At 63.2% G+C, this 51,124-nt stretch carries 49 protein-coding genes, 1 tRNA gene and 1 riboswitch; of the genes, 27 read left to right on the top strand and 23 right to left on the bottom strand.

All coding sequences use genetic code 11. The features are described from left to right. Positions 1-143 precede the first annotated feature (143 nt). A complete protein-coding gene (locus tag EFD56_RS29165; protein WP_126906962.1) occupies positions 144-545 on the bottom strand; it encodes an endonuclease domain-containing protein in 402 nt (133 codons plus the stop codon). A 342-nt stretch (positions 546-887) separates the two neighbouring features. Here EFD56_RS29165 and EFD56_RS29160 point away from each other — a divergent pair, with 342 nt between their 5' ends. The 6 genes from EFD56_RS29160 to phoB all read left to right on the top strand — a co-directional run bounded on the left by EFD56_RS29160 (position 888) and on the right by phoB (position 7,298). Beyond that, entirely contained in the window at positions 888-1,922 is a 1,035-nt protein-coding gene (locus tag EFD56_RS29160; RefSeq protein ID WP_016734872.1) for a substrate-binding domain-containing protein, read from the top strand. 167 nt (positions 1,923-2,089) lie between these two features. Then, a complete protein-coding gene (gene pstC, locus EFD56_RS29155) occupies positions 2,090-3,571 on the top strand; it encodes a phosphate ABC transporter permease subunit PstC (protein ID WP_126906961.1) in 1,482 nt (493 codons plus the stop codon). Next, the gene (pstA, locus tag EFD56_RS29150) at positions 3,568-4,890 is read left to right on the top strand and encodes a phosphate ABC transporter permease PstA (protein ID WP_126906960.1); all 1,323 of its coding nucleotides are present in this window, start codon (positions 3,568-3,570) and stop codon (positions 4,888-4,890) included. The genes pstC and pstA overlap by 4 nt, the downstream gene beginning before the upstream one ends. A gap of 15 nt (positions 4,891-4,905) precedes the next feature. Then, on the top strand, positions 4,906-5,721 hold the full coding sequence (gene pstB / locus EFD56_RS29145) for a phosphate ABC transporter ATP-binding protein PstB (RefSeq protein WP_004672770.1): 816 nt from the start codon (positions 4,906-4,908) through the stop codon (positions 5,719-5,721). A gap of 44 nt (positions 5,722-5,765) precedes the next feature. Continuing rightward, a complete protein-coding gene (gene phoU / locus EFD56_RS29140) occupies positions 5,766-6,479 on the top strand; it encodes a phosphate signaling complex protein PhoU (RefSeq protein WP_004672769.1) in 714 nt (237 codons plus the stop codon). A gap of 135 nt (positions 6,480-6,614) precedes the next feature. Continuing rightward, the gene (gene phoB, locus EFD56_RS29135; protein WP_004672768.1) at positions 6,615-7,298 is read left to right on the top strand and encodes a phosphate regulon transcriptional regulator PhoB; all 684 of its coding nucleotides are present in this window, start codon (positions 6,615-6,617) and stop codon (positions 7,296-7,298) included. Between the two features lie 503 nt (positions 7,299-7,801). Here the strand turns inward: phoB and EFD56_RS29130 are convergent. Continuing rightward, positions 7,802-8,335 carry a GcrA family cell cycle regulator gene (locus EFD56_RS29130; RefSeq protein ID WP_126906959.1) on the bottom strand — a complete coding sequence of 178 codons (534 nt, stop codon included), beginning with the start codon at positions 8,333-8,335 and terminating at the stop codon, positions 7,802-7,804. A 425-nt stretch (positions 8,336-8,760) separates the two neighbouring features. Here EFD56_RS29130 and EFD56_RS29125 point away from each other — a divergent pair, with 425 nt between their 5' ends. The 4 genes from EFD56_RS29125 to EFD56_RS29110 all read left to right on the top strand — a co-directional run bounded on the left by EFD56_RS29125 (position 8,761) and on the right by EFD56_RS29110 (position 12,690). Next, entirely contained in the window at positions 8,761-9,960 is a 1,200-nt protein-coding gene (locus EFD56_RS29125; protein WP_126906958.1) for an aspartate aminotransferase family protein, read from the top strand. 37 nt (positions 9,961-9,997) lie between these two features. Further along, positions 9,998-10,912: an ornithine carbamoyltransferase gene (gene argF / locus EFD56_RS29120; RefSeq protein WP_064817384.1), complete on the top strand. Its 915-nt coding sequence runs from the start codon at positions 9,998-10,000 to the stop codon at positions 10,910-10,912. 89 nt (positions 10,913-11,001) lie between these two features. Next, on the top strand, positions 11,002-11,994 hold the full coding sequence (locus EFD56_RS29115) for an Hsp33 family molecular chaperone (RefSeq protein ID WP_064826879.1): 993 nt from the start codon (positions 11,002-11,004) through the stop codon (positions 11,992-11,994). Positions 11,995-12,102: 108 nt separating this feature from the next. Next, the gene (locus EFD56_RS29110) at positions 12,103-12,690 is read left to right on the top strand and encodes a hypothetical protein (RefSeq protein ID WP_126906957.1); all 588 of its coding nucleotides are present in this window, start codon (positions 12,103-12,105) and stop codon (positions 12,688-12,690) included. A gap of 148 nt (positions 12,691-12,838) precedes the next feature. Here the strand turns inward: EFD56_RS29110 and apaG are convergent, their stop codons facing one another. Next, positions 12,839-13,231 (bottom strand): Co2+/Mg2+ efflux protein ApaG, encoded by a 393-nt coding sequence (gene apaG / locus EFD56_RS29105; RefSeq protein WP_004677057.1) that lies wholly within the window; start codon positions 13,229-13,231, stop codon positions 12,839-12,841. A 215-nt stretch (positions 13,232-13,446) separates the two neighbouring features. Beyond that, on the bottom strand, positions 13,447-14,631 hold the full coding sequence (locus tag EFD56_RS29100) for an O-succinylhomoserine sulfhydrylase (protein WP_126906956.1): 1,185 nt from the start codon (positions 14,629-14,631) through the stop codon (positions 13,447-13,449). Positions 14,632-14,674: 43 nt separating this feature from the next. After that, a riboswitch (SAM riboswitch) is annotated at positions 14,675-14,753 on the bottom strand. 72 nt (positions 14,754-14,825) lie between these two features. Between EFD56_RS29100 and EFD56_RS29095 the strand changes: the two genes are divergently transcribed. Further along, positions 14,826-15,920: a 2'-deoxycytidine 5'-triphosphate deaminase gene (locus EFD56_RS29095; RefSeq protein ID WP_164736879.1), complete on the top strand. Its 1,095-nt coding sequence runs from the start codon at positions 14,826-14,828 to the stop codon at positions 15,918-15,920. A 59-nt stretch (positions 15,921-15,979) separates the two neighbouring features. Beyond that, positions 15,980-16,053: transfer RNA gene (locus tag EFD56_RS29090), tRNA-Gly, on the top strand. Positions 16,054-16,076: 23 nt separating this feature from the next. Here EFD56_RS29090 and EFD56_RS29085 read toward each other — a convergent pair. Then, the gene (locus EFD56_RS29085; RefSeq protein ID WP_029531648.1) at positions 16,077-16,358 is read right to left on the bottom strand and encodes a hypothetical protein; all 282 of its coding nucleotides are present in this window, start codon (positions 16,356-16,358) and stop codon (positions 16,077-16,079) included. Positions 16,359-16,719: 361 nt separating this feature from the next. Between EFD56_RS29085 and EFD56_RS29080 the strand changes: the two genes are divergently transcribed. Next, complete coding sequence (locus EFD56_RS29080) at positions 16,720-17,100, top strand: VOC family protein (RefSeq protein ID WP_126906954.1); 381 nt, start codon at positions 16,720-16,722, stop codon at positions 17,098-17,100. A gap of 260 nt (positions 17,101-17,360) precedes the next feature. On the opposite strand, the gene EFD56_RS29075 is transcribed toward EFD56_RS29080, so the two are convergent. Then, positions 17,361-19,367: a methyl-accepting chemotaxis protein gene (locus EFD56_RS29075; protein WP_126906953.1), complete on the bottom strand. Its 2,007-nt coding sequence runs from the start codon at positions 19,365-19,367 to the stop codon at positions 17,361-17,363. Positions 19,368-20,127: 760 nt separating this feature from the next. On the opposite strand from EFD56_RS29075, the gene EFD56_RS29070 reads away from it, so the two are divergent. Then, complete coding sequence (locus EFD56_RS29070; protein WP_064836230.1) at positions 20,128-20,994, top strand: transporter substrate-binding domain-containing protein; 867 nt, start codon at positions 20,128-20,130, stop codon at positions 20,992-20,994. 76 nt (positions 20,995-21,070) lie between these two features. Here the strand turns inward: EFD56_RS29070 and EFD56_RS29065 are convergent, their stop codons facing one another. The 5 genes from EFD56_RS29065 to EFD56_RS29045 all read right to left on the bottom strand — a co-directional run bounded on the left by EFD56_RS29065 (position 21,071) and on the right by EFD56_RS29045 (position 24,236). Next, complete coding sequence (locus EFD56_RS29065; protein ID WP_004673725.1) at positions 21,071-21,484, bottom strand: tellurite resistance TerB family protein; 414 nt, start codon at positions 21,482-21,484, stop codon at positions 21,071-21,073. 88 nt (positions 21,485-21,572) lie between these two features. Further along, complete coding sequence (locus EFD56_RS29060; RefSeq protein WP_126906952.1) at positions 21,573-22,277, bottom strand: thermonuclease family protein; 705 nt, start codon at positions 22,275-22,277, stop codon at positions 21,573-21,575. Between the two features lie 11 nt (positions 22,278-22,288). After that, positions 22,289-22,975, bottom strand: coding sequence for a S24 family peptidase (locus tag EFD56_RS29055; RefSeq protein ID WP_126906951.1), 687 nt, complete (start codon positions 22,973-22,975; stop codon positions 22,289-22,291). 124 nt (positions 22,976-23,099) lie between these two features. Next, entirely contained in the window at positions 23,100-23,747 is a 648-nt protein-coding gene (locus EFD56_RS29050; RefSeq protein WP_064681233.1) for a response regulator, read from the bottom strand. 90 nt (positions 23,748-23,837) lie between these two features. Continuing rightward, entirely contained in the window at positions 23,838-24,236 is a 399-nt protein-coding gene (locus EFD56_RS29045; RefSeq protein ID WP_126906950.1) for a hypothetical protein, read from the bottom strand. 119 nt (positions 24,237-24,355) lie between these two features. On the opposite strand from EFD56_RS29045, the gene EFD56_RS29040 reads away from it, so the two are divergent. Then, positions 24,356-24,709 (top strand): DUF952 domain-containing protein, encoded by a 354-nt coding sequence (locus EFD56_RS29040; RefSeq protein ID WP_126906949.1) that lies wholly within the window; start codon positions 24,356-24,358, stop codon positions 24,707-24,709. Next, entirely contained in the window at positions 24,706-25,794 is a 1,089-nt protein-coding gene (locus EFD56_RS29035) for a quinone-dependent dihydroorotate dehydrogenase (protein ID WP_126906948.1), read from the top strand. Before EFD56_RS29040 ends, EFD56_RS29035 begins: the two co-directional genes overlap by 4 nt. On the opposite strand, the gene EFD56_RS29030 is transcribed toward EFD56_RS29035, so the two are convergent. Genes EFD56_RS29030 through EFD56_RS29020 form a run of 3 tightly spaced genes read right to left on the bottom strand, consistent with a single transcriptional unit; the run spans position 25,770 to position 27,910 of the window. Further along, positions 25,770-27,116, bottom strand: coding sequence for an MATE family efflux transporter (locus EFD56_RS29030; protein ID WP_126906947.1), 1,347 nt, complete (start codon positions 27,114-27,116; stop codon positions 25,770-25,772). The genes EFD56_RS29035 and EFD56_RS29030 overlap by 25 nt on opposite strands. Positions 27,117-27,144: 28 nt before the next feature. Then, positions 27,145-27,642, bottom strand: coding sequence for a CAP domain-containing protein (locus tag EFD56_RS29025; RefSeq protein WP_126906946.1), 498 nt, complete (start codon positions 27,640-27,642; stop codon positions 27,145-27,147). A gap of 1 nt (position 27,643) precedes the next feature. Continuing rightward, positions 27,644-27,910, bottom strand: coding sequence for a DUF6460 domain-containing protein (locus tag EFD56_RS29020; RefSeq protein WP_004675818.1), 267 nt, complete (start codon positions 27,908-27,910; stop codon positions 27,644-27,646). A 194-nt stretch (positions 27,911-28,104) separates the two neighbouring features. On the opposite strand from EFD56_RS29020, the gene EFD56_RS29015 reads away from it, so the two are divergent. The 3 genes from EFD56_RS29015 to EFD56_RS33535 all read left to right on the top strand — a co-directional run bounded on the left by EFD56_RS29015 (position 28,105) and on the right by EFD56_RS33535 (position 30,148). Continuing rightward, entirely contained in the window at positions 28,105-29,037 is a 933-nt protein-coding gene (locus EFD56_RS29015; protein WP_126906945.1) for a class I SAM-dependent DNA methyltransferase, read from the top strand. A gap of 209 nt (positions 29,038-29,246) precedes the next feature. Next, a complete protein-coding gene (locus tag EFD56_RS29010) occupies positions 29,247-29,882 on the top strand; it encodes a YitT family protein (protein WP_126906944.1) in 636 nt (211 codons plus the stop codon). Positions 29,883-30,013: 131 nt separating this feature from the next. Beyond that, a complete protein-coding gene (locus EFD56_RS33535) occupies positions 30,014-30,148 on the top strand; it encodes a hypothetical protein (protein ID WP_281040063.1) in 135 nt (44 codons plus the stop codon). 405 nt (positions 30,149-30,553) lie between these two features. On the opposite strand, the gene EFD56_RS29005 is transcribed toward EFD56_RS33535, so the two are convergent. Both EFD56_RS29005 and EFD56_RS29000 read right to left on the bottom strand, forming a co-directional pair. Next, the gene (locus EFD56_RS29005; protein ID WP_126906943.1) at positions 30,554-31,015 is read right to left on the bottom strand and encodes a carboxymuconolactone decarboxylase family protein; all 462 of its coding nucleotides are present in this window, start codon (positions 31,013-31,015) and stop codon (positions 30,554-30,556) included. 21 nt (positions 31,016-31,036) lie between these two features. Then, positions 31,037-31,537: an RrF2 family transcriptional regulator gene (locus EFD56_RS29000; RefSeq protein ID WP_004672867.1), complete on the bottom strand. Its 501-nt coding sequence runs from the start codon at positions 31,535-31,537 to the stop codon at positions 31,037-31,039. Between the two features lie 130 nt (positions 31,538-31,667). Here EFD56_RS29000 and EFD56_RS28995 point away from each other — a divergent pair, with 130 nt between their 5' ends. The 3 genes from EFD56_RS28995 to pdeM all read left to right on the top strand — a co-directional run bounded on the left by EFD56_RS28995 (position 31,668) and on the right by pdeM (position 35,674). Next, complete coding sequence (locus EFD56_RS28995) at positions 31,668-32,300, top strand: YitT family protein (RefSeq protein WP_064836374.1); 633 nt, start codon at positions 31,668-31,670, stop codon at positions 32,298-32,300. 112 nt (positions 32,301-32,412) lie between these two features. Continuing rightward, positions 32,413-34,923, top strand: a complete 2,511-nt coding sequence (locus tag EFD56_RS28990; RefSeq protein WP_126906942.1) for a ligase-associated DNA damage response DEXH box helicase — start codon at positions 32,413-32,415, stop codon at positions 34,921-34,923. 25 nt (positions 34,924-34,948) lie between these two features. After that, complete coding sequence (gene pdeM, locus EFD56_RS28985; RefSeq protein ID WP_039751328.1) at positions 34,949-35,674, top strand: ligase-associated DNA damage response endonuclease PdeM; 726 nt, start codon at positions 34,949-34,951, stop codon at positions 35,672-35,674. Between the two features lie 53 nt (positions 35,675-35,727). On the opposite strand, the gene EFD56_RS28980 is transcribed toward pdeM, so the two are convergent. The 7 genes from EFD56_RS28980 to EFD56_RS28950 form a co-directional block, all read right to left on the bottom strand. Further along, positions 35,728-36,309 (bottom strand): transglycosylase SLT domain-containing protein, encoded by a 582-nt coding sequence (locus tag EFD56_RS28980; protein ID WP_010017588.1) that lies wholly within the window; start codon positions 36,307-36,309, stop codon positions 35,728-35,730. 157 nt (positions 36,310-36,466) lie between these two features. After that, positions 36,467-37,024, bottom strand: coding sequence for a dihydrofolate reductase family protein (locus EFD56_RS28975; protein ID WP_126906941.1), 558 nt, complete (start codon positions 37,022-37,024; stop codon positions 36,467-36,469). Positions 37,025-37,222: 198 nt separating this feature from the next. Next, positions 37,223-38,023 carry a TIGR02186 family protein gene (locus EFD56_RS28970; RefSeq protein ID WP_004672858.1) on the bottom strand — a complete coding sequence of 267 codons (801 nt, stop codon included), beginning with the start codon at positions 38,021-38,023 and terminating at the stop codon, positions 37,223-37,225. Beyond that, on the bottom strand, positions 38,023-38,946 hold the full coding sequence (locus tag EFD56_RS28965; protein WP_012482588.1) for a sulfite exporter TauE/SafE family protein: 924 nt from the start codon (positions 38,944-38,946) through the stop codon (positions 38,023-38,025). The genes EFD56_RS28970 and EFD56_RS28965 overlap by 1 nt, the downstream gene beginning before the upstream one ends. 329 nt (positions 38,947-39,275) lie before the next feature. Beyond that, positions 39,276-43,049: a peptidoglycan-binding protein gene (locus tag EFD56_RS28960; protein ID WP_126906940.1), complete on the bottom strand. Its 3,774-nt coding sequence runs from the start codon at positions 43,047-43,049 to the stop codon at positions 39,276-39,278. A gap of 318 nt (positions 43,050-43,367) precedes the next feature. Then, positions 43,368-43,733, bottom strand: a complete 366-nt coding sequence (locus EFD56_RS28955; RefSeq protein WP_016734851.1) for a VOC family protein — start codon at positions 43,731-43,733, stop codon at positions 43,368-43,370. Between the two features lie 95 nt (positions 43,734-43,828). Then, positions 43,829-44,518 (bottom strand): DNA-3-methyladenine glycosylase I, encoded by a 690-nt coding sequence (locus EFD56_RS28950; RefSeq protein WP_126906939.1) that lies wholly within the window; start codon positions 44,516-44,518, stop codon positions 43,829-43,831. A gap of 241 nt (positions 44,519-44,759) precedes the next feature. On the opposite strand from EFD56_RS28950, the gene EFD56_RS28945 reads away from it, so the two are divergent. The 5 genes from EFD56_RS28945 to EFD56_RS28925 all read left to right on the top strand — a co-directional run bounded on the left by EFD56_RS28945 (position 44,760) and on the right by EFD56_RS28925 (position 50,973). Beyond that, positions 44,760-46,556 carry an acyl-CoA dehydrogenase C-terminal domain-containing protein gene (locus EFD56_RS28945; RefSeq protein WP_126906938.1) on the top strand — a complete coding sequence of 599 codons (1,797 nt, stop codon included), beginning with the start codon at positions 44,760-44,762 and terminating at the stop codon, positions 46,554-46,556. 91 nt (positions 46,557-46,647) lie between these two features. Beyond that, a complete protein-coding gene (locus EFD56_RS28940) occupies positions 46,648-47,856 on the top strand; it encodes an acetyl-CoA C-acetyltransferase (RefSeq protein ID WP_012482594.1) in 1,209 nt (402 codons plus the stop codon). A 24-nt stretch (positions 47,857-47,880) separates the two neighbouring features. Further along, a complete protein-coding gene (locus EFD56_RS28935) occupies positions 47,881-48,072 on the top strand; it encodes a hypothetical protein (RefSeq protein WP_085741753.1) in 192 nt (63 codons plus the stop codon). A 31-nt stretch (positions 48,073-48,103) separates the two neighbouring features. Beyond that, the gene (locus EFD56_RS28930) at positions 48,104-50,320 is read left to right on the top strand and encodes a 3-hydroxyacyl-CoA dehydrogenase NAD-binding domain-containing protein (RefSeq protein WP_126906937.1); all 2,217 of its coding nucleotides are present in this window, start codon (positions 48,104-48,106) and stop codon (positions 50,318-50,320) included. Between the two features lie 443 nt (positions 50,321-50,763). Next, on the top strand, positions 50,764-50,973 hold the full coding sequence (locus EFD56_RS28925; protein ID WP_004675957.1) for a cold-shock protein: 210 nt from the start codon (positions 50,764-50,766) through the stop codon (positions 50,971-50,973). Positions 50,974-51,124 lie beyond the last annotated feature (151 nt).

The raw sequence follows: 51,124 nt of genomic DNA, 5'->3' as shown, positions 1-51,124 counted from the left end.
CGCTTCCGTCGCTTCGCTCCGCCGCGCCCGCCCAGGCCGATGAGGCACCAAGCAGCGCACACGACAGAATGAAAACTGTCAGGTATCATCCCGGTCCAAAGTGTCGACCATCAACCCGGTCGTTCACCCACGGCACGCCATCGCTAATCGCACGCAGCCGGAAAGAAGCGCAGATCCGTCGCTTCGACGCGTTCGGTCAATCGTCCGTCGCAGATTGCAAGAATAGTATCCAGCACGGATGGCAGTTCTCTCAGTACGTCCACATTCCAGAAGCGAACGACCGACCAGCCATTGCCGATCATGAAGGTATCCCGAATTGCGTCCCGCCGATCATCCGCGTGCTGACTGCCGTCGATTTCGACCACCAACCGAAGTTCACGAGAGGCGAAATCAGCAAAATAGGGGCCGATCGGCAATTGCCGGACGAATTTATGTTCGTTGAGCCGCCGGTCGCGCAGTTCGTTCCATAGTTTGCCCTCCGCGTCGTTGTCGGACTGGCGCAATGATCGCGCTCGAGCGGTGGTTTTCGGCTTGGGGCCTCTCATCGAAGTCGTTCCGTGTGATTTGCCCCTCACCCTAACCCTCTCCCCGTTCTACGGGGAGAGGGGACTTCAGCGCCAGCCGATTTAAGCGCCATGAGTGATGTGTGTGCGGATTCTGCAACGGAAGGTAGATTGAAGGTCAGGGCCTATGGCTCTATCGACGTATTCGGTCGATCATCTGGAAATTTCCTATGAAATAACAATTACTTAGCCTGTCACAAATGTTTCACCGATTTGACATAAAAGGACGGTGCTTACAGCGCTAAGAGAGTCCCGCCGATGAAAAATGGCACTGCGGGGGCCTCTTCAGGCCGCACTCACACAAGCCCAATGCGGGAGATTTTAATGAACACCTTCAAGCTCACCGTTGCCGCGCTCGCTGCAACTGCTGCTTTCGCTGGCGCTGCCGTCGCCCGCGACCAGATTCAGGTTGCCGGTTCGTCCACCGTCCTGCCTTACGCCAAGATCGTTGCCGAGTCCTTCGGCGAGACCTTCACCAACTTTAAGACGCCGGTCGTCGAATCCGGCGGCACGGGCGCTGGTCTGAAGGAATTCTGCAAGGGCGTCGGCGAAGACACCATCGACATTGCCAACGCTTCGCGTCCGATCAACAAGAACGAAGCCGAAGCCTGCAAGGCAGCCGGCGTAACCGACATCCAGGAAGTCAAGATCGGTTATGACGGCATCGTCTTCGCAACCGACTCGTCCAACCCCGATGTCGCTTACGTTCCGGCCGACATCTACAAGGCTCTTGCAGCCCAGGTCGTCGTCGACGGCAAGCTCGTCGCCAACCCATACAAGAAGTGGTCGGAAGTCAACCCGAAGCTCCCGGCTGTTGATATCGCTGCCTACATTCCGGGCGAAAAGCACGGCACCCGCGAAGTCTTCGAACAGAACGTTCTCGCCGCCGGCTGCAAGGCTTCCGGCGCCCTCGACGTCATCGCCAAGGAAATCTCCGACAAGGCTGCCCAGGGCAAGGCTTGCGTCGCAGTCCGCAAGGACGGCGCTGCCGTCGACATCGACGGCGATTATCCGGAAACCCTGGCGCGCATCGCCGCCAACAAGACCGGCGTCGGCGTATTCGGCCTTTCCTTCTATGAAAACAACGCCGACAAGCTCAAGGTCGCCAGCGTGAACGGCATCGTTCCGTCCACCGAAACGATCGCCAACGGCACCTACCCGGTCTCCCGCCCGCTGTTCTTCTACGTCAAGAAGGCACATCTCGGCGCCGTTCCGGGCCTGAAGGAATATGTCAACTTCTTCGTATCCGACCAGATGATCGGCCCCGACGGCCCGCTGGCCGAATACGGCCTGGTTGCTGCTCCGGACGCCGAACGCGACGCGATCCGCAAGGACGTCGAAGCCGGCAAGTCCATGTAATAACTTTGTCGGCGCGGTGCTCTGTGAGCCCGCGCCGGCATTGCTTTATGTCCCTGCGCGCCGGCCTGTCCGTTTGCAGGGTTGAAATTCCTTCTCCATGATTGGAAGCCGAAGGCAGGCTGATGAAGCCGCCGGGTTTTGGGGCTGTGGGCCTGGGGACGTAACGAATGAGCACATCCATCATACTTCTCTGCCTTGTGGCGATCGGCGCCGCCGCCTATCTGGTCGCCCGCGGCCGCGCCACGGCACTTGCCGGAGGCAGGTCCTCCGCATTGCACTCACGGCCGGCCTATTACGGCGCCTATGCGGCGATCTGGGCCGTTCTTCCCGCCCTCATCGTTCTCTGCGTCTGGCTCTCCGTCAGCCCCGGCATCATTCAGTCTTCCGTTCGCGGCGCTTTCCCTGATGACGTCAAGGCCCAGGCCGCAGTCGAGCAGGATCTGAGCTATTCGATGGTGGCAACGGTCGCCCGCGGCCTGACGATGCTGACATCCGACGAAGCCGCCGCGGTCGCAGCCGATCCGGCCGCCCTGCAGGCCAAGCTCAGCGAGAAGGGCGTGCCGCTCGCCGGCCAGCCGCAGCCTTACATGGTCGAGGCCGCCAAGACGCTCAACGCCATGAGCCTGACGAGCCGCATGGCCATGACCGCGGTCGTCTTCATTCTGGCTGTCGCCGGCGCCTTCTACGCGCTGCGCGCCATCGCGCCCCGCTTCCGCGCCCGCAACCGCGTCGAGCGCGTCATGCTCTGGGGCCTGCTGCTCGCCTCCTCGATCGCCATCCTGACGACGGTCGGCATCGTGCTGTCGATGCTGTCGGAAGCCACGCGCTTCTTTGCCGCCGTTCCCGCCGGCGAGTTCTTCTTCGGCACCGTCTGGGATCCGCGCTTTGCCGGCGCCGGCAGCTCCTCCTTCGGCCAGTTCGGCCTGATCCCGCTCTTGCTCGGCACGCTTTATATCGGCCTGGTCGCCATGCTGGTCGCCGTGCCGGTCGGGCTGTTCGCCGCCATCTACATGGCCGAATATGCGTCGCCGAAGCTGCGCGGCATCGCCAAGCCGCTGCTCGAAGTGCTGGCCGGCATTCCGACGATCGTCTACGGCTTCTTCGCGCTTGTCACCGTCGGTCCGTTCCTGCGCGATTTCTCCGCTGAGATCAGCGGCCTGCTCTCCGGCAGCTACACCAACTTCATCCAGGCGCAGAGCGTTCTGACGGCCGGCATCGTCATGGGCATCATGCTGATCCCCTACGTGTCCTCGCTGTCGGACGACATCATCACCGCCGTGCCGCGGGCGCTGCGTGACGGTTCGCTCGGTCTCGGCGCCACCCGCTCCGAAACCATCAAGAAGGTGGTCCTGCCGGCAGCCCTTCCCGGCATCGTCGGCGCACTGCTGATGACCGCCTCGCGCGCCATCGGCGAAACCATGATCGTCGTGCTGGCCGCCGGTGTCGCCGCCCGCATCCAGATCAACCCCTTCGAGCCGATGACGACGGTGACCGTCAAGATCGTCAACCAGCTGACGGGCGACCTTGAGTTCACCTCGCCGCAGACGCTGGTTGCCTTTGCCCTCGGCATCACCCTGTTCTGCATCACGCTTTGCCTCAATATCTACGCGCTCTACATCGTGCGCAAATACCGGGAGCAGTACGAATGACGGATATTGTTTCTCCCACTCAAGGTGTTACCGTTTCTAAGGCGCCCGCCCGCCGCGATATCGGCATCAAGCGCCGCTACGCCGCCGAACGCCGCTTCCAGGCCTATGGCATCGCCGCCATCACCTTCGGTCTTGTCTTCCTCTTCATCCTGCTGTGGACGGTGATCGGCAAGGGCTACACCGCCTTCCAGCAGACCGCGATCACCCTGCCGATCGAATTCACCGAGAAGACGATCGACCCGAACAACAAGCGTGCGAGCGACCCTTCGGTGCTGGTTGCCGCCAACTATCCGGTTCTGCTGCGCGACGCGATCGTCAAGCAGCTGAATATCAATGCCTCGAGCAAGCCTGACGTGCGCGATGCATCCGCCATGCTTTCCAAGAGTGCGCCGATCCAGCTGCGCGACATGGTCGTCGCCGACCCCTCGCTGATCGGCAAGACGGTCAATGTCTCCGTTCTCGCCGACGCCAATATCGACAGCGCCAACAAGGGCCAGATCGATCTTTCCGTCGATGAGAAGAACCGCAAGGTCAACGACAAGCAGGTAACCTGGATGAACCAGCTGAAGGCGAGCGGCGCTCTCCAGAAGCAGTTCAACACCGGCTTGTTCGTCAACGGCAACTCCAGCCGTCCGGAGGCTGCCGGCCTCGGCGTCGCCCTGATCGGCTCGCTCTACCTGATGCTGATCGTGCTGGTGCTGTCCCTGCCGATCGGGGTTGCCGCCTCGATCTATCTCGAGGAGTTCGCGCCGAAGAACAAGCTGACGGACCTGATCGAGGTCAACATCAACAACCTCGCCGCCGTCCCGTCGATCGTCTACGGTCTGCTCGGCCTTTCCGTCTTCATCAACTTCATCGGCCTGCCGCGCTCGGCCTCGCTGGTCGGCGGCCTGGTGCTGACGCTGATGACCCTGCCGACGATCATTATCGCCACCCGCGCAGCCCTGCGCGCCGTGCCGCCGTCGATCCGCGCCGCAGCCTTGGGTCTCGGCGCCTCGAAGATGCAGATGGTCTTCCACCATGTCCTGCCACTTGCCATGCCCGGCATCCTCACCGGCACGATCATCGGCTTGGCGCATGCGCTCGGCGAGACCGCGCCGCTGCTCTTGATCGGCATGGTCGCCTTCGTCGCCAACGCGCCGGCGACACCGCTCGAGCCCTCGACGGCCCTGCCGGTGCAGGTCTATATGTGGGCGAACGAGGCCGAACGGGCCTTCGTGGAGCGTACTTCGGGTGCCATCATCGTTCTGCTCCTGTTCCTGATCGTCATGAACATGGGCGCCATCCTCTTGCGTCGTCGCTTCGAGCGCCGCTGGTAAACGGAGTTAAACATCATGAACATGTTGACGGAAGCTGCAGTTGAAAAGGCGCTGGATCAGAAGATGAGCAACGTCCCGTATAAAATGATCGGACAGGATGTCTCGGTTTACTATGGCGAGAAGCGCGCGCTTTTCGATGTGAACCTGAACATCCGCGAAAACACCGTAACCGCGTTGATCGGCCCGTCGGGCTGCGGCAAGTCGACCTTCCTGCGAAGCCTCAACCGCATGAACGATACGATCGAGGGCTGCCGCGTCGCCGGCAAGATCACCCTCGACGGCGACGATATCTATGATCCCGACATTGACGTCGTCGAGCTGCGCGCCCGCGTCGGCATGGTGTTCCAGAAGCCGAACCCGTTCCCGAAGTCGATCTATGAAAACGTCTCCTACGGCCCGCGCATCCATGGCCTGGCCAAGTCGAAGGCCGATCTCGACCAGATCGTCGAGACCAGCCTGCAGCGCGCCGGCCTCTGGAACGAGGTCAAGGACCGCGTGCACGAATCCGGCACCGGTCTCTCCGGCGGTCAGCAGCAGCGCCTGTGCATCGCCCGCGCCGTCGCCGTCAGCCCTGAGGTCATCCTGATGGACGAGCCCTGTTCGGCGCTCGACCCGATCGCCACCGCCAAGGTCGAGGAGCTGATCCACGAGCTGCGCGAGAACTACACGATCGTCATCGTCACCCACTCCATGCAGCAGGCCGCGCGCGTGTCGCAGCGCACCGCCATGTTCCACCTCGGCAATCTCGTCGAGGAGAACGACACCGACAAGATGTTCACCAATCCGGACGATCCGCGCACCCAGGACTACATCATGGGTCGCTTCGGCTGATTGCGGTCATCCGAAGCCTTCCCCTTATTCGAGGACAAAGCCCCATGGCATCGACACATATTTATTCTGCCTATGATGATGATCTGAAGTTCCTGTCCAGGCGGATTTCCGAAATGGGCGGCCTGGCCGAGCAGATGGTCGCCGAATCCGTCCGGGCGCTGGTCAACGGTGATACCGCGCTGGCGCAGAAGGTGATTTCCGACGATGTGATCCTCGATCACACCGAGCGCGAAATCGGCGACAAGGCGATCGTCACCATCGCCCGCCGCCAGCCGATGGCCGCCGACCTGCGCGAAATCATGGGTTCGATCCGCATCGCCGCCGATCTCGAACGCGTCGGCGACCTCGGCAAGAACACCGCCAAGCGCGTCATCGCCGTGCAGAGCACCGGCGTTCCGCGCAAGCTCGCCCGCGGTCTCGAGCACCTGTCCGAGCTGGCGCTCGTCCAGCTCAAGGAAGTGCTCGACGTCTATACGACGCGCGCCGCCGACAAGGCGACCGCCATCCGCGAACGCGACAACGAGATCGACGCGATGTACACGTCGCTGTTCCGCGAACTCCTGACCTATATGATGGAAGATCCGCGCAACATCACGAGCTGCACGCATCTTCTCTTCTGCGCCAAGAACATCGAGCGCATCGGCGACCACGCCACCAATATCGCCGAAACGATCTACTACATGGCGACCGGCGCCCAGCCGGAAGGCGACCGTCCGAAGGACGACAGCGCCAACACCGTCGGTGCCGCCACGGAATAACCGTGCCGAACCAGCCCATTGCGTGCGCGCCCGTCCGGGCGCGCAAAGAGGTCGCAGCCAATTTCTGATTTTGCGCGGGATCCCTTGCTTAAATCACTCCCGGTTTAAGGATCGTGCGCGAGGAGACGGACACGCATGATCCCGAGAGTTGCAGTTGTTGAAGACGAAGAGGCCCTCAGCGTGCTTCTCCGCTATAATCTCGAAGCGGAAGGTTTCGAGGTCGATACCATCCTGCGCGGCGACGAGGCCGAAATCAGGCTTCAGGAGCGCACGCCCGATCTGCTCATCCTCGACTGGATGCTGCCCGGCGTCTCCGGCATCGAACTCTGCCGGCGCCTGCGCATGCGGCCGGAAACCGAGCGGCTGCCGATCATCATGCTGACGGCGCGCGGCGAGGAGAGCGAGCGTGTCCGCGGGCTGTCCACCGGCGCCGACGACTATGTCGTCAAGCCGTTCTCGACCCCCGAGCTCGTCGCCCGCGTCAAGGCCATGCTGCGCCGCGCCCGCCCGGAGGTGCTGTCCTCGGTGCTGAAGTGCGGCGATATCGAGCTCGACCGCGAAACTCACCGCGTCCATCGCAAGAGCCGCGAAGTCCGCCTCGGCCCGACCGAATTCCGCCTGTTGGAATTCCTGATGTCGTCGCCGGGCCGGGTCTTCTCCCGCTCGCAGCTGCTCGACGGCGTCTGGGGCCACGACATCTATGTCGACGAACGCACCGTCGACGTCCATGTCGGCCGCCTGCGCAAGGCGCTGAACTTCTCCAACATGCAGGACGTCATCCGCACCGTCCGCGGCGCCGGCTATTCGATGGAAGCCTGAGGGGCCATCCGGCTGCCGTCCGGGCGAGGGACCGCGTAACGCAGAAACGCGGCCGATAGACCACCGCACACTGCGATTTTTGCCGCCCGCATCCCCCACCCTCCGTCGTCCTTGGGCTTGACCCGAGGACCCATGCGGGTGAGCACTTCGTTTCCATGAGCGACCGCCTCCGAAAAGCTCCATCGGCATGCTCGCGGCATGGATACTCGGGTCAAGCCAGGTCAAGCCCGAGTATGACGGAGAGTGGGGAAGTCGAGCGGCAAGAGCCGCGACGTCCGGAGGAATTCCAAGATGCAGTCTTGCGTGGGAACGCGTAAACAAAGACGGCAGTCCACCAAACCCAACACGCACTTGGCGGTTCTTGCCGCAGGCGTTCCCCCACCCTCCGTCGTCCTCGGGCTTGACCCGAGGACCCATGACCGCAAGCACCACGTTCGCGTCATCACGCACAAAAAAACGGGCCACGCGGCCCGTTTTCGCATTTCCAGCAATGGTTTGCCGGCTCAGCTGACGCGCGCTGCCGCCCGGCGGCGTTCGTTGACCGGCTGGTAGGCAAGCTTCTGATGGTAGCTGCAATAGGGCGAATTATCCGGGGATTCGCAGCCGCAGAAGTGGAAATCGTCCTTCAGCGGATCGCCGACCGGCCATTTGCAGGTGCGTTCGGTCAGTTCCGTCAGGCCGAGGCGGCGCGAGATCGGCACGACCACGTTGCCCTTCGGCACGTATTCCATTTCCTCGACCGTTTCGATCTCGATCTCTTCCTTCAGCATCGTTGCGCCCTGCTGGCGGGTAACGGTGCGGGTGGTGATCCGGGAGGCGTAGTTCGGCGCGCGCGGCGCCGAGGTCTGGCGCTTCGGCGTGCGCGCGGCCGTCGCCGTGCCGCCGGCCTTGGCGCGGCCCGGCAGGCTCAGCCGGTGCACCTTGCCGATAACGGCGTTTCGGCTCACGCCGCCAAGTTGTGCCGCGATCTGGCTGGCGCTCAGCCCTTCGGACCACAGCTTCTTGAGTTTCTCGACCCGCTCGTCTGTCCAGTTCATGCCCTGTCTCCACCTTTTGCGTTGGTGATGGCAGAATCCCTCACCGTTGTCCCGGAAGCCTCCGAAACAAGAAACGCCTGATCAATTTTGGTGACTAGTTCCGCCGCATGCAGTCTAGTAATTGAACTTTAACCTAGTGTGAGGCTGACTCCGTGACAAGAGTCGCGGGAATCCGGATGAATCGAATTCCGAGTTTTCCCCAACTTGCTGCCCCTGCGTGGCATTTCTGCAATAATGCCTGTTGAAGGCTGAAAATGCCGCTGTACAAGCTTGCTGCATGCGCTAAGGGCGCAGTTTTGTTGACATTGCAGCGCGAAAAGGAAATAGTGCTGGTCGCCGCCGCAAGGCGGCATTTTTGATTTTTCGGGCCTGGTTTTCTTAGCCGGAGTCCGGTGATTGACAACGCTGATCGGGAGACCCGCGCCATGGCCGAAGCCGCGCCGCTTTATGACACCTATTCTCGTGCCCCGTTGCGGTTCGAGCGAGGCGAGGGCGTGTGGCTGATCACCGAAAACGGCGAGCGTTATCTCGACTTCGGCGCCGGCGTCGCCGTCACCTCGGTCGGCCACGGCAATCCGCATGTGGTCGCCGCCCTGAAGGAGCAGGCCGACAAGGTCTGGCACCTCTCCAATATCTATGAAATTCCCGGCCAGGAGCGCCTGGCCAAGCGGCTGACGGACGCCACCTTCGCCGACAAGGTGTTCTTCACCAATTCAGGCGCGGAAGCGCTCGAATGCGCGATCAAGACGGCGCGCCGCTATCAGTTTTCCAAGGGCCATCCCGAGCGCTTCCACATCATCACCTTCGAAGGCGCCTTCCATGGGCGCACGCTTGCGACGATCGCCGCCGGCGGCCAGGAGAAATATCTCGAAGGCTTCGGCCCCAAGGCGCCGGGTTTCGATCAGGTGACCTTCGGCGATATCGAAGCGGTCCGCGCCGCCATAACCGATGCGACGGCGGCAATCCTCATCGAGCCGGTGCAGGGCGAGGGCGGTGTGCGCCCCGCCACCAGCGAATTCATGAAAGCGCTGCGCCAGATCTGCGACGAAAACGGCCTGCTGCTGATCCTCGACGAAGTCCAGACCGGCGTCGGCCGCACCGGCAAGCTCTTTGCCCATGAATGGTCGGGCATCACACCCGATATCATGGCGGTCGCCAAGGGCATCGGCGGCGGTTTCCCGCTCGGCGCCTGCCTTGCCACCGCAGAGGCTGCCTCCGGCATGAAGGCCGGCACCCATGGTTCGACCTATGGCGGCAATCCGCTGGCCATGGCCGTCGGCAGCGCGGTGCTCGATGTCATTCTCGCCGATGGCTTCCTCCAGCAGGTGCGCGACGTCGCGCTGGTCTTCCGCCAGGGGCTTGCCTCGCTGAAGGACCGCTATCCCGACGTGATCGAGGATATCAGGGGCGAGGGCCTGCTGCTCGGCGTCAAGGCGGCCGTCCCCTCGGCCGAGCTGCTGCAGGCGATCCGCGCCGCGCATCTGCTCGGCGTGCCGGCCGGCGACAATGTCATCCGCCTTCTTCCGCCGCTCGTCGTCACCGCCGAGGAAGCCCGCGAGGGCCTCGCCCGCCTCGAACGCGCCGCCGAGAGCATCCGCGCCGCCAAGGTCAAGAAAACGGCTTGAAGGGATTGGCGCTTTCGGGCGCACGACAGGTAAGAACATGGCTCCTAAACATTTCCTCGATCTTTCGGCCGTCACATCGGCCGACCTCAGAACCATCATGAACGATGCGCTCGTCCGCAAGCAGGCCTTCAAGGCCGGCCAGGGCGACAAGCCGCTCGCCGGCAAGATGCTGGCGATGATCTTCGAAAAGCCGTCGACGCGCACCCGCGTCTCCTTCGACGTCGGCATGCGCCAGCTCGGCGGCGAAACGCTGTTTCTATCCGGCACCGAAATGCAGCTCGGCCGCGCCGAGACGATCGGCGACACCGCCAAGGTGCTGTCGCGTTATGTCGATGCGATCATGATCCGCACCACCGAGCATTCGAGGCTCCTGGAGCTTGCCGAACATGCGACCGTGCCCGTGATCAATGCGCTGACGGATGATACCCATCCCTGCCAGATCATGGCCGACATCATGACCTTCGAAGAGCATCGCGGCCCGATCAAGGGCAAGACCATCGCCTGGACCGGGGACGGCAACAATGTGCTGCATTCGCTGGTCGAGGGTGCCGCGCGTTTCGGCTATCGCATGAACATGGCAGTACCCCTTGGTTCGGAGCCCAAGGATCACTATCTGAACTGGGCCCGCAATGAGGGCGCCGAAATCATGCTCTGCCATGATGCCGACCGTGCGGTCGAAGGCGTCGATTGCGTGGTGACCGATACCTGGGTCTCCATGAATCAGGAACATCGGGCCCGGGGTCACAACGTCTTTCAGCCTTATCAGGTCAATGCGGCCTTGATGGCCAAGGCCGGCAGCGATGCATTGTTCATGCATTGCCTGCCCGCCCATCGCGGCGAGGAAGTGACGGATGAGGTGATCGACGGCCCGCAATCCGTGGTCTTCGATGAAGCGGAAAACCGTCTTCATGCGCAGAAGTCGATTCTAGCTTGGTGCCTGGGCGCGATCTGAACCATAATCGGACGCCGCGCGCGAACAACGTGCGGCCGCGCGAGCGAAGGGCACCCTGACCCTTCGCTCTGAAAACTAGGAGTAAAGCCATGGCAGAAGCTGCAGCCGCCCTCGGCCAGTTCGATTTCGCCGGCGATGACCATGTCGTCCCTTTCCAGGTGGAGGGTCTGGATGTGCGCGGTCGCGCCGTCCAGCTCGGCCCGATGCTCGATGCGATCCTCGAGCGCCATCATTATCCCACCCCCGTCGCCCGGCTGCTGGCCGAAGTCGTCGTGCTGACGGTGCTGCTCGGCACCTCGCTGAAATTCGACGGCAAGTTCACGGTGCAGACCAAGGGCGATGGCCCGGTCGATCTTCTCGTCGCCGATTTCTCGACGCCGGAAAATGTCCGCGCCTATGCCCGTTTTGATCAGGCGCTGCTTGCCAAGGCGGTGGAAGCCGGCGAAACCGAGCCGGAGCAGCTGCTCGGCAAGGGGGTGCTCGCCTTCACCATCGACCAGGGCAAGTTCGCGCAGCCCTATCAGGGCATCGTCGCGCTCGACGGCACCTCGCTCGAGGAGATTGCCGGTGTCTATTTCCGCCAGTCGGAACAGATCCCGACACGCGTGCGCCTGGCCGCGGCCGAGCTCTTCGATCGCGACGATGCCGGCAAGCCGCGCCATCGCTGGCGGGCCGGCGGCCTCGTCGCCCAGTTCCTGCCGGAAGCACCTGAGCGCATGCGCCACCCGGATCTCCACGGCGGCGACGGCGACAATGGCGACCGCCCGCATGGCGAGGACGACGCCTGGGTCGAAGCCCGCTCGCTGGTCGAGACCATCGACGCCGATGAACTGACCGACCCGCTTGTCGGCACCGAACGGCTGCTGTTCCGCCTGTTCCACGAGCGCGGCGTGCGCGTCTACGAACCGCGCGCCGTCTTCGACCGCTGCAGCTGTTCGCGCGACAAGATCAAGGGCGTGCTGAAGGGCTTTTCGGCCGAAGAGATCGAGGAAAGCCAGGAAAACGGCGAAATCGCAGTCACCTGCGAATTCTGCTCGACCACCTACCGCTACGAGCCGACCGAGCTTCAGCCGGCGGAATAACATTAGTCGCGCGTAGCGCGAAAAAGATGCGCATGCAGCGGCACAGTGACTCGACTTTTGGTAGTCACTGTGCCCTATTATCGCAGCGGGTTCGGGGGCGGGACGTCAATGCGACTTTTGTATTTTGTATTCGCATTCATTGCTGTGATGCCACGGATTGTCTTGGCTGACGACGAAACAATCAAATGGAAAGAGGTTGGCGGCTGGACCGTGGCTGTCGATCCGACCTTAGGCAACGGCTGTTTTGTTCTCACGTCCTTTGATGACGGCACCGTTTTTCGTCTGGGCCTCAATTATACAAAAAAAGAAAGCCCCTTTTACATAGTGATCGCAAATCCGAACTGGAAATCCTTGGAAGTGGGAAAGCAATATCCCATCGAACTGTCGTTAGATCGTTCTCAATGGACGGCGAATGCGAGCGCTCTCGATCTTGATGGCTTCAAGGGATTATGGATCGATTTCAAGGATACCGGTCTCATTGCCGAGTTCGCTCGTAAACTGAGTTTTCGCGCCACCTTTAACGGAAAACAGATTGTTGCCCTGAGTTTGAAAAACTCCGTCAGGGCAACGGATGAGCTGCTCACCTGCCAGAAGGCGGTAAACGCTGCGGTCGCAAAACAGCCGGCGCCGCCCCAATCAAAAGATCCGTTCGAAGCAAAGCCAGGCACCCAGGCCTCGGATCCTTTCGACCTTTAGTAGATTGATGACTGGGCAAGCCCGAGGATCCACGACCGCGGGTACGGCGTCCAAGTTGGTACTGACTGGAAGCCTGCATCCGACCGCATCCATGCGGCAAGCACGGCGTTCGTGTTCGCACTGACGAAGCGACCGCGAACCTGCTCGCTCAATTGAGCACGCGCAGCAACCCCGGTGAATCCAGCGAGAAGGCGGGGATGTCGACGTCGAACAGCTCGCCTTCGTCGGTTTCCATCTGGTAATGGCCGAACATCAGCCCCGAGGGCGTGTCGAGCGGGCAGCCGGAGGAATATTCATAAGTGTCGCCGGGGCTGAGCCGCGGCTGTTCGCCGACGACGCCGGGACCGGTCACCTCGTCCACCACGCCGTTCTGGTCGGTGATGTTCCAGTAGCGGTTGACAAGGCGAACGGCGACGCCGGAATTGTTGCTGATGACAATCCGGTAACCCCAGACATAGCGATCGTCTTCCGGATCGGATTGCTCCTCCAGATAGAATGGTTCGACGACGACTTCGATATCTCTTGTGAGGGCGCGATACATGCCTTGCACCTTAGTCAAGATATGTTACCCGTATCTTATAAGAAGGCCCTATCCGTCAAGAAACGGAACGTTGATCAGCGATGAAACAGCCGTGATCGCATGGTTTTTGATCGTTAAGCCTAATTGTCAGTATTAATTTTACTTGGGCAGCGCCGGCGCGCCGATCCCGCTGCCGGGACGGCCGAACCCGGAGGCCCGGCCGCCAATGCTGTCGATCAGGCCGAAACCTTGGCAAGCGCCTTGGCGAAATCCTCGATCAGGTCGTCGGTATCCTCGATGCCGGCCGAGAGCCGGACGGTGCCCGGCGAGATGCCGAGTTCGGCGCGCGCCTCTTCCGACAGGTTCTTGTGGGTCGTCGTCGCCGGATGGGTGATCAGGCTCTTGCTGTCGCCGAGATTGTTGGAGATCTTGATGATCTCCAGCGCATTCTGCAGCGTGAAGGCCGCCTCCTTGCCGCCCTTCAGCTCGAAGGCGATAAGCGTCGAGCCGCCCTTCATCTGCTTGGCGATGATGTCGGCCTGCGGATGGTCCGCGCGGCCGGGATAGATCACCTTGGCGACCTTGTTCTGCTCGGCGAGGAAATCGGCGATCTTCGCCGCATTCTGCGTCTGCTGCTTCACACGCAACGGCAGCGTCTCGATGCCCTTCAGCAGCGTCCAGGCGTTGAACGGCGACATGGCCGGGCCGGTATGGCGGAAATAGTCGTGCAGGTTCTCGTCGATCCAGGCCTTGTCGGCCAGCACGACGCCGCCGAGGCAGCGGCCCTGGCCGTCAATGTGCTTGGTGGCGGAATAGACGACGATATGGGCGCCGAGTTCGAGCGGTTTCTGGAAGAGCGGCGTGGCAAAGACGTTGTCGACCACGACCTTGGCGCCGACCTGGTTGGCGAGTCTGGCCACCCCTGATATATCGACGACCTCGAGCGTCGGGTTGGTCGGGCTTTCCAGGAAGAACACTTTGGTGTTCGGCCGGATTGCCTCTTCCCAGTTCTTGAGGTCGCGGCCGTCGACCAGCGTGCATTCGATGCCGTATTTCGGCGCCAGTGTTTCCACCACCCAGCGGCAGGAGCCGAAGAGGGCGCGCGCGGCGACGATATGGTCGCCCGCTTTGACCTGGCAGAGGATCGCCGCGCTGACGGCGGCCATGCCGGAAGCGGTGGCGCGGGCGTCTTCCGCACCTTCGAGCATGCACATGCGCTTTTCGAACATGTCGTTGGTCGGGCTGCCGTAGCGGGCGTAGATGTAACCGTCCGTCTCGCCCTTGAAGCGGGCTTCGGCCGCTTCCGACGTGTCATAGACGAAGCCCTGCGTGAGATAGATTGCCTCGGATGTTTCGCCATATTGCGAACGCAGCGTGCCGCCATGGACGAGTTGGGTTGCCGGGCGCCAGGTCTTGCTCATGCCATCACCTTCACATAACAAAAAAACCGGCCGCAAAAGCAGACCGGTTCACAACCCGGTCTTTTTAGCCACTTGTTTAACGTGGCTGCAAGCCGACCGGCCAAATCACCACGGGATAATTCTGCAATACTGCTGTTAGCTGCTTGCGTCAATTCCCCGTATTTGGTTTTGTCGGCGCAAAAGATGGATGGGGCATGATGGCTCGCGATACTGGAATTCTGGCGGACCGCGCGATCTCCGCGCTGTTTGAAACGGGGCGTCTTAACTCCGAGCGGGAGCTGGACCGCGATCAGATCCAGCCGGCAAGTCTCGACCTACGCCTGGGGAGCAAGGCCTTCCGCGTGCGCGCCTCCTTCATGCCGGGGCCTTCGCATCTCGTGTCGGACAAGCTCGATCGCCTCAGCCTGCATGTGATCGATCTGTCTCAGGGCGCGGTGCTCGAAACCGGCTGCGTCTATATCGTGCCGCTGATGGAGAGCCTGGCGCTGCCGGCCGACATGTCGGCCTCGGCCAATCCGAAGAGCTCGACCGGCAGGCTCGATATCTTCACCCGCGTCATTACCGATTACGCCCAGGAATTCGACAAGATCCCGCCAGGCTATGCCGGCCCGCTCTATCTCGAAATCAGCCCGCGCACTTTCCCGATCGTCGTGCGCCGCGGCTCGCGCCTGTCGCAGATCCGCTTCCGCGTCGGCCAGTCGCTGCTCGGCGAGCCGGAACTGCTGAAGCTGCATGAAAGCGAGACGCTGGTCGCCAGCAAGCAGCCGAACGTATCGGGCGGCGGCATCGCGCTGTCGATCGATCTCAGCGGCGATAAGGACGGCCTGATCGGCTATCGCGGCAAGCATCACACCGCCGTCGTAGATGTCGACGAGAAGGACCAGCACGATATCTTCGATTTCTGGGAGCCGCTCTATAGCCGCGGCCGCAACGAACTGATCCTCGATCCTGATGAGTTCTATATCCTCGTCTCGCGCGAGGCCGTGCATGTGCCACCGGATTATGCCGCCGAGATGACCCCCTTCGATCCGCTGGTCGGCGAATTCCGCGTCCATTACGCCGGCTTCTTCGATCCGGGCTTCGGCCATGCCCCGGCCGGCGGCCGCGGCAGCCGCGCCGTGCTCGAAGTGCGCAGCCACGAAGTGCCCTTCATTCTCGAAGACGGCCAGATCGTCGGCCGTCTCGTCTACGAGCACATGCAGGAAAAGCCCGCCAGCCTCTACGGCTCCGGCCTCGGCTCCAACTACCAGGCCCAGGGCCTCAAACTCTCGAAACACTTCCGCATCTGACAGCTTGCGTGCCGCGTGACTTGACAGCGGCCCCCATCTGTTGGAAATCTCAGCGCATCGCGGGTGTAGCTCAATGGTAGAGCAGCAGCTTCCCAAGCTGAATACGAGGGTTCGATTCCCTTCACCCGCTCCACTGATCCTTGCGGCGACGCCCAACTAATCCCCGAAAAACCGGATCGGCTTGTATCGCCGATGCGCGATGATCAGGCTTCGGTCGGGCTGGATGATGTAGGTTTCTTCCACCTGCTGGCCGTACTGGTCGATAAAATCATGCGGGAAGCTGGAGCCGGGTGGCGATTTGGTGAGCTTGCTGCGCGGCTGGCCGTTATAGGTGATGCTGCCCGGGATCGGCTCGAGGCCGGGGCCGCCATAGTAGGAAACGCTGTTGCACCCGGCAAGAATGAGGGTGCCGATAAGGCCGAGGAGTGCGGGTTTCATGTCCATCCCTTCCGATGCGCCGAGGCGGCGATCTTACTCCTGATTGCATCTTGCTCGCCAGTTGAAACGCAGTCTCTACCTTCACGCCTTCGCGAAGCATCGCCTGGAGCGTCGTGACCGCTTCAGCCTTTCCATTGCCGAAACCGGCGCCTTCTGCTAGATCGGCATCGTCGAAAAAGGCAGGATCGGTTGAGGTAAGCCCGATCCCTTCCGTCTAAGCGTCAAAGCGCTCTGACGAAGCTCTGCTCCGTGCCCCAGGGCACGAGAACCCGCGACGTGATCCGCATGGAAATGCGGGATCCCGGCGGCGTGCGGAGACGGCAAAAGGCAGTCCCGGGATTTTTTTGAACGGAGACTGTCAATGCGCCTGAACCATCTCGATTTTCACGTACCCGATATTGCCGAGACGGCGGATTTCTTCATCCGTCATTTCGGCCTGAAGCTGAAGGATATGCGCGGCAACAACGGCCTGGCGATCCTGGAGGACGCTGCCGGCCTCGAAATCGTTCTCAGCCACGCCATCGCCAAGTTCGGCACCGCCGACCAGGTGGAGATAGGCCGCCAGACCTATCATATCGGCTTCATTCTGCCGGAAAGGGGTGATGTCGATACTGTCCATGCCGGACTTGTCGCCGCTGGTGCCGTGCTCTCCGGTCCGCCGGCCGCCATGCGCGGCGGCTGGCTGTTCTATTGCACGGCGCCCGGCAATATCCTCGTCGAGGTTGGTTGGCGGCCGGGTTAGAGTGGGACGGAGCCGGTAAACGCGGTTAAGAGGGACATGCCGCGACCTCTCGGTTCCCTCTTCTCCCCTCGGGGAGAAGGTGCCCGTAGGGCGGATGAGGGGGCCGACGAAGCCGGATTCAGCGGACTGTTCGCGACGGCGTTGCGGTCGGACGGGTGGAATAGACGATTACGGAAAGGAAGTCCGTGTGGCCCCCTCATCCGCCTGCCGGCACCTTCTCCCCGAGGGGAGAAGAGAATTTGCGGCAACCTCTCTGTTCCTCAGAACTCCGTCCAGTCACCATCCTGGCTTTTCGGCGTGCTGCCGCCGCCGAAGGCGTTGGCGAGGGTCTGGCTGAGGGCGCGGGCCGGTGAGGCGGTCGGACGGGCCGTGCCTTCCCGGGCGACGCGGATTGCCGGGGCCTTGGCCACCGGGCGCGCGGGCGGGCGCGGTGCTGCGGCCGGCGGGCGGGTGGAGGCGATCGGGGCGGCGGCGGCGAAGCTGCCGGTGCCGGTCAGCCGGAACTGGCCGAGCAGGTTGTTGAGCGCCGTCGCCTCCGTGGCGAGGCTGTGGCTGGCGGCGGTCGATTGCTCGACCATCGCTGCGTTCTGCTGCGTGCCCTGATCCATGGTGTTGACGGCGGTGTTGATCTCCTGCAGCCCGATCGACTGTTCGCGCGAGGCTTCGGCGATCGCATGGACGTGCTGGTTGATTTCCTGCACTTCGCTAACGATCGCATCGAGCGCCTTGCCGGTGTCGCCGACCAGAGTGACGCCGGTTTGCACATGCGTGCCGGAATTGGTGATCAGGTCCTTGATCTCCTTGGCCGCCATGGCCGAACGCTGGGCGAGCTCGCGCACCTCCTGGGCGACGACCGCAAAGCCCTTGCCCGCTTCGCCGGCGCGCGCCGCCTCGACGCCGGCATTCAGCGCCAGCAGATTGGTCTGGAAGGCGATGTCGTCGATGACGCCGATGATGTTGCCGATCTCGACCGAGGACTGTTCGATCTGCTGCATGGCGGAGACGGCCTTGCGGACGATCTCGCCGGATTTTTCGGCGCCGAGGCGGGTGCGGGTGACGAGCTGGCTCGCCTCCTCGGCGCGTTTGGCGGCGTCGCGCACCGTCGTGGTGATCTCTTCGAGCGCCGCTGCGGTTTCTTCGACCGAGGCCGACTGCTGTTCCGTCCGCCGGGAAAGCTCGTCTGCCGAAGAACGGATCTCGTTGGCGCCGGCGCCGATTGCCCGCGCATTGGCGCCGACCGCCTGCAGGGTCTCGTTGAGCTTTTCGACCGAGTGGTTGAAATCCTGGCGCAGCGCGTCGAGATGGGCGACGAAAGGCTCGTCGAGCTGCGCGGCGAGATCGCCGGCGGCAAGGCGGCGCAGGCCGTCGCCGAGGGCTGTGACGGCGTGTTCGAGTTCGGAAGCCTCGCGGGTCTTCTGCGCCTCGCGTTCGCGGCGCTCGCCGTCGCTGACGCTGCGGTCTGCCTCGGCGCGGGCCTCGATCTGACGGCGCTCGATGGCGTTGTCGCGGAAGATCGAAACGGCCTTGGCCATCTGGCCGATTTCATCGCCGCGGTCGAGGCCGCCGATCTCGCTGTCGGTGTCGCCCTCGGCAAGGCGCGTCATGCGTAGTCTGAGCCTCGCCATCGGGCCTGCAATGCCCGACTGTGCAACGGCGACGCCGATGCCGATCGCGGCGAGAACGGCAATGCCGATCAGGAGGAAGCAGAAGGTGATCCGGCCGTTGACGGAAGCCGACAGCGCGTCGCCGCCGTCATTGAGCAGCGCCATCATCGCATCATTGTTGGCGATCATCTTCGGCGTCAGCGCATTGAGCTTGGCATTCATCAGGGCGACATTGGCGAGCGCGCCGGCGCTATCCTTGGCCTTGCTCTGTTCGATGATCTTGTTCGCCAGGGCTTCGATGTCATCGATGCCTGCCTGAATTTCGTCTATCGCCGCCTTGCGGCTCGGCACCAGCGCCAGCGCCTGCTTCAGCCGGTCGCGCGCCTGCGGCAGCTTGCTCGGCGTGGCGAGCGCCGTCTCGAAAGCCGGCGTATCGGGCTTCATGTCGGCGAGCAGGGTGACCTGCAGCACCGAGGCCACCACCGAGGCGCTGGCGCGCGCGCTCTGCATCGAGGCCAGCGCCTCATGATCGATGAAGGCGCTGTAAGCGGCGTCCGCACGGCGAAAATCGGCGATGATATAGATCAGCCCGGCCATCGTGATCAGCCCCATGAGCGCCACGACCGACAGGATTTTCGTACGGATTTTCAGATGCTTCAGCATAGAAACGTTACCCGATTGGCCGGGCGTGCCGCACCGGCGCTGTGAAATCAATTGTTACAAACAGAGCGCTGACGCGTGCATCATGCGATCGGCCGGCGGGGCCGATAACGTCGCCACAAATAAAAGGGCACTATTCTTTAATTCCGCCCTAATGCCGGTGTGGAGAATGCCCATAATTTTGAGGGAGGAGTTTTACGCCGGAACCCGAGAGGGCCTCTCCTGCAGGGGCCTCGAAGGGGAGGCGGGTGCGCTGACGGATCATGGATGCACGAAGCAGCGTTGGAGCGTGTCCTTCGAGGCTCCGGCCTCCGGCCTACGCACCTCAGGATGAGGAGCCTTGGAGATTGCCGCACTGATAATGATGGGCAGCGGCGGATGCCACGTCCTCTCCGACCTCATCCTGAGGTGCCCCGCAGGGGCCTCGAAGGACGAGGTCGGCCACTGGCGATGGGTGGGCGCAAGAGGCAGGGTTGGAGCGTGTCCTTCGAGGCTTCGGCCTTTGGCCTACGCACCTCAGGATGAGGAAGGTTGGAGGATCGCCGCCCGCGACAGGGGGCGTGGGGGCTGCGCCTCGGTGCTGACGAATGCCGTGCCGACGCCCAAGAGAGCCTCATCCTGAGGTGCGCAGGCCAAAGGCCGGAGCCTCGAAGGACGGGGCGGGCGTTCCGGCGTCGGATACACGCATATTCCCCACCAGCCATGACTCTGATAGATCTCGCCGAAGCGGCAACGTTTCGCGCTGAACCGAGACCGGATGACAATAATGCAATCCAAACTGGCCTCCCTCACCCTGAAGGGATTTCTCGCGTTCGGGCTGTTGCTCTTTTCAAGCCTTGCCGCCTCCGCCCAGCAGGCAGCACCCTCGCTGCCGCTGCTCTTCGATGCCCGTGAACGTCTTGCGCGGCCCGATCTCTCGTCGCTGGTGCGCCTGCGCTTCCTGACATCAGTCGATTTCCCGCCGTTCAATTTCACCGATCAGAACGGCAAGCTTTCCGGTTTCAACGTCGATCTCGCCCGCGAAATCTGCGGCGAGTTGGAAATATCCGACAAGTGCCAGATCCAGGCGATCCCCTTTGCCGATCTCAAGGATGCGCTTGCTGCCTCGCAGGGCGATGCCGTCATCGCCGGCCTTGCGGTGACGCCGGAGCTGCGCCGACGGTTCGTCTTCTCCCGGCCCTATCTGATGCTGCCGGCGCGCTTCGTGCGCAATCTTGCCGCACCCGTCGAGGGCAAGACGGCGGCCGCCCTTGCCGGGCGCCCGGTCGGTGTCGTCAAGGGAACGGTACACGAGGCGATGCTGGCCGCCTTTTTTCCGGCGCTGAAGGCCGAGCCCTTCGACACGAAGGAGGCCCTGCTTGGGGCGCTGAAGGAACGCAAGGTCGACGCCGCCTTTGCCGATGCGCTGCAGCTTTCCTTCTGGGTCTCTTCGCCGGCCTCGGACAAATGCTGCGCGCTGTTCGACGGCCCCTATCTGTCCGAACATTTCCTCGGCGAGGGCATGACCATCATGCTGCGGCAGAAGGATAGCGTGCTGACCTCAGCCATCGACCACGCGCTTGCCGCGCTGTCGCGCAGCGGCCGTCTGCAGGAACTCTATCTGCGCTATTTCCCCTACGGGCTTTACTGAGCCCCAATGCATGTCGCCCGGAAGTGTGCAGCGGTTCCGGGATAACGACATGCATAAGAACAAAGAGCTTTACTGATCAGCCCTTGCGGAAGCGGGCAATGGCGCTACGCTCGATCGCCGCGCAGGTGAGCTTGTCGAGACCGAGCCGGTCGCGCAGCAGGCTGAGCAGCCTGAGTTCCTCGGCCTTGACAGAAAGATCGGCGGAAGCCACCTCGACGGCCAGCGCATAGGCCGTGTCGTAGAGTTTTGCCGGCAGCGTGTCGCGCACGGTTTCGAGAACGACGTCGAGGCCCTCGGGCCCGGCGAGCAGCGAGGCGCAGTCGCGCGCCACCGAAATCAGCGTGTCCTCGTCGAAATCCCGGAACACCGGCAGGAAGCCGATCAGCTGGCCGATCCTTTCCATCTCCCTGTCGTTCATGGTGCTGTCGACGGCAGACGCCATCACCATAACGTAGATCAGGGCATCATGGGCGGAAAGCGGCTTGTTCATCTCTGATTCCTTTTTCGGTGAGCGGAGATTAGGAATTGGCGGCCGCCTTTACAAGGGAGCGGCAGCATCGCGGCGCCCAGGACATCCGTCATTTGCGGCGCGGGTCGTCGCCGTAAATGCCTTTCTGCGCCTGCTTCGCCTTGTCGGCGACGGCGCCGAGCGGCGAACCCGCCTCGGCTTCGGCCCAGCCGCTTTCGGCGAGCCATGTGCCGAGATCCTGCGCGCCGAGCCGGCAGGCGGCGGTCACCGTCCCCTTCCATTCCGCCATGTCGAGGTCGCAGGTGAGGCTGCGGCTGCGCAGGAGTTGGCGCAGGGCCGTCTTCGCCAGCATGCCGCAGGGCCATTGCCGGCCTGCCGGCCCGCAGATCCTGTCGGCCGGTGTCGGGACGATGCCGGCAAGCTGAAGCCGGCGTTCGCCAAAGGAAAGCACGCCGGCATTTTCGGCGACCGGCCGTGCCAGCTCGATCGGCTTCTTCGCAACCGGCCCCGCCGCTTGCCCGCCAGGCGTTTCAGATGGGGGCGGCGGATCGGCCGTCGTGCGTTCGGCCGGGGCGGGGGAGGGAGCGGCCGGTTGGGCCCCGCGCGCAATGATTTCGGCATCTGCATCCGATATCGGCGCCGGCGGGGCTGCTGCCTCGGGGGCGGTTTCCGCCGCGGTGTCGGTTGCTGGTGCCTCTGCGGTGATCACATCCTCGCCGCCTGTTCCGCCGCGCAGCCTTGCTTCTGCTGATATCAGCAGGCCGGCCACGACCGCCATTCCTGCGAGACCAGTGAAGACGGCGGCAGGGCGCATGGAATATCTTCCTATTGGCTGGCCCAGATGATGCGGGCGATCCACTCGACGTCGGACAGATCGAGCGTCCGGTTCGGATGTTCGGGATTGAGCGACATCAGCTCGATCGACCGGGGGCTCTGGCGCAGCAGCACCTTGGCCATCACCTCGCCCTCGCGGGTGCGCACGACGACACGGTCGTTGCGGCGCACCTGCGCGCCGGGCTCGACGATGAGCACGTCGCCGTCGCGGTAGAGCGGCATCATGCTCTCGCCCTGCACCTCCAGGGCATAGACGCCCGATTTCTGCGACGGGGCAGCCGGAAACTCGACCACGTCCCAGCCTTGCCCGGCCGGAAAGCCGCCATCGTCGAAGAAGCCGCCGGCGCCGGCCTGCGCGAAGCCGAGCAGCGGAATGGCGCCGCCCTGCGGCTGAAACCGGCTGTCCGGCCGCTGGGCGAGCTCGCCGGTCCGTTCTGCGGCAGTGCCGCCCGGCGGCAGGAGGGCGAGAAACTGCTCCATGCTCGCCCCTGTCGCATCGAGCACCTTGGCGATCGATTCGGTCGAGGGCCAGCGCAGCCGCCCATCGGCCGAAAGCCGTTTCGACTTGTTGAAGGATGTCGGATCGAGCCCGGCGCGGCGCGCAAGACCGGATGGCGTCAGGTCGTGCCGTGCGGCAAGCCTGTCGATCGCCTCCCAGATCTGCTCGTGTGACAGCATATGCGCCCGATTCCGTGCAGCCTATCCGAGGCCGCGCTTCAGCCGGCCGGAGTGTAACCGACCGGGTGGCGCGCGTAAAGGTAAAGGAGGAATAAAATCCTGCTATCGGCGGTTTCGGCCGCCCTCAGGCGACCATCGCCATGTTGATCTTGCCGAGCTGGATGACGGCCTGCGTGCGGCTGTCGACGTCGAGTTTCAACAGGATCGCCGAGACATGCGCCTTGATGGTCGCCTCGGAGACGCCGAGTTCATAGGCGATCTGCTTGTTCAGCAGCCCTTCGGCGAGCATGGTCAGCACCCGGCTCTGCTGCGGCGTCAGCGTATGCAGGCGGTGGATCAGGTCGGCGACATCGGGGTCCTGCTCCTGGCCGTCGCGATAGCTTTCCGGTGTGGCGATATCGCCGGCAAGCACCGTCTGGATGCTGCGGCGAATGTCTTCGATGCCGGAGGATTTCGAGATGAAGCCGGACGCGCCGAGTTCCAGCGCCCGTCGGATCGTCGTTGCGTCGTCGCTGGCCGAGACGATGATGATCGGCAGGCTGGCGAATTCGGCGCGCAACGCCATCAGCCCGGAAAAGCCGCTGACGCCGGGCATGGCGAGGTCGAGCAGCATCAGGTCGGCGTCCGGATGGGCGCCGGCTGCGGTCCGCGCGGCGGCGAAGTCGCCGGCTTCGACGATCGATTGACGGCCTTCCATGCCGATGACGGCCTGGCGCAACGCATCGCGGAAAAGCGGATGGTCGTCGGCAATGATGATGGTCTGTTCCTGCATCGAAAACTCCCTCCCAAGAGCCCGATCATGCTGCATGCGACGCCGTCCCCACCGCGCTCCATGCATGCCTGCTGATATGACTATATCAGATCAGGTCTTCTGCGGAAGGGGATTGGTCTTTTCCTCGGTCTGGAACTCCTTCACCATCCCCATGAAACTCTTCATCATCTTCTCCATGATGCTGATCGAGCGGTCGATCTCGGCATCGCTCGGCAGCGCCCGCTGGACGAGGCCGCCCTGTTCCAGCTTCGTTACCCGCTGCGAAAGCCGGTCGAGTTCGTCCTCATAGGCCGCCCGCTCGTCGGCGGCCATGCGGCAGACGAGCGCGCCGTCCTTGTCCTGGCAGATCGACATGGCGCCGGTCTGGCGGTCGAGCCGGACGAAATGATCGCCGCTCCTTTCCAGCTGGAAGCGGCCCGCATCGGCCTCGGCCGCGACAGCTGCCAGCGGCAGGAGAACAGCGCCAAGTGTGAGAGCCAAAATCTTCATCGTCTCATCCTCCGGATTTTGCTTGTGCAGGTCCTGTTTTTTAAGCGCCGGGGCGTGGACATTGCCGCCTCTTTCCGGCAAAGCGCTGGTGATCGAGGACCAGCAATCGCGAGGCCATGATGACCCTGACACCGACCCTTTACAAGATCGTGACGGAAACGCTCTGGCAGCAAGCCAGACAAAGCGGTGTTTTTCATGGCGCCGGCATCGATCTCAAGGACGGCTTCATCCATTTCTCGACGGCTGAACAGGTCAAGCAGACCGCCGCCCTGCATTTTGCCGGCCAGTCCGGCCTGATGCTGGTTGCCGTCGATGGCGGCGGCCTCGGCGACAAGCTGATCTTCGAACCCTCGCGCGGCGGCGATCTGTTCCCGCATCTCTATGCCGATCTGCCGCTAGCGGCCGTGCTCTGGGAGGTGCCATTGCCGCTCGACGAGACCGGCGCCCATATTTTCCCGGAGCTGCAGCCATGATCGATCCCTTCAAGCGTCTCGCCCGCAAGGGCCTCTTCCTGTTCGATCCGGAAACGGCGCACGGCATGTCGATCGCGGCGCTGAAATCCGGGCTGGTGCCCGCCTGCCAGATCACCCCGGATCCGCGCCTTCGCCAGACCGTCGCCGGCCTTACCTTCGAAAACCCGCTCGGCATGGCGGCGGGTTACGACAAGAATGCCGAAGTGCCGGAGGCGCTGCTGAGGCTCGGCTTCGGCTTCACCGAGATCGGCACGGTGACGCCGAGGCCGCAATCCGGCAATCCGCGTCCGCGCATCTTCCGCCTGGTCGAGGATGAAGCCGTCATCAATCGCCTCGGTTTCAACAATGAAGGCCATGAGGCTGCTTTCGAGCGGCTCTCGGCGCTGACGGGCAAAGGCATTGTCGGCGTCAATATCGGCGCCAACAAGGACAGCGAGGACCGCATCGCCGATTATGTCGCCGGCATCCGCTGTTTCTATTCCGTCGCGCGCTATTTCACCGCCAATATCTCCTCACCGAATACGCCCGGCCTGCGCGATCTGCAGGCGCGCGAAAGCCTTGCGGCGCTGCTGTCGGCCGTGCTGGCGGCGCGCGATGAGATGGCTGAGAGATCCGGCCGGAAGATCCCGGTCTTTCTGAAGATCGCCCCCGATCTGACCGAGGAGGGCATGGACGATATCGCCGCCGAGGCGCTGGCGCATCCGCTGGATGGGCTGATCGTCTCCAACACCACGCTGTCGCGCGAGCGCCTGAAAGATCAGCGCCAGGCCAAGGAGACGGGCGGCCTCTCCGGCGTGCCGCTGTTCGAAAAGTCAACCGCCGTGCTTGCCAAGATGCGCAAGCGCGTCGGCGCCGCGCTGCCGATCATCGGCGTCGGCGGCGTCTCTTCGGCCGAAACCGCACTGGAGAAGATCAGGGCGGGTGCCGATCTCGTCCAGCTCTATTCCTGCATGGTCTATGAAGGCCCCGGTCTGCCCGGCGATATCCTCCGCGGCCTCTCGGCGCTGCTCGACCGCGAAAAGGCTGGCACAATCGGCGAGCTACGCGACAGCAGGCTCGATTACTGGGCGGCGCGGAAGGTCTGATCGGCGCGCGGCCTGACCAGCATCGCCAGGAAAAAGCCGCGGAACAGCAGGAAGGCGTTCATCGCCAGCCACAGGCCGTGATTGCCGAAGAGCGGCACGAAGACGGCGAGCATGGCGAGGTAACCGGCAAAGGACATCAGCATCCGGTTGCGCATGTCGACCGACCATGTCGCGCCGATGAACACCCCGTCCATCAGGAAGGCGAGTGCGCCGGTGAGCCCCGTCACCGCCGCCCACGGCAGGTAGGTGCCGGCCGCCTGCCGCACCTCCGGCGAGGTCGTCAGCACCGAGATCAGCCAGGGCCCCGCGAGCAGGAAGAAGGCGGAGACGATCGCCGCCAGGCCGAAGGACCAGAGGGTCGTCAGCTTCAGCCCGCGGTCGAAGGCCGGCCGATAGTGCGCCCCGACCGCTCGGCCGGTGATCTGCTCGGCGGCATTGGCAAGCCCATCGAGGTAATAGCCTGACAACAGGAAGAAATTCATCAGCACGGCATTGGCGGCAAGCGTCACTGCGCCAAAGCCGGTGCCGATCCGCGTCATGATCGCGAAGGCGCCGATCAGCACGAAGGTGCGGATCAGGATGTCGCGGTTGAGTGCGAAGAGCTCGGCCAGCCGATGGCGGGAAAGGATTTCCGGCCAGGCCGGCCGTTCCGCCCTGGCAAAGCCGCTGAGCACGATGAACAGCCCGGCGAGCGCGCCGGCCACCTCGCCAGCCAAGGTTCCCCAGGCGACGCCGGCCACACCCCAGCCGAGCGACAGGCCGAGATAGATGGACAGCAGGATGTTGATGCCGTTGATCAGCGCCTGCAGCAGCAGTCCGACGCCGCCCTGTCCGCGCCCGAGCACGAAGCCGAGGATGGCGTAATTGGCCAGCGCCGCCGGCGCCGCCAGGATGCGGATCGAGAAATAGGTGGCGGTCGCCTCGGCGATCGCGCCTTCCGCGCCCATCAGCCGCAATCCTGCCGCCTTGAGCAGAGGCGAAAGACAGAGCAGCGCCAGCCCGCAGCCGAGCGCTGAGATCAGCGCTCTCGCAAAGACCGCCTGCTGTTCGTGCTGGTCCCGCCGGCCATAGGCCTGCGCCGTCAGTCCTGTCGTCGATGCCCGCAGGAAATTGAAACTGCCGAGGATGAGATCGAAGAGCATTGCCCCGATCGCCAGCCCCGCCAGCGCTTCCGGGTCCCCCATATGACCGACGACGGCGGTGCTCGTCAGCCCGAGCAGCGGCGTCGTCAGGAAGCCGAGCGTCATGGGAATGGCGATCGAGAGCACCAGCCGGTGCGTGACCTCGAAGGCAAGGGAATGACTGTTGCTGCGCGTATCCATGCTTGCCCCATATCGAGGCCGAATCGCCTCAGCTCGATAGCACCATCGCCCAATAGGGCAGGTTCCTGGAAGATGAATTATGGGCGACGGCGACGCCGAGGCCGTCATAACGCCCCAGCATGTTTTCCAGATGATGCGGAGAGTTGATCCAGGCCGTCACCACTTCATCGACGCTCCGCTGGCCGGAGGCGATATTCTCCGCCGCCGGCAGCTGCACGCCGCTCGCCTTGACGCGGGCGCCGAAACTGTCGGTCATGCCCATGAGATGCGCCATTTTGCCGGCGCTTGCCATGCGTTTGGCCTGGAACAGAGCGGCCGTCTGCGCCGCCGGATCGACCTCAAGCGGCGGCAGGCCGTTCTTGGCCCTGAGCTGGTTGACGAGCGGCAATACACTTGCCGTCTCGTCCTCGCCGTTCGAAGGGGTGCCGGCAAGGCGCGGCGTGGTGGTGCAGCCGGCGATGCCGGCGGCGAACGCCAGTCCGGAAAGACGCAGCAGGCCGCGGCGGGAAAGATCGATGGAGGTCATGTTACCGGTGATAGCTGAAAAGGCGAAGGATGAGGAAGAGCGGAATGACGATCGTCGCTCCGAGGAGGAGATAGTCGCCGACGCGCCCGAGCGCTGAAAAACCGCGGTGCCAGATTTCCAGGATGAAGTCGCGGAACCCATAGATGATGTTCCACGGCGTCAGGCCGAAGACGGTCATGACGAAACCGACGATCAGCGACACGACGATGAGTTTTATCAATGTGCGGCCGAGCGAATCGCCGAGGAACCTGTTCACCTGATCGGACATGCGCCATCTCCTGTTTGCCCTTGGAATAGGGTTGCGGCGCGCCGCCCGCAAGCCCTTTCCGGGATTGGCCGCTTCGCCTGTGAAATAGGACTTGAGTTTTTTTGTGGCCGCCGCCAGATGCAGGCAAACGCAGGTCGCGCAAAGTGTGCAGCGGATTGCGCTGACGACATGCTTAAGAGCCAACAGGTCTATCCATGCAGCCCCACCAGCTTTCCTCCGGCGATGTCATCGCCGACCGCCGCGCCGATTATGCCCGGATGCTCGAAGAGGGCGGTGAGCCGGGGGCGGCGGCCGAGCTGATGGAACAGGCGCTCGAACTCGCACCGGCCTGGGCCGCCGGCTGGTATCGCCTCGCCACCTATCGCGAAAAGGCGGGCAAGGCGGAAGCCGCGATCGAAGCCTATCGCAACACGCTTGCCCTCGATCCCGAAGATATTTTCGGTTCGGCCCTCAAGCTTGCCCTTCTCGGCGATATCGCCACACCCGACCGGCCGCCGAGCCGCTATGTCGAGCGCCTGTTCGACGATTATGCCGACCGTTTCGAAACCGCGCTCGTCGAAAAACTCGATTACAGCGTGCCGCAGAAGCTCGCAGCCCTCGTTTCTGCCACCGGCAGGCACTACGCATGCGCCGTCGATCTCGGCTGCGGCACCGGCCTGCTCGGCCCCGAAATCCATGGCCGTGTCGGCCGCCTCGAAGGTTTCGACCTCTCGCAGAACATGCTGGCCAAGGCGGCCGAGAAGGCGGTCTACGATCACCTCGCCCAGGCCGACCTGTCGCTTGCATCGGATCTTTCCGGCCTCTTCGCCGATCGGCCACGCGGCCGCGCCGATCTGGTGACGGCAGCCGACGTGCTGATGTATCTCGGCAATCTCGAAAGCGTCTTTGCCATCATCGACGATCTGGCCGGCGCCGGCGCCGATCTTGCCTTTTCCGTCGAAGACGCGGGGGAGGGCGAGACCTTCCATCTCGCGCCGTCGCTGCGTTATGCCCATTCGGAAGCCTATGTCACGATGCTGCTTGCCCGTCACGGCTTCGAAATCCTCGACATAGCCAAGACCGTCATTCGCAAAGATGGCGGCAAACCGGTGGCCGGCATTCTGTTCCTTACGCGCAAGCCGGCCTGAGCGAATGTTTCTTGCGATTTTTTAATAGGACAGCATTACTTACCTATTTCGCTTGATCGGCCGCCGGAAAGCCTGATATTGCAAGGATATCCGAAGAGCGCGCGGCGATAAGACGCCGAGCGCTCGACTCATTTCACACTCGAAAATCCACCGCGTCCGGATGTCTCCGGACGTGCTCGCGAACACGTCTGCTGTTGGAGACTGGCGACATGACACAGCTCATCAATGCCCTCGGCGTCTGGAATACGAGCGCAACGCGTCACTCTCCGATCGAAGACGTGCAGGGCATATTCTCCGGCAGTCTCGTCGCAGCACTCGGCCTTTACGTGCTTGCCAGCGCCGGCCTGCTCACCGGCAGCACCGCCGGCGTCGCCTTCCTTCTGCACTACGCTTTCGGCGTCAATTTCGGCCTCGCCTTCTTCCTGCTCAACCTGCCGTTCTTCTATCTCTCGTGGAAGCGTCTCGGCATGGCCTTCACGATGAAGACCTTCATCGCCATCGGCCTGACCTCGGCGATCGCAGATCTGCAGTCGCGTCTCTTTTCCATTTCGAGCATCCATCCGGCCTGGGCGGCCCTTCTCGGCGGCCTGCTGCTCGGCTTCGGCGCGCTGGCTCTCTATCGCCACCGCGCCAGCCTCGGCGGCGTCGGCATTCTCGGCGTCTATCTGCAGGAGCGCTTCGGCATCCGCGCCGGCCTCGTCCAGCTTGCCATCGATATGTGCGTGCTGGCCGCCGCCGTCTTCGTCACCACGCCGCCGGTGGTCTTCTATTCCGTCCTCGGCGCCCTGGTCCTCAACCTTTTCGTCGCCATCAACCACCGCGCCGACCGCTACATCGCCCTCTGACATTACAAATCCGTAAGCCATTCTAAACAAAACGTAACTTGCCTGTCATCGGCCCCGGCGCGACACTTCAACCCGCGCCGGATTTGATGAGGTGAACTATGTCAGATTTGGAAAAGCTTGTGAGACGCCGCATGCAGGAAGAATACGCCAGGGGCGCTTCCGCAGACGAAATCGCGAAGGTCGTCCGCGATCTGCTCAACAGCATCGACCTCTCGGGCGATGGGTCAGACGCGGTTGCCGTACGGGCCACGACCGGTCGCGAGTAACGGATATTCAACCGACCCGAGATTTTCGGGTCGGTTGTTGGGATTGCCGTCTCCATTGCGCCAACAGCAGCCCTCCATCCGTCTAACGCAACCGCCGCCTGGGGCGAGCTGCGTCCCAGTCCAGACAAAGGTGCCTGCGGGGCAGATGATGAGGCTGAGCAGCCCACGTCAAAATCGCAGCCGCGCCCCGATTTCTCGCTATTCTTGCTCCAGAAATCACCCACACTCCGTCATCCTCGGGCTTGACCCGAGGATCCATGCCGCCCCCACCAGCGGGGCCACGGATCCCAGGCTCAAGGCCTGGGATGACGGAGATTGGGAGGGCCGTTTTGCCAAACTCGCTGTCGACGAAGCGGATGACACGTCACTCTTCCTGCTTCAGCGCGCTGCCGCGTGTCCCCGGCCTCAAGCCGCCTTTGTCACCGCATCGATCGGATGCTGCGAGCGGAAGCCGACGGCGAGCCGGTTCCAGACATTGATGGCGCCGATCGTCACGGTGATCTTCGTCATCTCCTCTTCGGAGAAATGCGCCTTCAACGTTTCGTAATCGGCATCCGGCGCGCCCGTCTTGGCGATGTTGGTGACGGCGTCGACCCAGCCGAGCAGGGCGCGTTCGCGGGCGTCATAGACCGGCGATTCCCGCCAGACGCACATCAGGTTGATCCATTGCTCACTGAGCCCGTCGTGGCGGGCTTCCTTCACATGCATGTCGACGCAATAGGCGCAGCCGTTGATCTGCGAGGCGCGCAGCTTGATCAGGTGGATGAAGCGGCGCTCCAGGCCAGAGGTCTGGACATATTGTTCGAGTGCGGCGACGGCCTTGTAGGCATCGGGGGCGGCTTTGGCGAAGTTGAAACGCGGTTGCATGTCTTTCTCCTTTGATAGGGCTCAGCGAGCCGTCTTGCGTTCGTGGATTTCGAGGAAGGCGCAGCCTCGGGCTGCGATCGATCCGTCGTCGAGGGCATTCAATTCGATGCCGAGATCGGCAATGCTGGTCTTGGCGAGTTCGGCCCGATAGACCCGTTCGGCCCGCAGCATCGCCGCGCTGATATTGCAGGGCTTGGCGAAGAAGCGGTCGGAGACCGGGTTCGGGCCGCGCTGGCGGATTTCGGCGCAGCGGAACGCCGGCGCCGGTCCTTCGACGGCGAGCAGGATATCGAGCAGCGAAATCTCTTCCGCCGCCTTTGCCAGCTTATATCCGCCCCGCGGTCCCGGCACGGTATCGAGGATGCCGGCGCCCGACAGCGCCTGCAGATGTTTCAACAGATAGCTCGTCGACACCCCATGGAATTCCGCCAGCGCCGCGGCCGACAGCACGCCGCCTTCGGAGAGGCCGGAAAGCATTGCAACGCTATGAATGGCTTGCTCGACGCCGTCGCTCATCTTCATGGAGCCGATCTCCTTATCGTGGATAAAATATATCCATGATTATGCCGGCTGTCAACTGTTGTCCTCGCTGCTTGTCGCTTGCCTTTATGGTAACGGCGGATAGAACCGGGAAAAACGACAGGGGAACATCATGGCAGCCAACGCCTTTACAGGCCTTCTGAACTCCAGCGCCGACCGCCACTCGCTGTTCGACGACGCCCAAGGCATCGTCGCCGGCAGCATGCTTGCCGTGCTCGGCGTCTCGCTCCTCTCCGGCGCCGGGCTGCTTGCCGGCGGCACGGCGGGTCTTGCCTTCCTCGCCCATTACGCGACCGGTTTCAGCTTCGGCCTCTGCTTCTTCGCCGTGAACCTGCCCTTCTATTATCTCGCCTTCCGCCGCATGGGGCCGGCCTTCACCATCAAGACCTTCGCCGCCATCGCGCTGACCTCCGTTCTGTCCGAATTCGTGCCCGGCTTCATTGGTATTGGGCACGTCAATCCTATTGCCGGTGCGCTCTTCGGCGGCCTCGTCATCGGCGCCGGCATGCTGGCGCTCTTCCGCCACCGCGCCAGCCTCGGCGGCATCGGCATCCTCGCCCTCTATATCCAGGATCGTCTCGGCTGGCGCGCCGGCCTCGTCCAGCTCGGCTTCGACTGTCTAATCCTGGCGCTCTCCTTTCTTGTCGCCAGCCCCTCGATCATCGCCTGCTCCGTGCTCGGCGCCATCGTGTTCAACCTCACGCTCGCCATCAACCACCGCAAGGACCGCTATATCGCAGTCTAAGTCAGGCAAGCAGCGCATGATATCGCCCGGAAACCGCTCGCACTTTTCGGCATCATGCGCGTAAGCGGATGGCGGCTCTTCTATTTCCCTGCGCTTTCACTACCTTCAGGGCGTGGACCAGATCGATTCCGAAGCCAGCGCCCAGCTTCCTGCCGCCTTTACCCGCTGGTTTGCGGAAAAGGGCTGGCGTCCGCGCGCCCATCAGCTGGAGCTGCTTGCCCGCGCCGAGGCTGGCGAAAGCACGCTGCTGATTGCGCCGACCGGCGCCGGCAAGACGCTTGCCGGCTTCCTGCCGTCGCTCACCGATCTCACCCGTCGCGGCAAGATTCCGCCCGGCTCCGCCTTCACCGGCATTCACACGCTCTATGTCTCGCCGCTGAAGGCGCTGGCGATCGACATCGAGCGTAACCTGATGAAGCCGGTGGCGGAAATGGGCCTGCCGGTCACCGTCGAAAACCGCACCGGCGATACGCCGAATGCCAAGCGCCAGCGCCAGAAGCTCAATCCGCCGGATATTCTGCTGACGACGCCCGAGCAGGTCGCGCTGCTTCTCGCCAGCCGCGAGGCCGAGCGTTTCTTCAAGGATCTGAAATATGTCGTGCTCGACGAGCTGCATTCGCTCGTCACCTCCAAGCGCGGCCATATGCTGTCGCTCGGCCTTGCCCGCTTGCGCCGCCTTGCCCCAGGCCTCAAGACCATCGGCTTGTCGGCGACCGTCGCCGAGCCGATGGATCTGCAGAAATGGCTGGTCGCCCAGCAGGAGGGCCGGGAGCATCACGCCGGCCTCGTCGTCGTCGAAGGCGGCGCCAAACCTGACATTTCGATACTGTCGACCGAAGAGCGCATTCCCTGGGCCGGCCATTCCGCCAAATATGCCATTCCCGATGTCTACAGGCAGCTGCTCGACCACCAGACGACGCTGCTCTTCGTCAATACCCGCAGCCAGGCCGAAATGCTCTTCCAGGAGCTCTGGACGATCAATGACGACAACCTGCCGATTGCCCTTCACCACGGCTCGCTCGATGTCGCCCAGCGCCGCAAGGTCGAGGCGGCGATGGCCGAAAACCGGCTGCGTGCCGTTGTCGCCACCTCGACGCTCGATCTCGGCATCGACTGGGGCGATGTCGATCTGGTCATCCATGTCGGCGCGCCCAAAGGGGCGTCGCGTCTTGCTCAGCGCATCGGCCGCGCCAACCACCGAATGGACGAGCCCTCGAAGGCGATCCTCGTGCCGGCCAACCGCTTCGAGGTCATGGAGTGCCAGGCAGCGCTCGATGCCAATTATATCGGCGCACAGGACACGCCGCCCGTCGGCCGCGGCGCGCTCGACGTGCTTGCCCAGCATGTGCTCGGCATGGCCTGCGCCGAACCCTTCGACATGCTGGAACTTTATGACGAGATCACCAGCGCCTCGCCCTATGCCGATCTCAGCTGGGAAACCTTCGAGCGCGTCGTCGATTTCGTCGCGACCGGCGGTTATGCGCTCAGGACCTACGAACGTTACGCCCGTATCCGCAAGACCAAGGAGGGTCGCTGGCGCGTCTCCAATCCCGCCGTCGCCCAGCAATATCGCCTCAATCTCGGCACCATCGTCGAAAGCCCGATGCTGAATATCCGCATGGTCAAGCGCGGCGAGGGCGGCCGGATCGGCCGCGGCGGCGCGACGCTGGGCAAGGTCGAGGAATATTTCCTCGAACAGATGTCGCCGGGCGATACCTTCATCTTCTCCGGCAAGGTGCTGCGCTTCGAAGGCATCCGCGAAAACGAATGCCTGGCGTCACAGGCTTTTTCGCTCGATCCGAAGATCCCCGCCTATAATGGCGGCAAGTTTCCGCTGTCGACCTATCTCGCCGAGCAGGTGCGGGCGATGATCGCCGATCCCGACCGCTGGCGCCAGCTGCCAGATCAGGTGCGCGACTGGCTGTCGCTGCAGACGGACAAGTCGATGCTGCCGAAGCGCGACGAGTTCCTGATCGAAACCTTCCCGCGCGGCAGCCGCGGTTACATGGTCGCCTATCCCTTCGAGGGCCGTCTCGCCCATCAGACGCTCGGCATGCTGCTGACGCGCCGGCTGGACCGGGCGGGCGCCAAGCCGCTCGGCTTCGTCGCCACCGATTATTCGCTCGCCATCTGGGGACTGGAGGATATGGGCCTGATGATCGCCAACGGCCGGCTCAGTCTGTCCGACCTCTTCGACGCGGATATGCTGGGCGATGATCTCGAAGCCTGGCTCAACGAATCCTTCCTGCTGAAGCGCACCTTCCGCAATTGCGCCGTGATTGCAGGCTTGATCGAACGCCGCCATCCCGGCAAGGAAAAGAGCGGCCGCCAGATCACCGTCTCCGCCGATCTGATCTATGACGTGCTGCGCAGCCACGAGCCGGATCACATCCTCTTGCAGGCGACGCGGCAGGATGCGGCGACCGGACTTTTGGATATAAGCCGACTTGGCGATATGCTGATGCGAATCAGGGGCCACATCACCCATCGCCCGCTCGACCATATTTCTCCGCTCGCCGTGCCGGTGATGCTGGAGATCGGACGCGAGGCGGTGCCGGGCGAGGCCCATGATGCGCTGCTCGCCGAAGCGGCCGACGATCTGATCGCCGAGGCGCTGGCCTGAGACCTGTTTGGGAATAACGACCGTGATGAACCGCCTGGCGCTCGCGCGCGACATTTCAGGATTGGCCACTATGCCGGGCATCGAGACATCGATCCACGGCATCGCCGCCGTCTGCGATCCGCTCGGCGCTCTCTATCTGCCGGACGCCGGCCTGCTCATCGTCTCCGATCTGCATCTGGAAAAAGGTGCCGCTTTTGCCCGCCGCGGCATGATGCTGCCGCCTTACGATACGCTGGCGACCCTGACCGTGCTGGCCGCTGTCATCTCCCGGTATGATCCGAAGCTCGTCGTCTCGCTCGGCGACAATTTCCATGATCGCATCGGCTCCGCGCATCTGCCGGAAAACTTTCGCGCGCTGATCGTCGGCATGGCGCGCGGCCGCGAGTGGCTCTGGATCAACGGCAACCACGATCCCGACGGTGTCGTCGATCTGCCGGGTAGCTGCGCCGACGAGATGCATTATGCCGGCCTGACCTTCCGCCACGAGCCGAAAAATGGCCTGCAGAGCGGCGAAATCGCCGGCCACCTGCACCCGTCGGCGACCGTGCGCCGGCGCGAGAGATCGATCCGCCGCCCGTGTTTTGCCACCGACGGCGCCCGCCTGCTGATGCCGGCCTTCGGCGTCATGAGCGGCGGCTTGGATCTCGGCCATCAGGCGATGAAAGGCCTGTTCGACACATCCTCGCTGGTGGCGCATCTCTTGGGGCGCGATCGGATTTATTCGGTGCGGTACGGGAATTTGCGGGGGTAGCGATTGCTATTCGGATAGGGCGTGCCGCGCCAGCCCCCTCTGCAACCCTTTACTCAATCACACCCCTGCAATTGCTGCTGATACGTCCCGGCCATCCGCGCGAACTTCTGCGCGGTCTGCTGCAACTGTCCGTTCGCGCGCCAGTCGCCGCGCTTGTAGCCTGTCGGCCCGGAATAATAGGCGAGATAGAGATTATAGGCATCGTTTAGCGGAATGCCGGTCTCCACGCTGTTTTGATAGTGGTACCAGCCGATGAAATCGATCGCGTCGGTGAAGTTCGTCCGCCGCGCCGCCCAGTTGCCGGTTTGCGACTGATAGTGATCCCACGTCCCGTCGAGTGCCTGCGAATAGCCATAGGCGGTCGATGGCCGGGTCCAGGGAATGAAGCCGAACAGCTTGGTACGCGGCGGCCGCGCATAAGGCTGGAAGCCGGATTCGGTATACATCGTCGCCATCAGGATCGGCACGGGCACGCCGTATTTCTTTTCGGTGCGCTCGGCCGCTCTTTGCCAGCTGGAAAAAAGCCCCTCGCGCTGGTCGAAGACGGCGCAGATGTTCCTCGTCTGCTTCGGCGCCGTTGCGCAGCCGGCAAGCAGCGCCAGCCCCACGACGGTCAGAACGATACGAGTACGCATAACAAAACCTCTCGTTTCAGAGAGATTACTAACTCGTAAATGTTAAGAACCGGTTTTTAGTCGAATACGAGGTTTTTTGGAGAGGGCTGCCGGTTCCGACCGGGGGCGTTCCGCGGACGGTACAGCCCGGGCATCGCACAGCCGTGGCCCACAACCGCTACACCTTGACCGGTTCATAGCGCAGGATCACCGCGCCGCTTGCCGTCGTCGAGGATTCAATGAGCTTCAGCGGCACCTGGGCCGCAGCCGGTTTGAAAAGCGGATTGCCGGCGCCGAGGATGACGGGCACCACGCAGATCCTGATTTCATCGACGAGGCCGGCCTTCAGCAGGCTGTCGGCAAGATCAGCGCTGCCGAAGATGAAGATCGTCTTGCCTTCCTCTTGCTTCAGCCGCGTCAATTCGGGGATCGGATCGCTGACGATACGGGCATTGTTCCAGCCGGGCTCGGTCATCGTCCTGGACACGACGATCTTGGCGATGCCGTTCATATAGGCCTTGATCCTGCCTTCGCCTTCTGCGGTCGGCCAGTAGGAGGCCATGCCCTCATAGGTCTTGCGGCCGAAAACCAGGAGATCGCCTTCTTCGCCGAACTGCTCGGCATAGCGCTGCAGCTCGGGTCCCCAGGCAAGATTGTGGAAGTCGATATCCCACGGCTTCGTGCCTTCGAAATACCCGTCGAGCGTCATCAGGTTCCAGACGATAAGCTTTCTCATCTCCATCCTCCTTCTCGATTGTCGAATTTAAACCGGTTGCTAGTCAAAACCGGTCTGAAGCTAAAGTGACAGATTGCGAAATGCAAGCGGTTTTTGCGAAGGGCGGATGAGGCGCGTCGGGGTATGTGCGGTCAAGCCGCGCTCGACCGGTGGCGGCCACAAGAAGACATTGGCGGGAGTACCTCGCCTTGCGGCGGCTCAGTCCTTGCGGAAGATCAGGCTGGCGCCCCAGCCGGTGACGACGGCGAGAGCCACGGCCGCGCAGCCGTAGAGGATCGGCTGGTCATGTGCGGCATCGGTGATCGTCTGCTCGATGCCCGTCTTGATGACGCGCAGCGGCAGCGATTTCTCGGTGACGAGATCGCCGCTCTTGAAGAGATAGGCGCGTACCGTATGCACCCCGTTCGGAATATTGGCCGGCAGGCGCAGGCTCGCCTTGAACAGGTTCGATGCGACGAACCGCACGCCGCTCGGATTGCGGTCGTAAAGCGCGCCTCCCTGCTGCAGCCGCAGGAAAGCCTGGCGGAATTCGCCGAGATTGCTGCCGTCGCCGACGAAGCCGACTGGCGTCAGCGGAATGTGATCGATGCCGATCCCCTGATCGGTCAGTTCGAGCGGCGTCGTCAGATCGTCGATCATCCGCGAGCTCGACATCGAATAGGAATGCGGCACCGCCTCGAAGGTCATCGAGCGCGTATTCATCCAGATGCCGAAGACGCGTTCCTTCTTGCGCACCGTCGCATCCTGGCGCGGACCCTCGAGCACCACGACCACGTCATACTGGCCGATGGCGAGCAGCAGCTGATCGGTGTTCGAGAGCGCCCCGAAGATCGTCAGATCGGCGCCGTGGAAATCCGAGGTGATGGCGATTTCACTGGTCGAAGTGCCGATTTCAAGCCCCTCGCGCACCGCTTCCGTCGATTGTCCGGGCAGCCATTGTGCGCCGGCGGCGGCCGGCAGCAGGCAAAGAAAGGCGAGGACGGCGGCAGCGAGGCGCATCAGTTGCCCGTCCCCATCACCACCGAATAAATATCGGTCGGCGTCACCACCAGCGCGATCGCAAGACGCAGACCAACGGCCAGCACCAGCAGGCCGAGCAGGGCGCGCAGCTGTTCGCCGCGCAGCTTCTGGCCGACGCGCACGCCGTATTGGGCGCCGATGACGCCGGCCACCATCAGGATGAAGGCCAGCACGATGTCGACGGAGAAGTTGGTCGCCGCCTGCACGATCGTCGTATAGGCGGTGACGAAGATGATCTGGTAGAGCGACGTGCCGACCACGACATTGGTCGGGATGCGCAGGAGGTAGATCATCGCCGGCACCATGATGAAGCCGCCGCCGACGCCCATGACCGAGGTGAGGATGCCGATCGCAAAGCCGAGTGCGACGATCGGAATGACGCTGAGAAAGATCTTCGATTTCTTGAAGCGCACCTTCAGCGGCAGCTTGTGCACCCAGTGCTGATGGCCGGGCTTTCGTGGCGCCGGCGGCTCGTTGCGGGCGGCCCGCCGCATGGCGTTGATGCTTTCGAGCAGCATCAGCCCGCCGACCGTGCCGAGGAAGATCACGTAAAGCAGCGAGATGAACAGATCGAGCTGGCCGAGGGCGCGCAGCAGCGAGAAGATCCAGATGCCGACGGTAGCGCCCGAGAGGCCGCCGACCAGAAGCACCGTGCCGAGCTTGACGTCGAGCGTGCCGCGGCGGAAATGCGTGATCGCGCCCGAAATCGACGACGCCACCACCTGGTTGGCGCCGGTGGCGACCGCCACGACCGGGGGGATATTGTAGAAGATCAGCAGCGGTGTGATGAGAAAACCGCCGCCGACGCCGAACATTCCTGACAGGAATCCGACGGCCGCCCCCATGCCGAGAATGATGAAAATGTTCACCGACAATTCTGCGATGGGCAGATAAATTGTCACAACCGACCCCGAATGATGACCGCCCCTGCCGGGCGGTTTCCGTCACGTCCCCGTTCGACTGCGCACCTTACCGCGAAATCGTTGCCAGAGGCTTTCGATCAGCCCCTGGGGCGATGGAGATCGAGAGTGGACGATTCGACGGATGCGCCAGGCGATCTGTCCCGCATAATCCGGCTTTTTTCAGATTGCGTGACAGGCGGCGGAAAAAATGGCGAATGTCTTGGTGCCGCAGGTCTTCTGTAGCGCGATTCCAGCAAAACAGCCGTGCGGTTTGCGCCCGGCTTGGCGCAAACAAGACATCATCATGTCCGTAGCCGGCGGCAACCGTTCTAGATCGCCTTGGCCACCTGCTTGTTGCGCTCGAGCAGCGCCTTGACCGTCGCGTCGGTCACCTTGCCGTCCGGCGCCTGGCCGATCGACTTCTGGAAGTTCTTGATCGCGGTAACGGTCTTGGCGCCCATTTCGCCGTCCGGCACGCCGGCGTCGAAGCCGTTATTGTTGAGGATGGCCTGGATGTTGCGGATCGCCTTCTTCATGTCGACGGAGGCCGTCTTGGCGCCCGTGCCCGCCCATTCGTCGGGGATATCGATGCCGTTGGCGCGGTGGTCGAGCGGTTCCGGCTTCCAGAGATCGGCCTTGGCGCGAGCCCGCTCGAGCTGATCGGGCTTCATCGCGTTTGCCACTTCGTCGCGCTTCTGGCCCGCGTCCTTGTCGCCGGCCTTGGCGGCGATCGCAAACCACTTGTAGGATTCTTCGATGTCCGTGGGAACGCCGTTGCCCCTCGCGCAGAGGATCGCCAGGTTGAACTGGCTGTCGGTGATGCCGAGATTGGCGGCCTTGGTGAACCAGGAGGCCGCTGTCGCATAATCCTGCTGGCCGAGCGCGCCGGAGGCGTAGAGCACGGCGAGATTGTGCATGGCGCTGGCATTGCCCTGGTTTGCCGCCTGTTCGTAAAAGGTCTTTGCCTTGGCGATGTCGCGTTCGACGCCGTTGCCCTTCTCATACATGCTGCCGAGCCGGTACTGCGCCGGCGCAAAACCCTTGTCGGCCGCAAGCTGGTACCAGTTGGCCGCCTGCTTCTGATCGACCGTCATGCCGTTGCGGCCGTCCGAATAGCGCGCGCCGATCTCGAACAGCGCCAGCGCATCGCCGCCCTGCGCCGCATCGGCAAGCGATTTCGGCTGCACGGTGTCGGGAATCGTGATGGCCGCCTGCGGTGCTGCGGCCGGCGTGTTCGGTACGAAGCCCGATGTTTCCTGCGGCGCGCCGGACGAAGCGGCGGGCGCAAAACTTGCAGCTCCTTCGCCATCGAGCGGGGCAGCGTCGGTCAGATGATCGCCGCCGGTGGGCGGGGTTGTTTCCGGCTGCGCCTGTTCGGCGGCAGGAGGTGCCGTCTCGGTTGCGGGAGCGTTCGCCTCCGCAGCGCCGGTGTCGGGCTGGGCGGACGTTGCTTCGGGCAGGGCCGGCTGCGGGTTTTCCGTTGCGCCTGTCAGCGCCGAGACCTCGGCCGGCGGCTGCGGCGCGGGCTCTCCGCTCGTCAACGTCCGGGCCAGCGGAAAGGCCATGATGGCGAGCAGCACGGCGCCGATCGCCAGCAGGATCGGCCGGCGGTAGCGCGAGAAGGCGCTGACCTTGCCGGTTTTGCCCGTCTGGTCGGTCTTGCCCGTCTTGTCGGCCTTGGCAGTCGCGCCTTTCTTCTCGGCCTTGCCGGCCTGCTTCGGATTGGCGTCCACCTCCATGGCTGCTGCCTGCGCCGCCCGGCGCGCAGCGGCGATGTAATCGGCGCGATCGGTCTCGACGGGCGGTTTGCCGCGTGCGGCACTCTGGCTGGCACGCACCCGTTCAAGGATCTTCTTGACGTCTGGCGCGCCCGAACCCGGCTCGAGCAGTTCGTTTGCCGCATCCGTCGGCACCACGTCGGCAGGATCGATCGACGGCGCGGGGTCGATCACCGCCCGTTCGGCGGCCTTTGTCTCGGCCTTGTTGCCGGGCCGCAACCGCTTGCCGAGGCTGGCGAGCAGGCCGGGCTTTGCCGGCGCCGGCGTCGCGGCCTCCGGCGTTCTGGTCGCCGCTTCGATGGCGATCGCGCTGGTTGCGCTCATCACTGCGGCCTGCGCCGGGACGACAGGTTCGGCTGCGACCTCCGCCGAGCGGATGACCGGAGAGGCCTTCGCTGCCGGGGCAGCTTCCGGCGTTCGGGTGGTCTCTGCCACCATCAGCGCATAAGGGTCGATATCGAAATCGACGTCGGCGACCGGCATCTGGGCGGCCGGCCGTCCGCGCTCTTCCATGCCGTCGAGACGGTCGGCGATATGCACCAGCGTCTCGTGCAGCGCCTTGAACGTCTTGTGCGTGCGTTCCTCGCTGTCGCGGCTGATATCCTCGAGATGGCGCAGATCCTCGGCCAGCGCCGTCAGCGCCGACATGTCGGCGGCCGGCACGGCCCCCTGCAGGGCGCCGTTGCGCGAATAGGCCTCGACGACGGCTTCCGCCGCCTGACGCGCCGCTTCGATGATATATTCGTCGCTCGTCGCCATGTAATCTTCGATCGCGCCCATGCGCCGGTCGAGATCGGCGGGGATCGCAGCGCTTTCGCGCGGCTCGCTCATCAGCGCCGAAAGATTGGCGATCTGGTCCTCGAGGTTCTTCAGCGCCCGCGGATCGGTCGGCGGTGCTGCCGTGCTCTCTTCCAGCCGGGCGGCGATGTCGCTCAGCCGTCCCTCGAGACGCCGGAAGGCGCCGTCGTCGATTGCCGCGGCCGGCGCCGGCTGCGGATGGGCCATCTCGTCGATGCGCCGGGCGAGATAATCGAGCCGCTGCGCCAGCACGTCGTTGACCGCGCCGTTCTCGAGCGCGTCGATCTTGCGGGAGATGTCGGAAAGCGGTCCGCTGAGATCGGGTTGCGCCGCCGTCTGCTGCGTGCGCTCCAAGAGATAGGAAAGATGTTCCAGCCGCTCGTCGAGCCGCGACGTCGCTTCCGCCCTTGTCAGTTCCTCGACACGTTCCGTCAGCGCTTCCAGCCGCATCGCCAGCTCATCGGCGGGCGTCGCCCGGCTGGCCGCGTCATGGCTCATCACGTCGATCTGGTCGGCAAGCGCCGAAAGCCGGCTTTCCAGCCGCTGCATCAGCGTCGGATCGCTGTTGGCGGCCGCACGTCCGCTGGCCGCGATCGCCCGGCTGATCTCGTCGAGCCGCATGTCCATGGCGGCGAACTGTTCGGCCATGACCCGGTCATGCGGCTGGATCATGTTGCCGAACTGCTCCATCGCCGTGGCGATGGCGATGAGCTTGTCTTCCAGTGCCCGCACCGCCGGGCTTTCGCCCATGCCGCCGATGTGGCGCTTGATGTCGTCGAGCCGGTAGGCGAGCGAAACGAGCTCTTCCTGCAGACCCTCGGTGTCGAGCGCAGCAAGCCGGTTTTCGAAGCCGTCCCAGCGGTTTTCCATGTGGCGCAGCGATTCCTCGCGCGCCAGCCCGTCCATCAGCGATCGCAGATCCTCGAAATCTTCACGCAGGCCGGCCGCTTCCGCGCCGGCCGAGCGTCCGGTCAGCTGATTGATGCTCTGGGCGAGGCGGCTCATGTCGGCGCGGATGTCGTCGGCGAAGCGGCCGTCTCCGGCACTTGTTTTGATCTCGCGCAGTTCTGTGCGCAGCGCGTTCATCTCGCGGGTGACGCCTTCGGAAATGTCGCGCTTAAGGTCCTGGCGCAGGTTGACAAGCGCCTGGGCGATCTCCGTCATCGTATCGTCGCCGGCGCGGAAGGCGGGTGTCGGCTGTGATGCCGCGGCGCGCGGCGCGGGTTCGCGCAGCTGCGGGGTCGGCTCGCGTCCGTAAGGCCGTTCCCGGCCGGCTTCCAGCGCGCGTTGGCGCTGGCGGATTTCAGCGAGCGGATCCGGCCGCGGCTCGATCGGCGCTCTTGCCGGGCGCGGCGAATTGGGGCTGGCGTAAACGTCGCGCTCGGCCGTTGCCGTGCGCGGCCGCTGGTCGCGCCCGCTGCCCATGAGCCCTTCGATGCGCGCCTCCAGCCCTTCGATCGTGCGGTTCAGCGCATCGAGCGAGGTCCTGTCGGACTGCCGGGAAGGATTTGATCGCGATCCGTTCATCTTCTTGCTCGCTTCGACTGCTCGATCTCTCGTCAGAGCTCGATCCGTGGCTTTTCCGTCTGTGGCCAGCGTCTTCACGCCGACCGGAGCGCATCATCCATCAGAAGATAGTCAATTAGACTTTCCTCAGGCTGAACGATGTAGCGGCATCTTTAAGAAACGCGAGACTGGAAAAAGGAATGCGGGTCACTACTGCTCAACCCGCACCTTTCACGAAACGTCGTAAACAAGCCGTTAATATCGATGAGAATTTTTTAACGTTTGTGTCTCAAGCGCCGTTTTTGGCGGCAATTGCCGCTCGCTTTGGCCGACGACGCGTCAGGCCGGCCGCTTATATTGCAGTTCGATCTTCACGCCCTCCGGACCGTAAACGAAGACCTGGCCGAGATCGGTGTCGGGAATATCGTAATATTCATAGCGATAGCCGCTCGCCTTGATGCGCTCCAGCGCCGGGGCGAATTCGTAAAGGCTGAAGGCGACATGATTGAAGATGCCCGGCGGAAAATCGGTGCTGCGCGATGTCAGGCTGAGATGAATGACCGGGCGGTCGTCGAGATAGAGCCAATGGCCGGGCGAAGGGAAGGGCGGCCGATAGCCTTCCTTGACGCCGAGAATGGCTTGCAGGAAGCCGATCATGCGAGGCGCATCGCGGGTATCGATCGTGACATGGTCCAGGCGCGGCATCGGTTCCTCCCTGCCAGCTCGACGAGAGGGAGCCTATCCTGTTCACCTCAGCCGCGAAAGTTGTTTCGCCGCCGGCGTAACATCCGGCTGGAATTTCAGTGCGGCGCTCCCGCATCGATCGAATAGGCGCTGATGCGCGACAGATGGATGAAGGAAAGCCCGGTCTCCTCGGCCCAGTCGTTGAAGGCCTGCTGGATCATCGGCTGGTCCTTCTTCGCCGTGCCGGAGGCAGACAGCGGCACGCCGGCCGATCGCAGGCAGGCCAGCACGTCCATCGTGGCGACAAAGCTGTCGCGGCCGATGCCGCGCAGGAAATATTGCCCGGTCATGCCGCCGAGCCGGCTGCCGCGTTTGCTCAACAGGTCGAGGAGGCCGATCTGGTCTTCCCGCGGCCAGTCGGCGAGGAAGGCGCCGGCGCTGCCGTGTTCCCTCGCCAGTTCCCTGATGAAAGCGGCATTGGCGCGAACCGACATGATCTTCGCGCCGTTGCGGATGATCCGCTCGTCCAAGGTCAGCTCATGCCAATAATCGTCCGGCGCAATATTCAGCATTGCCGGATCGAAACCGGAAAACGCCGCCTCGAAGCCCGGCCATTTCGCATCGATCACCTTCTGGACGAAGCCGCTGTAGAAAATGCGCCGGGTCATGTCGGCAAGTATCCGGTCGTCGGGCATGGCGCGCAGCCGGTCGTGATCCGGCCGATGCTTCTCCAGCAAGGCCTGCAGCGCCGCTGCGCCGCCTTTCCGTTCCTCCGCACGCTGCTTTATCGCCTCGAAACTCATCATGCCGGCCGCCCCCTGAAGCAATGTCCGAATTGCGGATAAAAAGACGCTCGTCCTTATATGCCGTTCCCCGATGGACAAGGAAGGGGAGATCACGTCTCCTCCTCGCGCGGATTCGCGGTTCACGAATTTTTTCGCGAAATGGCGAAGCGGTAGAATTTGACGTTTACGCAAACGTCAATATTTTGTAAGACAGTGCCCGAGGCCGGCTCGACCCGGTCAGTCGAATGGAGGAATTCGCGAAATGCCAGTCTACAAGGCCCCGGTGAATGATACGCTCTTCGTCCTGAACGACGTGCTGGCCCTCGAGCGCTATAACAATCTGCCGGGTTTTGCCGATGCCACGCCTGACATGATCGAGGCGATCCTCGGCGAGGCCGGAAAGGTTGCCGAGGAGGCGCTCTTCCCGGTGAATTATTCCGGCGATCAGGAGGGCTGTCATCGCCACGACGATGCCAGCGTCTCGACGCCGAAGGGCTTCCGAGAGGCTTACAAGGCCTATCGCGAAGGTGGCTGGATCGGTCTCGCTGTGCCGGAGGAATTCGGGGGGCAGGGGCTGCCCTATACCCTGCATTGCGCCGTCGGCGAATATACCTCTGCCGCCAACATGTCGCTGATGATGTATCCCGGCCTGACGCAGGGCGCGATCGCCGCGATCCTCGTCCATGGCACGCAGGAGCAGAAGGAGACCTACCTGCCGAAGATGGTCGACGGCTCCTGGTCGGGCACCATGAACCTGACCGAGCCGCATTGCGGCACCGATCTCGGCATGCTGCGCACCAAGGCGGTGCCGCAGGCGGACGGCAGCTACAGAATATCCGGCCAGAAGATCTTCATCTCCGCCGGCGAACACGATCTGACCGACAATATCGTTCACCTGGTGCTGGCTCGTATCGAAGGCGCGCCCGAAGGCACCAAGGGCATTTCGCTGTTCATCGTTCCGAAATTCCTGGTCGGCAAGGACGGGGCGCCCGGCGCCCGCAACGCCGTTTCCTGCGGCGCGATCGAGCACAAGATGGGCATTCACGGCAACGCCACCTGCGTCATGAATTACGACGAGGCGACGGGTTTCCTGATCGGCGCCGAAAACCGCGGCCTCAACGCCATGTTCGTGATGATGAACGAGGCCCGGCTGATGGTCGGCCTGCAGGGCATCGCCATTTCCGAGATCGCCTATCAGAACGCCGCCGCCTATGCTCGCGACCGCATCCAGGGCCGCTCGCTCTCCGGCGTCAAGGCGCCGGATAAGAAGGCCGATCCGATCATCGTCCATCCGGACATTCGCCGCACGCTGATGACCATCCGCGCCTTTAACGAGGCCGGCCGCGCCTTCCTGCTGTGGACGGCGCTGAAATCCGATATCGCCCACCGCGCCACCGACGAGCAGGAACGCCAGACGGCCGACGATATTCTCGGCCTCGTCACCCCGATCCTCAAGGGCGTGATGACCGACAAGGGCTTCGACCATGCCGTCATGGCCCAGCAGGTCTTCGGCGGCCACGGCTATATCGAAGAACATGGCATGAGCCAGTATGTGCGCGATGCCCGCATCGCCATGATTTATGAAGGCGCCAACGGCATCCAGGCGCTCGATCTCGTCGGCCGCAAGCTCGCCTTGAACGGCGGCCGCGCCGCCATGGCCCTCTTCAAGGAGATCGGCGATTTCTGCGAGGAAAACCGCAGCGACGAAAAGCTTTCCTTCTTCACCAAGCATCTGAAAAAGGGCTTGAACGACGTCCAGGGTGCGACCATGTGGTTCATGCAGAACGCCATGGCCAAGCCCGACAATGCCGGCGCCGGCTCGACTGACTATATGCATCTCTTCGGCCTCGTCGTGCTCGGCTATATGTGGGCGAAAATGGCGAAGGCCGCCGAGGACGGCCTTGCGTCCGGTGACGCGAGCCGCGAGGATTTCCTGAAGAACAAGCTGGTGACTGCCCGCTTCTTCATGGAACGTATCATGCCGGAAACCGCGCTGCGCAAGGCCCGCATCGAAGCCGGCGCCGACACGATGATGGCGCTGGCCGCGGAAGCGTTTTGATTGTGTCCCCTTCTCCCCTGCGGACCCCCGCTGGGGAGAAGGGAGAACACGAAATTCACCGGCGCCGCCGCGCCGTCAGGGAGATGAGGAAATGACCGAGGTTTTCATTTACGACCACGTCCGCACGCCGCGCGGCCGCGGCAAGAAGGACGGCGCGCTGCATGAGGTGCCGTCCGTGCGCCTGGCGGCCAAGACGCTGGAAGCGATCCGCGACCGCAACGGGCTCGACACGCGAACGGTCGACGACATCATCATGGGCTGCGTCGATCCTGTCATGGATGCCGGCGCCGTCATCCCCAAGGCCGCCGCCTTCGAAGCCGGATATTCGACGAAGGCGCCGGGCATGCAGATCTCCCGCTTCTGCGCCTCCGGCCTCGACGCCGTCAATTTCGGCGCCGGCAAGATTGCCCAGGGTGCCGACGACATCGTCATTGCGGGCGGCGTCGAAAGCATGTCGCGCGTTGGTCTCGGGATGTCCGGCGGTGCCTGGTTCATGGACCCTTCGGTGAATTTCCCGGCCTATTTCATGCCGCAGGGCGTCTCGGCCGATCTCATCGCCACCAAATACGGTTTCAGCAGAACCGATGTCGACGCCTATGCCGTCGAGAGCCAGAAGCGCGCTGGACATGCCTGGGAACAGGGCTGGTTCGACAAGTCGGTCATCCCCGTCAAGGATCAGAACGGCCTGACGATCCTCGACAAGGACGAGCACATGCGTCCGGGCACCGACATGCAGGCGCTCGCCTCGCTCAACCCGTCCTTCCAGATGCCGGGTGAGATGGGCGGCTTCGAAGCCGTCGGCATCCAGGCCCATCCCGAGATCGAGCGTATCAATTATGTCCACCATGCCGGCAATTCCTCCGGCATCGTCGATGGCGCCGGCGTCGTCCTGCTCGGCTCGAAGGCCGGCGGCGAGAGCATGGGGATCAAGCCGCGCGCCCGCATCAAGGCCTTCGCCAATATCGGCTCCGATCCGGCCCTGATGCTGACCGGGCCCGTCGACGTCACCGAAAAGCTGTTGAAGCGGACCGGCATGCGCCTTGCCGATATCGACCTCTTCGAACTCAATGAGGCCTTCGCCGCTGTCGTGCTGCGCTACATGCAGGCCTTCGACATCGACCACGACAGGATCAACGTCAATGGCGGCGCCATCGCCATGGGCCACCCGCTCGGCGCCACCGGCGCCATGATCCTCGGCACGGTGCTCGACGAGCTCGAACGGCGCGATCTCAATACCGCGCTGGTGACGCTCTGCATCGGCGCCGGCATGGGCACGGCAACGGTTATCGAACGCGTTTGAGACGCTGACGGGCGGAGCAAAACCATGGGCCAGAACGAGACGAAGCGCCACTTCGAGCTTCGCAATCTGGAGAAGGACATGGAGCAGGCCTCTGCTGAGGCACTCCGCGTCTCTCCCAAGGAGCATTCGCGGCGGCTAAGGAGCGAAAATCGCTTCCTGCTGTTGTTCCTCGCTCTGGTCATCGGGTTGAGTTGCTTCATGGTCGGCGTCTTTTAAAACCTAGGAATTGAGGGAAGAGGAAATCCCGATGAGCAATTACACGAACTTCACAGTTGAAACTGACGCCGACGGCATCGCTCTCGTCACCTGGGATATGCCCGGCAAATCGATGAACGTCTTCACATCAGAGGTGATGGAAGAGCTCAACGCCATCATCGACGCCACCACCGCGGACGCCGGCGTCAAGGGTGTCGTCTTCACCTCGGGCAAATCCTCCTTCTCCGGCGGCGCCGACCTCTCGATGATCAAGTCGATGTTCAGCGCCTATCAGGAGGAGAAGGCCAGGAACCCGGAAACGGCCGTTCAGACGCTTTTCGGTCTCGTCGGCCGCATGTCCGGCCTGTTCCGCAAGCTCGAAACCTCGGGCAAGCCCTGGGTATCTGCGATCAACGGCACCTGCATGGGCGGGGCCTTCGAACTGTCGCTCGCCTGCCACGGCCGCGTCGCCTCCAATGCCAAGAGCGTCAAGATCGCGCTGCCCGAGGTCAAGGTCGGCATCTTCCCCGGCGCCGGCGGCACCCAGCGCGTGCCGCGGCTGGCAAACGCCCAGGACGCGCTGCAGATGATGACGACAGGCCAGTCGCTGAGCGGCTCCCGCGCCAAGGCGATGAATCTCGTGCATCAGGTGGTCGAGCCGGACCAGCTGATCCCCGCCGCCAAGCAGATGATCAAGGACGGGCTGAAGCCGGTCGCCCCCTGGGATGAAAAGGGTTTCAAGCTGCCGGGCGGCGGCATCTGGACGCCGGCCTCTGCCCAGCTCTGGCCGGCCGCGCCGGCAATCCTGCGCCGCGAAACCTCGGGCAATTATCCGGCAGCGCTCGCCATCCTGAAATGCGTCTATGAAGGCCTGCAGGTGCCGTTCGACACCGGCCTGAAGATCGAGCAGCGTTATTTCACCGAGGTGCTGCATACCCGCGAAGCCTTCTCGATGATCCGTTCGCTGTTCATCTCCATGCAGGAGCTCGGCAAGGGCGCCCGCCGCCCCGCCGGCATTCCCAAGACCGAACTGAAGCATGTCGGCGTCGTCGGCGCCGGTTTCATGGGTGCCTCGATTGCCTATGTCACCGCTGCTGCCGGTCTCCCGGTGACGCTGATCGACCGCGACTTGGAGGCCGCCGCCAAGGGCAAATCCGTCTGCGAAGGCCTCGTCAAGGATTCCGTCGGTAAGGGGCGGTTTACGCAGGACGAGGCTGCGGCCCTTCTTGCCCGCATCACGCCTGCCGCCGACTATGCCGGTCTTGCCACCGCCGATCTTGTCATCGAGGCGGTGTTCGAAGACCGCGAAGTGAAGAAATCGGTCATCGCGGCGGTTGAAGCCGTGCTGCCGGAAGGCGCGATCTTCGCCTCCAATACCTCGACCCTGCCGATCACGGGCTTGGCGGAGAATTCCAAGCGCCCGGCCGATTTCATCGGCATCCACTTCTTCTCGCCCGTGGAGAAGATGATGCTGACCGAGGTCATCCTCGGCAAGGAGACCGGCGACAAGGCGCTGGCCGTCGCGCTCGATTACGTCGCGGCGATCAAGAAGACGCCGATCGTCGTCAACGACACCCGCGGTTTCTTCGTCAATCGCTGCGTGCTGCGCTACATGTCTGAGAGTTACGACATGCTGATCGAGGGCGTGCCGCCCGCCATGATCGAGAATGCCGCCAAGATGGCCGGCATGCCGGTTGGTCCCCTGGCGCTGAACGACGAGGTCGCCATCGACCTGTCGTTGAAGATCCTCAAGGCCACTATCGCCGATCTCGGCGAGAAGGCGATTGACCCCAGGCATATGGAGCTGATCTCCCGCATGGTGGAAAAGGAGGGCCGCTTCGGCCGCAAGAATTCCAAGGGCTTCTACGACTATCCGCCGAAACCGGCGAAGAAGTCGCTCTGGCCGGAGCTCAAGGACTTCTATCCGCAGAAGAAGGCGGATGAGGTCGATGTCGCCGTCCTCAAACAGCGCTTCCTCGTCAGCATCGCGCTGGAAGCCGCCCGCACCGTCGAGGAAGGCATCGTTACCGATCCGCGCGAAGCCGACGTCGGCTCGATCCTCGGCTTCGGCTTCGCGCCCTACACCGGCGGCGCGCTGAGCTATATCGACGGCATGGGTGTGAAGGCTTTCGTCGAGTTGGCGGAGAGGTTAGCGGGGGCTTACGGGGATCACTTCAAGCCGACGCCGCTGCTGAAGGACATGGCCGCCAGGGGCGAGACGTTTTATGGGCGGTTCGATCCCTATGCGAAGATGGGGGCGGCGGCGTAGTCGTTTTCGCGGTGTGGGTTTTAGGGGACTGTCTTTGCCGTTGTGCCGTGTAGGCCCCCCTCTGCCCTGCCGGGCATCTCCCCCACAGGTGGGGAGATCGGCAAGTGGCCAAACCTTCCCGCCTCTCTACCGTTTCGCCCGGCTGCGACGCCAGTTGTTTGGGGAACCCTCGCGCCCAGCCAATCTCCCCACCTGTGGGGGAGATGCCCGGCAGGGCGAGGGGGCGACCACGGTACGACATCCGAGATGTTTCGACTTTCCCTTGCCGACGCCTTGCCGCGGACACAATTTGCAATTAGATCGCCGCACATCGATCTTGCTAGATGAACTTTGAAACGGCGCTCGCGTCGTTCCTGACGACCTTCCTCCAAAATCGGTTTTCATCGCCGCTGGGCATTCGCCCGGCTGCAATCTTCTATGAGCGATTCGAAAAGGATATCGTCATGAACACAGGTACCGTTAAGTGGTTCAACGCAACCAAGGGCTTCGGCTTCATTCAGCCGGATGACGGCGCTGCCGACGTTTTCGTCCACATCTCGGCCGTTGAGCGCGCCGGCATGCGCGATCTCAAGGATGGCCAGAAGCTGTCTTACGAGCTCGTCCGCGACAACAAGTCCGGCAAGATGTCGGCAGATCGCCTCCAGGCGGCTTAAGCCATTACAGCGCCGCGCGTCTTTTAGAGCGTATCTGGATTTAGTTGAATCGGAAGGGATTCCGTTTTTGGCTGTTTTGTGATTCAAGATGCTGGCTGGAGTGGAGGCCAGCATCGGATGACTCGACCTCTTTCAAATGATCTTCGCAAGC

It is taken from the genome of Rhizobium phaseoli, from assembly GCF_003985125.1.
In the GTDB taxonomy this organism is placed as follows: Bacteria; Pseudomonadota; Alphaproteobacteria; order Rhizobiales; family Rhizobiaceae; genus Rhizobium; species Rhizobium phaseoli.
This window is presented reverse-complemented; position numbering and strand designations above follow the sequence as displayed.

What these genes read in the sequence shown, in the direction of transcription:
- EFD56_RS29165 (WP_126906962.1), bottom strand. Translation starts at nt 545, where the DNA reads ATGAGAGGCCCCAAGCCGAAAACCACCGCTCGAGCGCGATCATTGCGC.
- EFD56_RS29160 (WP_016734872.1), top strand. Translation starts at nt 888, where the DNA reads ATGAACACCTTCAAGCTCACCGTTGCCGCGCTCGCTGCAACTGCTGCT.
- pstC (WP_126906961.1), top strand. Translation starts at nt 2,090, where the DNA reads ATGAGCACATCCATCATACTTCTCTGCCTTGTGGCGATCGGCGCCGCC.
- pstA (WP_126906960.1), top strand. Translation starts at nt 3,568, where the DNA reads ATGACGGATATTGTTTCTCCCACTCAAGGTGTTACCGTTTCTAAGGCG.
- pstB (WP_004672770.1), top strand. Translation starts at nt 4,906, where the DNA reads ATGAACATGTTGACGGAAGCTGCAGTTGAAAAGGCGCTGGATCAGAAG.
- phoU (WP_004672769.1), top strand. Translation starts at nt 5,766, where the DNA reads ATGGCATCGACACATATTTATTCTGCCTATGATGATGATCTGAAGTTC.
- phoB (WP_004672768.1), top strand. Translation starts at nt 6,615, where the DNA reads ATGATCCCGAGAGTTGCAGTTGTTGAAGACGAAGAGGCCCTCAGCGTG.
- EFD56_RS29130 (WP_126906959.1), bottom strand. Translation starts at nt 8,335, where the DNA reads ATGAACTGGACAGACGAGCGGGTCGAGAAACTCAAGAAGCTGTGGTCC.
- EFD56_RS29125 (WP_126906958.1), top strand. Translation starts at nt 8,761, where the DNA reads ATGGCCGAAGCCGCGCCGCTTTATGACACCTATTCTCGTGCCCCGTTG.
- argF (WP_064817384.1), top strand. Translation starts at nt 9,998, where the DNA reads ATGGCTCCTAAACATTTCCTCGATCTTTCGGCCGTCACATCGGCCGAC.
- EFD56_RS29115 (WP_064826879.1), top strand. Translation starts at nt 11,002, where the DNA reads ATGGCAGAAGCTGCAGCCGCCCTCGGCCAGTTCGATTTCGCCGGCGAT.
- EFD56_RS29110 (WP_126906957.1), top strand. Translation starts at nt 12,103, where the DNA reads ATGCGACTTTTGTATTTTGTATTCGCATTCATTGCTGTGATGCCACGG.
- apaG (WP_004677057.1), bottom strand. Translation starts at nt 13,231, where the DNA reads ATGTATCGCGCCCTCACAAGAGATATCGAAGTCGTCGTCGAACCATTC.
- EFD56_RS29100 (WP_126906956.1), bottom strand. Translation starts at nt 14,631, where the DNA reads ATGAGCAAGACCTGGCGCCCGGCAACCCAACTCGTCCATGGCGGCACG.
- EFD56_RS29095 (WP_164736879.1), top strand. Translation starts at nt 14,826, where the DNA reads ATGATGGCTCGCGATACTGGAATTCTGGCGGACCGCGCGATCTCCGCG.
- EFD56_RS29085 (WP_029531648.1), bottom strand. Translation starts at nt 16,358, where the DNA reads ATGAAACCCGCACTCCTCGGCCTTATCGGCACCCTCATTCTTGCCGGG.
- EFD56_RS29080 (WP_126906954.1), top strand. Translation starts at nt 16,720, where the DNA reads ATGCGCCTGAACCATCTCGATTTTCACGTACCCGATATTGCCGAGACG.
- EFD56_RS29075 (WP_126906953.1), bottom strand. Translation starts at nt 19,367, where the DNA reads ATGCTGAAGCATCTGAAAATCCGTACGAAAATCCTGTCGGTCGTGGCG.
- EFD56_RS29065 (WP_004673725.1), bottom strand. Translation starts at nt 21,484, where the DNA reads ATGAACAAGCCGCTTTCCGCCCATGATGCCCTGATCTACGTTATGGTG.
- EFD56_RS29060 (WP_126906952.1), bottom strand. Translation starts at nt 22,277, where the DNA reads ATGCGCCCTGCCGCCGTCTTCACTGGTCTCGCAGGAATGGCGGTCGTG.
- EFD56_RS29055 (WP_126906951.1), bottom strand. Translation starts at nt 22,975, where the DNA reads ATGCTGTCACACGAGCAGATCTGGGAGGCGATCGACAGGCTTGCCGCA.
- EFD56_RS29050 (WP_064681233.1), bottom strand. Translation starts at nt 23,747, where the DNA reads ATGCAGGAACAGACCATCATCATTGCCGACGACCATCCGCTTTTCCGC.
- EFD56_RS29045 (WP_126906950.1), bottom strand. Translation starts at nt 24,236, where the DNA reads ATGAAGATTTTGGCTCTCACACTTGGCGCTGTTCTCCTGCCGCTGGCA.
- EFD56_RS29040 (WP_126906949.1), top strand. Translation starts at nt 24,356, where the DNA reads ATGACCCTGACACCGACCCTTTACAAGATCGTGACGGAAACGCTCTGG.
- EFD56_RS29035 (WP_126906948.1), top strand. Translation starts at nt 24,706, where the DNA reads ATGATCGATCCCTTCAAGCGTCTCGCCCGCAAGGGCCTCTTCCTGTTC.
- EFD56_RS29030 (WP_126906947.1), bottom strand. Translation starts at nt 27,116, where the DNA reads ATGGATACGCGCAGCAACAGTCATTCCCTTGCCTTCGAGGTCACGCAC.
- EFD56_RS29025 (WP_126906946.1), bottom strand. Translation starts at nt 27,642, where the DNA reads ATGACCTCCATCGATCTTTCCCGCCGCGGCCTGCTGCGTCTTTCCGGA.
- EFD56_RS29020 (WP_004675818.1), bottom strand. Translation starts at nt 27,910, where the DNA reads ATGTCCGATCAGGTGAACAGGTTCCTCGGCGATTCGCTCGGCCGCACA.
- EFD56_RS29015 (WP_126906945.1), top strand. Translation starts at nt 28,105, where the DNA reads ATGCAGCCCCACCAGCTTTCCTCCGGCGATGTCATCGCCGACCGCCGC.
- EFD56_RS29010 (WP_126906944.1), top strand. Translation starts at nt 29,247, where the DNA reads ATGACACAGCTCATCAATGCCCTCGGCGTCTGGAATACGAGCGCAACG.
- EFD56_RS33535 (WP_281040063.1), top strand. Translation starts at nt 30,014, where the DNA reads ATGCAGGAAGAATACGCCAGGGGCGCTTCCGCAGACGAAATCGCGAAG.
- EFD56_RS29005 (WP_126906943.1), bottom strand. Translation starts at nt 31,015, where the DNA reads ATGCAACCGCGTTTCAACTTCGCCAAAGCCGCCCCCGATGCCTACAAG.
- EFD56_RS29000 (WP_004672867.1), bottom strand. Translation starts at nt 31,537, where the DNA reads ATGAAGATGAGCGACGGCGTCGAGCAAGCCATTCATAGCGTTGCAATG.
- EFD56_RS28995 (WP_064836374.1), top strand. Translation starts at nt 31,668, where the DNA reads ATGGCAGCCAACGCCTTTACAGGCCTTCTGAACTCCAGCGCCGACCGC.
- pdeM (WP_039751328.1), top strand. Translation starts at nt 34,949, where the DNA reads ATGAACCGCCTGGCGCTCGCGCGCGACATTTCAGGATTGGCCACTATG.
- EFD56_RS28980 (WP_010017588.1), bottom strand. Translation starts at nt 36,309, where the DNA reads ATGCGTACTCGTATCGTTCTGACCGTCGTGGGGCTGGCGCTGCTTGCC.
- EFD56_RS28975 (WP_126906941.1), bottom strand. Translation starts at nt 37,024, where the DNA reads ATGAGAAAGCTTATCGTCTGGAACCTGATGACGCTCGACGGGTATTTC.
- EFD56_RS28970 (WP_004672858.1), bottom strand. Translation starts at nt 38,023, where the DNA reads ATGCGCCTCGCTGCCGCCGTCCTCGCCTTTCTTTGCCTGCTGCCGGCC.
- EFD56_RS28960 (WP_126906940.1), bottom strand. Translation starts at nt 43,049, where the DNA reads ATGAACGGATCGCGATCAAATCCTTCCCGGCAGTCCGACAGGACCTCG.
- EFD56_RS28955 (WP_016734851.1), bottom strand. Translation starts at nt 43,733, where the DNA reads ATGCCGCGCCTGGACCATGTCACGATCGATACCCGCGATGCGCCTCGC.
- EFD56_RS28950 (WP_126906939.1), bottom strand. Translation starts at nt 44,518, where the DNA reads ATGATGAGTTTCGAGGCGATAAAGCAGCGTGCGGAGGAACGGAAAGGC.
- EFD56_RS28945 (WP_126906938.1), top strand. Translation starts at nt 44,760, where the DNA reads ATGCCAGTCTACAAGGCCCCGGTGAATGATACGCTCTTCGTCCTGAAC.
- EFD56_RS28940 (WP_012482594.1), top strand. Translation starts at nt 46,648, where the DNA reads ATGACCGAGGTTTTCATTTACGACCACGTCCGCACGCCGCGCGGCCGC.
- EFD56_RS28935 (WP_085741753.1), top strand. Translation starts at nt 47,881, where the DNA reads ATGGGCCAGAACGAGACGAAGCGCCACTTCGAGCTTCGCAATCTGGAG.
- EFD56_RS28930 (WP_126906937.1), top strand. Translation starts at nt 48,104, where the DNA reads ATGAGCAATTACACGAACTTCACAGTTGAAACTGACGCCGACGGCATC.
- EFD56_RS28925 (WP_004675957.1), top strand. Translation starts at nt 50,764, where the DNA reads ATGAACACAGGTACCGTTAAGTGGTTCAACGCAACCAAGGGCTTCGGC.